Annotated in this window: 52 protein-coding genes and 1 pseudogene (2 of these 53 running past the window's edge); 35 read left to right on the top strand and 18 right to left on the bottom strand. The window is 45.8% G+C overall.

Going from position 1 to position 57,671, the window contains the following annotated elements:
- Positions 1–382 carry the final stretch of a pectinesterase family protein gene (locus tag ACH59B_RS21750; protein WP_044786310.1) on the top strand. Its footprint begins 2,936 nt before the window's first position, so only the last 382 of its 3,318 coding nucleotides appear in the window; the start codon falls outside the window, past its left edge; its stop codon occupies positions 380–382.
- 220 nt (positions 383–602) lie between these two features.
- Entirely contained in the window at positions 603–1,820 is a 1,218-nt protein-coding gene (locus ACH59B_RS21745; RefSeq protein ID WP_404302644.1) for a macrolide family glycosyltransferase, read from the top strand.
- A 133-nt stretch (positions 1,821–1,953) separates the two neighbouring features.
- Here ACH59B_RS21745 and ACH59B_RS21740 read toward each other — a convergent pair whose 3' ends face one another.
- Together ACH59B_RS21740 and ACH59B_RS21735 are read right to left on the bottom strand one after the other, a co-directional pair.
- Positions 1,954–3,180, bottom strand: coding sequence for a sugar efflux transporter (locus ACH59B_RS21740; RefSeq protein WP_031462276.1), 1,227 nt, complete (start codon positions 3,178–3,180; stop codon positions 1,954–1,956).
- Positions 3,181–3,401: 221 nt separating this feature from the next.
- Positions 3,402–4,175 carry an alpha/beta fold hydrolase gene (locus ACH59B_RS21735; RefSeq protein ID WP_031462275.1) on the bottom strand — a complete coding sequence of 258 codons (774 nt, stop codon included), beginning with the start codon at positions 4,173–4,175 and terminating at the stop codon, positions 3,402–3,404.
- A gap of 189 nt (positions 4,176–4,364) precedes the next feature.
- Here ACH59B_RS21735 and ACH59B_RS21730 point away from each other — a divergent pair, with 189 nt between their 5' ends.
- The 4 genes from ACH59B_RS21730 to arsC all read left to right on the top strand — a co-directional run bounded on the left by ACH59B_RS21730 (position 4,365) and on the right by arsC (position 8,204).
- Positions 4,365–5,954 (top strand): alkaline phosphatase family protein, encoded by a 1,590-nt coding sequence (locus ACH59B_RS21730; RefSeq protein WP_257126313.1) that lies wholly within the window; start codon positions 4,365–4,367, stop codon positions 5,952–5,954.
- Between the two features lie 85 nt (positions 5,955–6,039).
- On the top strand, positions 6,040–6,390 hold the full coding sequence (locus ACH59B_RS21725; protein ID WP_404302641.1) for an ArsR/SmtB family transcription factor: 351 nt from the start codon (positions 6,040–6,042) through the stop codon (positions 6,388–6,390).
- 79 nt (positions 6,391–6,469) lie between these two features.
- A complete protein-coding gene (locus ACH59B_RS21720; RefSeq protein WP_031462273.1) occupies positions 6,470–7,759 on the top strand; it encodes an arsenical efflux pump membrane protein ArsB in 1,290 nt (429 codons plus the stop codon).
- A gap of 25 nt (positions 7,760–7,784) precedes the next feature.
- The gene (gene arsC, locus ACH59B_RS21715; protein ID WP_016820404.1) at positions 7,785–8,204 is read left to right on the top strand and encodes an arsenate reductase (thioredoxin); all 420 of its coding nucleotides are present in this window, start codon (positions 7,785–7,787) and stop codon (positions 8,202–8,204) included.
- Positions 8,205–8,359: 155 nt separating this feature from the next.
- Here arsC and ACH59B_RS21710 read toward each other — a convergent pair whose 3' ends face one another.
- The 3 genes from ACH59B_RS21710 to ACH59B_RS21700 all read right to left on the bottom strand — a co-directional run bounded on the left by ACH59B_RS21710 (position 8,360) and on the right by ACH59B_RS21700 (position 11,583).
- The gene (locus tag ACH59B_RS21710) at positions 8,360–9,610 is read right to left on the bottom strand and encodes an ABC transporter permease (RefSeq protein ID WP_016820403.1); all 1,251 of its coding nucleotides are present in this window, start codon (positions 9,608–9,610) and stop codon (positions 8,360–8,362) included.
- The gene (locus tag ACH59B_RS21705; protein ID WP_031462272.1) at positions 9,594–10,913 is read right to left on the bottom strand and encodes an HlyD family secretion protein; all 1,320 of its coding nucleotides are present in this window, start codon (positions 10,911–10,913) and stop codon (positions 9,594–9,596) included. Before ACH59B_RS21705 ends, ACH59B_RS21710 begins: the two co-directional genes overlap by 17 nt.
- A 136-nt stretch (positions 10,914–11,049) precedes the next feature.
- On the bottom strand, positions 11,050–11,583 hold the full coding sequence (locus ACH59B_RS21700) for a MarR family winged helix-turn-helix transcriptional regulator (protein WP_019688671.1): 534 nt from the start codon (positions 11,581–11,583) through the stop codon (positions 11,050–11,052).
- Between the two features lie 240 nt (positions 11,584–11,823).
- Here ACH59B_RS21700 and ACH59B_RS21695 point away from each other — a divergent pair, with 240 nt between their 5' ends.
- Positions 11,824–12,999 carry a DHHA1 domain-containing protein gene (locus ACH59B_RS21695; protein ID WP_019688670.1) on the top strand — a complete coding sequence of 392 codons (1,176 nt, stop codon included), beginning with the start codon at positions 11,824–11,826 and terminating at the stop codon, positions 12,997–12,999.
- A gap of 12 nt (positions 13,000–13,011) precedes the next feature.
- On the opposite strand, the gene ACH59B_RS21690 is transcribed toward ACH59B_RS21695, so the two are convergent.
- Entirely contained in the window at positions 13,012–13,713 is a 702-nt protein-coding gene (locus ACH59B_RS21690; protein WP_025365887.1) for a YoaK family protein, read from the bottom strand.
- 193 nt (positions 13,714–13,906) lie between these two features.
- On the bottom strand, positions 13,907–14,425 hold the full coding sequence (locus ACH59B_RS21685; RefSeq protein WP_017425587.1) for a DJ-1/PfpI family protein: 519 nt from the start codon (positions 14,423–14,425) through the stop codon (positions 13,907–13,909).
- A gap of 149 nt (positions 14,426–14,574) precedes the next feature.
- Here ACH59B_RS21685 and ACH59B_RS21680 point away from each other — a divergent pair, with 149 nt between their 5' ends.
- Positions 14,575–14,967 carry a helix-turn-helix domain-containing protein gene (locus ACH59B_RS21680; protein ID WP_016820397.1) on the top strand — a complete coding sequence of 131 codons (393 nt, stop codon included), beginning with the start codon at positions 14,575–14,577 and terminating at the stop codon, positions 14,965–14,967.
- A 167-nt stretch (positions 14,968–15,134) separates the two neighbouring features.
- Here ACH59B_RS21680 and ACH59B_RS21675 read toward each other — a convergent pair whose 3' ends face one another.
- Complete coding sequence (locus ACH59B_RS21675; protein WP_013312049.1) at positions 15,135–15,470, bottom strand: helix-turn-helix domain-containing protein; 336 nt, start codon at positions 15,468–15,470, stop codon at positions 15,135–15,137.
- 256 nt (positions 15,471–15,726) lie between these two features.
- On the opposite strand from ACH59B_RS21675, the gene ACH59B_RS21670 reads away from it, so the two are divergent.
- The 6 genes and pseudogenes from ACH59B_RS21670 (at position 15,727) to ACH59B_RS21645 (ending at position 24,728) form a co-directional block, all read left to right on the top strand.
- Complete coding sequence (locus ACH59B_RS21670; RefSeq protein ID WP_031462271.1) at positions 15,727–16,824, top strand: FAD-dependent monooxygenase; 1,098 nt, start codon at positions 15,727–15,729, stop codon at positions 16,822–16,824.
- An 83-nt stretch (positions 16,825–16,907) separates the two neighbouring features.
- Positions 16,908–17,672, top strand: coding sequence for a GTP cyclohydrolase II (locus ACH59B_RS21665; RefSeq protein ID WP_016820395.1), 765 nt, complete (start codon positions 16,908–16,910; stop codon positions 17,670–17,672).
- Positions 17,669–18,769, top strand: coding sequence for a bifunctional diaminohydroxyphosphoribosylaminopyrimidine deaminase/5-amino-6-(5-phosphoribosylamino)uracil reductase RibD (ribD, locus tag ACH59B_RS21660; RefSeq protein ID WP_016820394.1), 1,101 nt, complete (start codon positions 17,669–17,671; stop codon positions 18,767–18,769). The genes ACH59B_RS21665 and ribD overlap by 4 nt, the downstream gene beginning before the upstream one ends.
- 563 nt (positions 18,770–19,332) lie before the next feature.
- Positions 19,333–22,257 (top strand): glycosyl hydrolase, encoded by a 2,925-nt coding sequence (locus ACH59B_RS21655; protein ID WP_016820393.1) that lies wholly within the window; start codon positions 19,333–19,335, stop codon positions 22,255–22,257.
- A gap of 42 nt (positions 22,258–22,299) precedes the next feature.
- Positions 22,300–22,929 (top strand): bifunctional 2-polyprenyl-6-hydroxyphenol methylase/3-demethylubiquinol 3-O-methyltransferase UbiG, encoded by a 630-nt coding sequence (locus tag ACH59B_RS21650; RefSeq protein WP_016820392.1) that lies wholly within the window; start codon positions 22,300–22,302, stop codon positions 22,927–22,929.
- Between the two features lie 681 nt (positions 22,930–23,610).
- Positions 23,611–24,728 (top strand): annotated as a pseudogene (locus ACH59B_RS21645) (slipin family protein).
- Positions 24,729–24,784: 56 nt separating this feature from the next.
- Here the strand turns inward: ACH59B_RS21645 and ACH59B_RS21640 are convergent.
- Positions 24,785–25,198 (bottom strand): chemotaxis protein CheW, encoded by a 414-nt coding sequence (locus ACH59B_RS21640; protein WP_016820389.1) that lies wholly within the window; start codon positions 25,196–25,198, stop codon positions 24,785–24,787.
- A gap of 275 nt (positions 25,199–25,473) precedes the next feature.
- Here ACH59B_RS21640 and ACH59B_RS21635 point away from each other — a divergent pair, with 275 nt between their 5' ends.
- The 16 genes from ACH59B_RS21635 to ACH59B_RS21560 all read left to right on the top strand — a co-directional run bounded on the left by ACH59B_RS21635 (position 25,474) and on the right by ACH59B_RS21560 (position 40,728).
- Positions 25,474–26,409 (top strand): sugar-binding transcriptional regulator, encoded by a 936-nt coding sequence (locus ACH59B_RS21635; RefSeq protein ID WP_017425578.1) that lies wholly within the window; start codon positions 25,474–25,476, stop codon positions 26,407–26,409.
- Positions 26,410–26,618: 209 nt separating this feature from the next.
- A complete protein-coding gene (gene deoC, locus ACH59B_RS21630; protein WP_016820387.1) occupies positions 26,619–27,281 on the top strand; it encodes a deoxyribose-phosphate aldolase in 663 nt (220 codons plus the stop codon).
- 30 nt (positions 27,282–27,311) lie between these two features.
- Complete coding sequence (locus tag ACH59B_RS21625; protein WP_016820386.1) at positions 27,312–27,707, top strand: cytidine deaminase; 396 nt, start codon at positions 27,312–27,314, stop codon at positions 27,705–27,707.
- A gap of 75 nt (positions 27,708–27,782) precedes the next feature.
- The gene (locus ACH59B_RS21620; RefSeq protein WP_016820385.1) at positions 27,783–28,961 is read left to right on the top strand and encodes a NupC/NupG family nucleoside CNT transporter; all 1,179 of its coding nucleotides are present in this window, start codon (positions 27,783–27,785) and stop codon (positions 28,959–28,961) included.
- 29 nt (positions 28,962–28,990) lie between these two features.
- The gene (deoB, locus tag ACH59B_RS21615; protein ID WP_017425576.1) at positions 28,991–30,175 is read left to right on the top strand and encodes a phosphopentomutase; all 1,185 of its coding nucleotides are present in this window, start codon (positions 28,991–28,993) and stop codon (positions 30,173–30,175) included.
- 90 nt (positions 30,176–30,265) lie between these two features.
- The gene (gene deoD / locus ACH59B_RS21610; protein ID WP_013373173.1) at positions 30,266–30,973 is read left to right on the top strand and encodes a purine-nucleoside phosphorylase; all 708 of its coding nucleotides are present in this window, start codon (positions 30,266–30,268) and stop codon (positions 30,971–30,973) included.
- Between the two features lie 32 nt (positions 30,974–31,005).
- A complete protein-coding gene (locus ACH59B_RS21605; protein ID WP_117289990.1) occupies positions 31,006–32,307 on the top strand; it encodes a pyrimidine-nucleoside phosphorylase in 1,302 nt (433 codons plus the stop codon).
- Positions 32,308–32,508: 201 nt separating this feature from the next.
- Positions 32,509–33,081, top strand: coding sequence for a TetR/AcrR family transcriptional regulator (locus ACH59B_RS21600; RefSeq protein ID WP_016820382.1), 573 nt, complete (start codon positions 32,509–32,511; stop codon positions 33,079–33,081).
- Positions 33,082–33,129: 48 nt separating this feature from the next.
- Positions 33,130–34,320, top strand: a complete 1,191-nt coding sequence (locus ACH59B_RS21595; RefSeq protein ID WP_404302630.1) for an MFS transporter — start codon at positions 33,130–33,132, stop codon at positions 34,318–34,320.
- A gap of 145 nt (positions 34,321–34,465) precedes the next feature.
- Positions 34,466–34,780 (top strand): hypothetical protein, encoded by a 315-nt coding sequence (locus ACH59B_RS21590; RefSeq protein ID WP_153794239.1) that lies wholly within the window; start codon positions 34,466–34,468, stop codon positions 34,778–34,780.
- Positions 34,781–34,840: 60 nt separating this feature from the next.
- The gene (locus ACH59B_RS21585) at positions 34,841–35,341 is read left to right on the top strand and encodes a hypothetical protein (protein WP_017425571.1); all 501 of its coding nucleotides are present in this window, start codon (positions 34,841–34,843) and stop codon (positions 35,339–35,341) included.
- A 116-nt stretch (positions 35,342–35,457) separates the two neighbouring features.
- Positions 35,458–36,141 (top strand): hypothetical protein, encoded by a 684-nt coding sequence (locus tag ACH59B_RS21580; protein ID WP_153794238.1) that lies wholly within the window; start codon positions 35,458–35,460, stop codon positions 36,139–36,141.
- A 366-nt stretch (positions 36,142–36,507) separates the two neighbouring features.
- Positions 36,508–37,572, top strand: coding sequence for a sulfate ABC transporter substrate-binding protein (locus ACH59B_RS21575; protein ID WP_153794237.1), 1,065 nt, complete (start codon positions 36,508–36,510; stop codon positions 37,570–37,572).
- Positions 37,573–37,651: 79 nt separating this feature from the next.
- On the top strand, positions 37,652–38,485 hold the full coding sequence (cysT, locus tag ACH59B_RS21570; RefSeq protein WP_153794236.1) for a sulfate ABC transporter permease subunit CysT: 834 nt from the start codon (positions 37,652–37,654) through the stop codon (positions 38,483–38,485).
- 74 nt (positions 38,486–38,559) lie between these two features.
- Positions 38,560–39,435, top strand: a complete 876-nt coding sequence (gene cysW, locus ACH59B_RS21565) for a sulfate ABC transporter permease subunit CysW (RefSeq protein ID WP_013373166.1) — start codon at positions 38,560–38,562, stop codon at positions 39,433–39,435.
- 162 nt (positions 39,436–39,597) lie between these two features.
- The gene (locus ACH59B_RS21560; protein WP_404302626.1) at positions 39,598–40,728 is read left to right on the top strand and encodes an aminotransferase class V-fold PLP-dependent enzyme; all 1,131 of its coding nucleotides are present in this window, start codon (positions 39,598–39,600) and stop codon (positions 40,726–40,728) included.
- Between the two features lie 85 nt (positions 40,729–40,813).
- Here ACH59B_RS21560 and phnE (ACH59B_RS21555) read toward each other — a convergent pair whose 3' ends face one another.
- The 4 genes from phnE (ACH59B_RS21555) to ACH59B_RS21540 form a co-directional block, all read right to left on the bottom strand.
- Positions 40,814–41,611 (bottom strand): phosphonate ABC transporter, permease protein PhnE, encoded by a 798-nt coding sequence (phnE, locus tag ACH59B_RS21555; protein WP_016820374.1) that lies wholly within the window; start codon positions 41,609–41,611, stop codon positions 40,814–40,816.
- On the bottom strand, positions 41,608–42,462 hold the full coding sequence (gene phnE, locus ACH59B_RS21550) for a phosphonate ABC transporter, permease protein PhnE (protein WP_102997605.1): 855 nt from the start codon (positions 42,460–42,462) through the stop codon (positions 41,608–41,610). Before phnE (ACH59B_RS21550) ends, phnE (ACH59B_RS21555) begins: the two co-directional genes overlap by 4 nt.
- A complete protein-coding gene (phnC, locus tag ACH59B_RS21545; RefSeq protein WP_020723499.1) occupies positions 42,459–43,229 on the bottom strand; it encodes a phosphonate ABC transporter ATP-binding protein in 771 nt (256 codons plus the stop codon). The genes phnE (ACH59B_RS21550) and phnC overlap by 4 nt, the downstream gene beginning before the upstream one ends.
- Positions 43,230–43,330: 101 nt before the next feature.
- A complete protein-coding gene (locus tag ACH59B_RS21540) occupies positions 43,331–44,299 on the bottom strand; it encodes a phosphate/phosphite/phosphonate ABC transporter substrate-binding protein (RefSeq protein WP_013373161.1) in 969 nt (322 codons plus the stop codon).
- Positions 44,300–44,553: 254 nt separating this feature from the next.
- On the opposite strand from ACH59B_RS21540, the gene ACH59B_RS21535 reads away from it, so the two are divergent.
- The 4 genes from ACH59B_RS21535 (at position 44,554) to ACH59B_RS21520 (ending at position 51,057) form a co-directional block, all read left to right on the top strand.
- A complete protein-coding gene (locus ACH59B_RS21535) occupies positions 44,554–46,461 on the top strand; it encodes a bifunctional 2',3'-cyclic-nucleotide 2'-phosphodiesterase/3'-nucleotidase (protein ID WP_404302623.1) in 1,908 nt (635 codons plus the stop codon).
- 246 nt (positions 46,462–46,707) lie between these two features.
- The gene (locus ACH59B_RS21530; RefSeq protein ID WP_025365873.1) at positions 46,708–48,114 is read left to right on the top strand and encodes a hypothetical protein; all 1,407 of its coding nucleotides are present in this window, start codon (positions 46,708–46,710) and stop codon (positions 48,112–48,114) included.
- 197 nt (positions 48,115–48,311) lie between these two features.
- Positions 48,312–49,121, top strand: coding sequence for a bifunctional hydroxymethylpyrimidine kinase/phosphomethylpyrimidine kinase (thiD, locus tag ACH59B_RS21525; protein ID WP_025365872.1), 810 nt, complete (start codon positions 48,312–48,314; stop codon positions 49,119–49,121).
- A gap of 238 nt (positions 49,122–49,359) precedes the next feature.
- Complete coding sequence (locus tag ACH59B_RS21520; RefSeq protein ID WP_153794234.1) at positions 49,360–51,057, top strand: M3 family oligoendopeptidase; 1,698 nt, start codon at positions 49,360–49,362, stop codon at positions 51,055–51,057.
- Positions 51,058–51,218: 161 nt separating this feature from the next.
- Here ACH59B_RS21520 and ACH59B_RS21515 read toward each other — a convergent pair whose 3' ends face one another.
- Complete coding sequence (locus ACH59B_RS21515) at positions 51,219–52,190, bottom strand: ring-cleaving dioxygenase (RefSeq protein ID WP_243537441.1); 972 nt, start codon at positions 52,188–52,190, stop codon at positions 51,219–51,221.
- A gap of 262 nt (positions 52,191–52,452) precedes the next feature.
- Between ACH59B_RS21515 and ACH59B_RS21510 the strand changes: the two genes are divergently transcribed.
- Entirely contained in the window at positions 52,453–52,992 is a 540-nt protein-coding gene (locus tag ACH59B_RS21510) for a GNAT family N-acetyltransferase (RefSeq protein WP_117290004.1), read from the top strand.
- A 99-nt stretch (positions 52,993–53,091) separates the two neighbouring features.
- On the opposite strand, the gene ACH59B_RS21505 is transcribed toward ACH59B_RS21510, so the two are convergent.
- From ACH59B_RS21505 to ACH59B_RS21490, 4 genes are all read right to left on the bottom strand, one after another.
- Entirely contained in the window at positions 53,092–55,638 is a 2,547-nt protein-coding gene (locus ACH59B_RS21505) for an ABC transporter permease (protein WP_404302619.1), read from the bottom strand.
- Positions 55,635–56,312 carry an ABC transporter ATP-binding protein gene (locus ACH59B_RS21500; RefSeq protein ID WP_017425557.1) on the bottom strand — a complete coding sequence of 226 codons (678 nt, stop codon included), beginning with the start codon at positions 56,310–56,312 and terminating at the stop codon, positions 55,635–55,637. Before ACH59B_RS21500 ends, ACH59B_RS21505 begins: the two co-directional genes overlap by 4 nt.
- A gap of 107 nt (positions 56,313–56,419) precedes the next feature.
- Positions 56,420–57,337: a sensor histidine kinase gene (locus ACH59B_RS21495; RefSeq protein ID WP_404302616.1), complete on the bottom strand. Its 918-nt coding sequence runs from the start codon at positions 57,335–57,337 to the stop codon at positions 56,420–56,422.
- Positions 57,338–57,671: the 3' portion of a response regulator transcription factor gene (locus ACH59B_RS21490; protein ID WP_153794466.1), read on the bottom strand. It continues 344 nt past the right edge of the window; the window shows 334 of its 678 coding nt (coding positions 345–678); the start codon falls outside the window, past its right edge — the gene reads right to left on this strand; it ends in the stop codon at positions 57,338–57,340.

The raw sequence follows: 57,671 nt of genomic DNA, 5'->3' as shown, positions 1-57,671 counted from the left end.
CATACACAGCCTGCGTGCCGGATACGTAACAGCCGCTTCAACGGAAGAGACCCAGCCAGGTTTTGTATTTACTCAGTGTCGTCTGACAACCGAAGCTGGCTTGACAGGCAAGGTGGATCTTGGGCGACCATGGCGTCCTTACGCACATGTTACTTTTTTGAAAACCTATATGGATGACCATATCAAGCCAGGTGGTTGGAACAATTGGGGTAAAGAATCCAATGAGCAGACTGCAAGATTTGGAGAGTACGATAACTTTGGACCAGGTGCAGAAAGTAGCGGGCGTGTACCTTGGGCCAAACAGCTTACGGCTGACGAAGCAAACCAGTACACTGTTGAAGCTGTTCTGAGCGGGACAGATCATTGGAATTGGCGTCTATAATTGTATGTTCGATAGATAAGCGGGGGATGCGCTTCAAGCGTTTTCCCCCGCTTATGTGCGTGTTTGTGAGCAATTTTGGATGTGATGCATACATAATCTAAAATTGAAACCATTTGTTTTTATGGTAAATATTTTATATATTGAATGAGGGAAGTGTGTAAATCATCAAGGACAAAACTAACATTTTTTCTTAAATACATTATGTTGTCGGAGGTGTAGGATGGCACGTGTGTTGGTTGTGATCACGCCTGCTGAAGGCCATGTTAACCCGTCATTAGGATTAGTTAAGCAATTGGTCGATAGGGGAGAGGAAGTAGATTATGTGTGTTCAGAGGAATTTGGTACGAGAATTCAACAAACGGGAGCAAACCTGATCACCTATCCATTTAGTGTGGATGCATTTATTCACAATCCTGTATTAAAGCCGGCTGAATATAAACATCATTATCAATTCGTGAATATGATCGTTAAAGGTTTGATTGAACCGATTATTCCAAAGGTTATGAAAGCAATTGAAAATAAGGTGTATGATTATTTGATTTATGACTATTTGATGGGTTGGGGAGGCAAAATTATAGCAGAGAGGCTGGGAATACCTGCGGTATGTACGGTCTGTTCGTTTGCTTTCGTAGAGCCTCTGGGTTCTGACCAAGGCGGGGATGATCATGACATAAAAGTGAGAGCGCTTTATGATGATACGATGAAAGTAGTACATCAATTAGCTGAGGAGTTTCAGGCTGCCGTCCCTGCAATAGATGAACTCGATTCACATCCCCACAGCCTAAAGGTCGTGTATACAAGCCGTTATTTTCAACCGCAAGCTGAAAAGCTGGATGACAGCTATATTTTTGCAGGTCCATCTATTGTACCTCGTAAAGATGCGCCCTCTTTTCCGTTCGACCAGCTTCGTGTTTTGTATCCGCAGGTTGTTTATATATCATTGGGAACTATTCTTAATAGAGATTTGGAGTTTTACAAGCTTTGCTTTGAAGCATTTCGTGATTTGCCTGTGCAATTTGTACTCTCATCAGGCCAATATGCGGAGATGGAGTTATTGGCGGATGGTATCCCGGACAATTTTATGATCAAGCCCTATATTCCGCAACTGGAAATGCTCCAGCGTGTAGATGCATTTATCACACATGGGGGAATGAACAGTGCAAGCGAAGCATTGTATTACAACGTGCCAATGGTTCTGGTTCCCATGACATCGGATCAGCCGCTTGTGGCCAATCGGGTCCAAGAGCTGGGAGCAGGGATTGCTGTGAATAAAAATGAGCTTACCCCTGCTATCTTAAAAGCTGCTTTGGTAGAGGTTTTGAATCAAGCCATCTATAAACAACAGGCGCATGTAATTGGCGAATCACTCCGTCAGGCTGGCGGTTATACGTATGCAGCCGATGCAATTATGAGTCGTTTCTCTACTATAGGAAAATAGGATGCGAGAAAAATAGGGTGCGTGTGCGGAGGCTTACGATGTAACCAATCTGGACCATGCATGGCATGATAGCACGTAAACGGACTTCAGGTTCTCGTCCAGGTTACGTGCTGCTTTTTGTATTGGTGCTGTCCTATAGACTGTGATTTCTTTCTTGTAGAGCAGCCGATTGGTCAAACTCTAATTTTTTTGATATCGCAAGCAGACCAAGGCAACAGAGAATCAGGAATAAGCATATCCAATAGGAGTTTCGATAACCCATCCATTGAGCAAACAATCCGCCCATCAAGCTCCCCGCCAATCTTCCGATCGTTGTCGCATTGGAATACAGTGTCGAGGCGTATCCGGGCAGAGATGGCAACAAATCCTGCATATAGCTAATACCAATGGCTGATATCACTGCAACAAAGAAGGCTAGGAGAAGCTGTCCCGCAAATAGTTGCCACATCTCCGTAGACATAAGAACGAGGAGGTAATAGACAACGCCTGTTAAAGCCCCTAAAAATATAAGCAAACGGTTGGAGTATTTGGCTGCTAGTACGCCCAGCATGAGCATCAGGGGTATTTCTAAGATTGCGCAAATACTGGATACGAGGGCAACGTCATTCGTGTCACCTTTTAAATTGTGAATGATGAACAAGGAAATATTTAAACTATTCATCCAGTGAGACGTATAAAGCAGAGTAAGAACTACGAAAGGGATCAGGATTTTCATATTTTTATGTAATGTAATGTGATGAAGTGAAAGTTGATCCTTATTTTTAGCCTGAACAGGACGCTGCTTGATAAAAAAGAATAGAAGAACGGCAATAAGTACAAAAATAGAGGTCGTACCAACAAAAATACCTTTAAAGCCCGTATGTGCAATCAAGAAGGAACCCAAGAGCGGCCCGGTAATAAAGCCAAGAGAAAACATAGAACGAAGCGTTGAATTCGCAAAGGCATGATCCGCAGATTTACTGCGATCTACCGCTTCACGTGCACTGGCAAATAACTGCGGCATCCCAGGGGCGCCAATCGCTGTAAAGACCGTCATATAAATAAAAAGTACATAAAAGTTTTGGATTACAAGATATCCTGCAAAGGCGACAGCATTAAATAACGTACAAATCACTAAAATTTGTTTGCGATCCAATCCAGTATCGGAGCGTTTGGCAATAAGAGAGCTGATCCATATACCACAAATCAAAGTCACCGCTGTAAACACACCAAAGGTTCCCACCGATACGCCAAGTGTACTTGTAAAATATACAGCTAAAAAAGGTGCGCTTATGGAAATAGCCATACCTTGCAATAACATACAGATCATGAATAGTGGGTAGTTAGGGATAAAGAAAAGATTTTGAATTCGCTTTAGCATTTCATTTTTACACCCCTTTAGATTTAGAAGCAGAACTTACATACCTATCCAACCTAAACTATATATGACTTTAGCATAATTTGTATATTTACATTGTATAAAATATTATATAATTTTTTTTACTTTGATGAGCAACTCATATGCAAGGCCATATACAGACAAAGATATAAGATCAGGAGTGGGATGTAGATGTGTATGCGACTTTTCCTGTAGGATGTGCCTTAAAGGCTGAAGCGATCTATGAACTGCTTGATCAGTTCATTCAATGTTCCAGCGGCCTTCGTAGGAAGGCGGTGATCGGCTTTTTTAATGAAAACAAGCTCACTCTTCGGTAAATGCTGATGCAATATGTTGGCATATGGATGAAAGTGTTTATCCTCTTCACCATAAACGAGCAGAACAGGAAGATGGATTTCCCCTAGCCGTGAGGTACAGTTATACTTCAAGCTGTAACGATAATATTGTTCGACATTCCTAGGGTTTCCCTGCTTCGCGTCGTTGAGTAACTTGCGGAACAAAGATAATTGTTTCGTTTGTGACCAAGCATTAGAAAGCGCAATCGTACCGACTGCGCCGATTTTGGATAGCGCAATGCCCAAAGAAATTTTGTTTCTTAGTCGCCATTCGTTTACCTCCGACATTCCGCTGATAACAATGCCCCCCCATGCCCGATCCGGATAAGTCAAGAGAAATTCAAGTACTATTGAACCTCCGGTAGAATATCCACACAAAAATACTTTATCCAAGCTCAACCGATCCATCAAATATTTAATATCCTGGGCGATGAGAGGGTAAGTAACCGTTTGTTCGGAAGGCTGACTTTTACCGTGTCCTCTGATATCAAAAGCTATAGTACGAAAATAGGGCGTTAGCCCTTGGATTTGGTATGTGAAATTTGAGCTTGTGAGTACCGGAGGGTGAATGAATAGGATGGCCGTTCCTTCTCCGGAATCTATATAGTGCATGAAATATTCGTGTATGTTTGTTGTGGTCATTGCTATGCTCTCTCCCTGAATGATTTTGATCTTAAATTTGGCTTATTAGATTCAAAAAATTCATGGAGTTGTAACTTTGAATGCAGGAGTTCTCTCTTTTCCCGAAGATCCAATGTAGGAATAATTTTTTTTGTATATGAAAAAATAAGAGGATCAAGGGCACTGTTTTTCTAAGAAGGGGACACACACATGAGCATGAAAAATAAAGTTACCGTTGTACTAATGTTAAGTTTTTTGTTGTTGATCTTGGGCTGTAGAGCGGACTCCAGTCAAAAGCTAAAGCAACAGAGCGTGAACCCACATCACACAGCAAATCAAATGGGCAAAAAACCTGTCATTGTAATCTTGATTGATTCTTTAATGGATAAGCCTTTGCAAGAAGCGATTCAAGAAGGCCGTGCCCCCGCAATGCGATTTCTCCTTCATCAAGGGCAATATTTCCCGCAGGTAGTCAGCTCATTTCCCACAATGTCTGTGACCATCGACAGCACATTATTAACGGGGACGTATGCAGACCAACATCATGTGCCTGGACTCGTTTGGTACAGCGACCCAAAGAAACGCATGATTCTCTACGGCAATGGTGCCAAAGAAGCCTTGAAAATCGACCAACTGCAAGTATTTAATGACGCTATTTACCAATTAAATCAAGTTCAATTGAACAAAAAAACGAAAACAATACATGAAGCATTAGCAGACAAAGGGAAAGAATCTGCATCCATCAATGCTATTGTTTTTAGAGGAAGAACGGAACATTCCTTAAAGGTGCCTCGTTTTATTGCAAACAGTAACCGTGTGCCAGAACAAGTGAAAATAACAGGACCTAAATGGTTTTCATATGCAACTTTTGCTCAACTGGATCCGGGGAATAGCTGGAATACTTCTCCGTGGAAAAAACTTGGGATGAACGACGAATTTTCTGCAAAAGAAACCGCTTTTCTAATCAATCAAAAAAAACTTCCAAACCTAACCATCACATACTTTCCAGGGAATGATAATTTGGCGCATAGAAAAGGCCCGACTCAACTGGAGGGAATTGAAAAAGCCGATCAAGCACTGCAAACTGTGTTGAACGCATACGGTTCTTGGGAAGAGGCTGTACAAAATGCTACATGGATCGTCTTGGGGGACAGTGGGCAAAGTGCGGTTTATAATGATCGACAGGCAGCCACTGTTGATATAAGGCCTCTTTTGGGCCATTACCGGATTGCAAAATTAAATCAACCCGTAAGAAGTGATGACCAAATCGTGATTGCCGCTAATGAACGGATGGCCTATATCTATGCAATTGACAATAACGTAGATTTGTCTGACGTGGTGAAGCTTTTACAGCATGAGAATAAGCTCGACGTTATTGCTATGAAAGACGGTAAAAATAATATCCAGGTTACAAAGGGGAGAAATGGTAGCCTGTTTTCTTATCATCCCGGTGGAAAATTTACCGATGAATATGGACAATCATGGACATTATCGGGCGAAACGAATCTTGTGGATATTACGATCAATAACAACCGGATCAAATATGGAAAATATCCAGACGTTTTGGCGAGGCTACACGGGGCAATGAATTCACATGAAGGAAGATACGTTGTTGTCACGGTCCAACCGGGATATGAACTCGTCAGCGAAAGTTCTCCTACCCACATCGGTGGGGGAGCTCATGGATCGCTGCATGAACAAGATTCCCTTGTCCCGTTAATAATTTCTGGGACGAATACACGGCCCAAAACACTGCGAATCGTGGACATAAAAGACTGGATTATGCAATTGGTGAAATGAATAAGTATTGATCGTTCTTGATATTAAAATTGAGCTATATTAGTATATAAGCATGTAGTTATATAGGTGGAAGGGGGGGCATATATTGGATCAACTAGGTTATGTAGCTGATCATTTAAAGCTATTGGGGGATAAAACCCGATTGATCATGTTATCCCTGCTAAGAGAAAGAGAATGGTGTGTTTGCGAATTTGTAGATATTTTTGATATGTCGCAGCCAGCAATCAGCCAACATCTTAGAAAATTAAAGTCGCAAGGAATTGTAAAAGAAGAACGGCGAAGTCAGTGGGTATACTATTCCTTAAACGTAGACGACAAACCGCATATTCAAGCTGTTCTTGAGAGCATGCCAGGCTCCAAGCATATTTTGAAATCGCTAAATAAAGAGGAACCGATCGCATCTTGTGGACCGGATGCCTCAGCTTGTTCATCCTAAAGCCTGTTCCGTTTATCTCTTTGTGGTGTTTTTAATATAAGTATATGTTTATAAGGTAATGTAATGGAGGTTTAGAACATTGATTTTGTTGGCATGCATTATATTCTTAGTTACTTTAGTATTGGTGATCTGGCAGCCTAAACATCTGTCTATTGGATGGTCTGCCTGCGGCGGTGCCATACTCGCCTTGCTGGTAGGTGTAGTGGATTTGCATGATGTTTGGGAAGTTACTCAAATTGTCTGGAATGCCACACTAGCTTTTGTCGCCATTATTCTGATTTCGTTAGTCCTTGATAAAATCGGCTTCTTCGAATGGGCAGCACTTCACATGGCACGGATAGCCCGTGGAAGCGGAACCCGGATGTTTGTCTATGTGAGTCTGCTGGGTGCCGTAGTTGCTGCCTTTTTTGCCAATGACGGTGCGGCCTTAATTTTGACACCAATTGTACTGGCGATGGTTCGGGCACTGAAACTGGATGAGAAAATGGTATTTCCTTTTATCATTGCGAGCGGATTTATTGCAGATACGACGTCGCTTCCGCTTGTAGTCAGCAACCTCGTTAATATTGTGTCAGCCGACTTTTTTGGAATCAGTTTTATGGAATATGCGAGTCGTATGATTGTACCTAATCTGTTTTCCTTATTGGCTAGTATCGTGGTACTGTATCTCTTTTTTCGCAAAAGAATTCCTAAAACGTTTGATACGACACAGTTAATCACGCCTGCAAATGCGATAAAAGATCCAAAGATGTTCCGTATGTCCTGGGTTGTTCTCACAATATTGTTGGTTGGCTACTTTGCAAGCGAATTTTTAGACATTCCCGTCTCGGTGGTGGCCGGTATCATTGCCATCTTTTTCTTGCTGATGGCTAGAAGAAGCCCTGTGGTACCCATGAAAGAAGTCATCAAGGGCGCTCCATGGGCCATCGTGTTTTTCTCTATCGGAATGTATGTGGTGGTGTATGGTGTGCGTAATGCCGGTTTGACGGATCTGCTGTCCCATGTGATTCAAGCGGCTGCTGATCAAGGTATGTTTGTGGCCACCATGGTCATGGGATTTATTGCGGCGATTATCTCGTCGGGTATGAATAACTTGCCTACGGTCATGATTAATGCGCTTGCCATTGATGCCACCCATACAACTGGTATAGTCAAAGAGGCACTGATTTATGCTAACGTTATAGGGTCGGATCTCGGACCGAAGATAACCCCAATTGGTTCGTTAGCCACCTTATTGTGGTTGCATGTGCTTCGTTCGAAAAACGTGAAAATTTCATGGGGGACTTATTTTAAAACAGGCATCATCTTAACTATTCCTACACTTTTTATTACCCTACTGGGCTTATATCTGTGGTTAATCATTTCATAATGGACAATTGAAGGAGACGCTGATGATGGACAAGAAGACAATTTATTTTTTGTGCACTGGTAATTCTTGCCGCAGTCAAATGGCAGAAGGCTGGGCTAAACAATACTTGGGAGACCGTTGGAATGTATACAGTGCGGGCATTGAAGCACACGGCCTCAACCCTAAAGCGGTGCAAGCGATGAATGAAGTTGGGATGGATATTTCCGGTCAAACTTCAGATATTATTGATTCTGTTTTGCTGAATAGTGCGGATTTAGTTGTGACCTTATGCGGAGATGCTGCCGATAAATGTCCTACTACACCTCCGTACGTGCGCCGCGAACATTGGGGATTTGATGATCCGGCTAAAGCACAAGGAACAGAAGAAGAGAAATGGAGTGTATTCCAGCGTGTACGGGATGAAGTCGGGGCTCGTATTCGCAAATTTGCGGAGACCGGTGAATAAACCAGTGCACGGCTTAGGAAGGGCGAACTCAGGCATACTTCCTTAAAAGGGCGGTGTTTGTTTGGCATTTTTGAAATAGAAGATCTTCATGTTAATGAAAAAGGGTTAAGGCTCGTTAGACGACACTTAACCCTTTTTATTTTACAGACGAGACTCTATCCTTTTATAGGCTCGTGCATAGGTGCTGATGGTGCTCCTTGCATAGATAACCCGCCGCCAGTTGAGCTTGCTGGAATAACGGGATGTGGCGATCCCTTTTCAGGAGCAGCGCCTGCAGTCTGCTTGGTCAGCTTCTGTTTTTCCCACAGTGCTCTGGCGATCACCAGCATGGAGAGTACACCGACATATAGTAACAAAGATCCGAGTTCCGGAAGCATCTCTTGAAAAGATGCACCGCGCAGTCCCATGGTGCGGAGGAATTTGTACATCCATACGAAGGGAAAGAAATCACCGATTTGAATCGCTAAAGGTGGAAACAGTGATCTGGAAAGAACGGCCCCCGATAGTACAAAAGCAGGCATGAGCACCATCACCATTCTGCCAATGGCAATCCCCGGATGTGCAGCGCCCCATGCAACCAGAACATTGAAGCATACGGTACCGAATACATACAGGACAACCGGAATCATGAAGAGGATCGGATTGGCTTCGAAACGACCTCCCCCAAACATTTTAAGCATCCCGAGAGAGAAGATTAAGCCAGCCGTCGAAAACAGCGTATAAGGAAGAATACGCAGTAGGATGTTGAACGGATTTTGCAGTTCGGCAGCCAGTCTCTTGGAAACCCTTAGTCTGGCGACGATAGGTAAGCTATTGATATTGAGTATCATAAAAGAGAACATACAAGTGAATGCAAGTATCGTCGTATTCTGATAATCATTGGTTGGGTTAAACAGGGAACGCACCTCCAAGGCAATACCATTGAGAGCTCCCTGAGCCTGTTCGGCGTTCATCCCCGTTTTCAACATAGCTGGAACAGACAGTTCCATATTCTCAGAAACGCTAATTTCCTGCATAGCTGTACGAATGGAAGTAATAGATTGAACATTGGTATTATCGAGAATGAGACCCACGCGGCTAGAAAGGGAACGATTGTGATTATCCTCTAAACCATGCGGCAAGGAAATAACAGCCAAATATTGCTCATGATAAAAATACTGTTCAGGGTTGTCCGTATACGAAACAATCTCAGCTACGTTCATATATGGAGAAGCATCTATTTTCTGAATGAACTCACGGCTGTAAGCTGTGTTATCTTGATCCACCACGACCACGTTAGCGTCGTTAATTTGGCTGCTTGGGAGCAGCAGGGAGTACCCCAGCACTGCAATCAGCGGGAAGATGATAGCTATGATCGGATACTTGGAGTGAACCAGATACGTCCATTCATCACGAAGTGATTTCATTCGTATTCACCTCAACTGTCATGCCTGGTAGCAAAGCGGCTTCTCTTGTTACATATACACGTACTTGGAATGTGGCGGTGTCTGCCTCACCTTTTTCACGGGACATCTTTACATTAGCGAATTGCGGCGCAGCGGTCACATAACGTACGGTACCTTTCAAGTCCTTGTTGAGAGCAGATACTCGGGTTTTCACTTCTTGAGTGGCCTTGAATTTACCCGCTTGTTCCTCATTGACATACAGATCGTAATATAAATCGTTGGTTTCCAGGGTAATCACAGGCGCTCCTTGCGCGACATTTTCCCCGACTTTTGTACTAATCGAAGTAACCTTGCCATCCTGTGGTGCCTTTAATACCAGTCGCTCTTTTTTGAGTAACAATGTTTTAAGCTGAACTTCCTGTGTGTCTTTTTGTTGCTTTAAAAGGTCGATAGCCAACTTCTGATCTGCCAACTGTTGACGGCTTTGCTGAATGGTTTCCAGTTGGGTTCTGGAACGATCGACGGACAATTGGGCACCACGGATTTCCTCCTCGGCTTGTTTTACCGCAACCGCTGCTTGTGTGGTCTGTTCACTGGCCTGCATACGTTCTTCAGGAGTAGCGCCATGGAGCAGCTTTTGAAGAGACTCCTTTTGCTGGCTCAACTGATTTGTCGCTAAAGTCAATGAGGATTCAGCATCATCCAACACTGCTTTGGATGCACTTCCTGCATCATAAAGTGCTTTATTACGTTTGTAGTTAGTCTGAGACGTCTGAACGTTTTTGGTGGCAGAAGCTACGGCAATTCGTTGCTGCTGAACATCTTCATCCCGAGCACCATTATTGACCTGTTGTTCCGCAGCAGTGGCTTGACGCTCAGCTGCCTGTGCCCGCAGCAGTGCCGCTTGGCTTTTGCTCTCAGTGACTTGAGCTTGCGCGATATCCAGCTGTGCTTGTTTTTCCTGAGTTGTTGCTCGTGTGTACCCTAATTGGATGGATTGTTGCTGTTGGCTGATCTGTGTATTGAACTGCGCGATTTGTGTCCGCAGCTGCTCAATTTGCAAATCCACATCTTTGGAATCCAAAGCCATAAGGACAGTTCCTTTTTTCACTTTCGTTTCTTCTGTTACCGGGATGTTTAGGACTTTGCCGCCTACTTGTTCAAAAGATACATGAATGCTATCAGCATTGAGCGTTGTGCCTTTAACGGATCGCGAAGCAGTGACTTGATCTTGTCCGTTAGTCTGAAGCAGGAACCCCCCGCCGATCAGACAGGCAATAGAAATGACAGGGATGATAAGGCTGGTGACTTGTGTGCGATTCATGGGTAATATGCTCCTTAAGTTCATAAAATGGATTCAACCTAGACTCGAATAAATATCCTGATTATGTACATTTTATTTATTCTATTATTTAATAATTTAGATGTTAGCCGGCTAACTAAAATGCAAAAATTAAAACTTACTCTGGCTTTGCTGCTTCATATATCTCTTTTGCTTGAGGGATGCCGCTTTCTATTTTTTTCAGTAATGTCAGGAGCAGTTCTTTTTCATCGTTGGATAGATGGCTCATCAGTGTGGAAGTGCATGTAAAATGTACAGGCAGCAGTCTCTCCATCATTTCTGTTCCTTGTTCGGTCAGTTTAACAATACTCATACGGCGGTCGGAAGGGTGAACGGATCTCATAATAAGCCCATCGCGTTCCAGACGGTCAAGCAGACCGGTAACGGTAGGCTTGCTAACCCCTACTTTCTCCGCAAGCTCTGTAGCCAGCAACCCTGTTTGAATGTTGCGATACAGGAGAATTAATATTGAAAATTTTCCGTGAGATATACCAAACTTCTCAAAGCCTTCAAAGCTCACTTTAAAAAGACTGGAGGATACGCGCATAAAAAATAGCATCGCTTCTGTCGCTCTTACATCAATCTCTGGGATACGCATAGAAAATTCTTGCAGCGCTTCACGAGTGGGCAAATCCCGTAAATCAAAATCCATAAGGTTCTCCTTTCTTCTTACATTGTGTTCCAGTCGACAAATTAGTTAGCCGACTAATCTTAATCGATTCAAAAATGAATTTCAAGCTAAATTTTGTTAATCGTCATGCAGATTTTTCACTATATGGAGGTTGTCCGTGCAGTAGTTTAAGCTATTCACTACATTGATATTTACAGTGAAGTGCTTGATAATAAGTGGATATCGCACGAGACAAAGATACCCAAAAGTGAGGGACCTGACATGGCGACAAAATTATATTACACCGCTCCAAATCTTACGGAGTGGGACACTCATATTACACAGAGCATGGAAAGAGACGAAGCATTTTTTGTTATGCTCAAGGAAACGGCCTTTTATCCGCATGGTGGAGGTCAGCCATGTGATACAGGAACGATTCAGGGCATCCGTGTATTAGATGTGGTTCTTGAGGATGGGGACATTTGGCATCAGGTAGAACGTTTGCCGGAGGAGGAGAAAGTGGCCTGCCAATTGGATTGGGAGCGCAGATTTGATCATATGCAGCAGCATAGCGGGCAGCATTTGCTGTCAGCGATTTGTCTGGAACTGTTAGGTGCGCGTACAGAAAGCTTTCATTTGGGACAAGAGTACGCCACAATTGATGTCAACTGTTCTGATATAACATCCGCGCAGCTATCGGCAATCGAGCAGGAAGCAAATCGGCAAATCTACAATAACCGCAGCATAAAAAGTTATTTTGTAACCCATGAGCAATTGAAGGACATTCCGCTTGTGAAAATGCCTAAAGTAACAGAAAATATTCGGATTGTTGAGATCGAAGGCATTGAATATAATGCTTGCGGCGGTACACATGTGGCTCAAACCGGGGAAATTGGAATGATTAAATGCTTGAAATGGGAAAAGCAAAAAGGGATGGCGAGAATCCATTTCAAATGTGGTGCTCGCGCACTCCAAGACTTTAATGAGAGTGCTCGGATTTTGGACGTGTTATCTACGAAGTTCAATACTGGGCGAAAGGATATTTTGACTCGATTCGAAAAGTGGGAGCAGGAGCATAAGCAGCTCAAGGCGCAAGTGGAGTTTCTACAAGAGGAAAATGCATCGTACCAGGCGAAAGAGCTGCTGTCTGCTGTACAGGGGCATGTTCTTGCTCATGTATTTGAACAAAAATCCATTCAGGAGATGCAGCAATTGGCTGCCAAGCTGACAGCTGAGCATGATTTGCTTGTTTTATTTGCCACAACAGCCGAAAACAAAATCATTCTGGCACATAATGGTAGCCAATCAGTTAGCTGCGGAGCGTTTTTGAAAGAGAATCTGGGCGCGTTTCAGGGCAAGGGGGGCGGTAGCAACCAATCTGCTCAGGCAGCATTTTCGTCCCGCGAGAACCTCTTGAATTTCTTTGAAACGGCCCAGCGGCAGTTCATTCAGGGCTAATATAATGGAGGATTAGTGACGCAGCGGTAGCTTCCACTTTTCCTCTTCTGTAAATAAAATAAAAGAAAAAATAAGTGCAACAACAGCGCCCCAAACGGCTTTATCCCCAATCGTCAAAGTCAGAAATCCCCCCAGCAAGGCTCCTACCAAGAAGGCAGCCAGGATGACACCATAACGCATCGCTCGAATGGCAGCGTTCGTGTCCTTGGTCGTTACAGCGACATACACAGCCTCGATAGCTGATCGAAGGTTACCGGTGCTGACCGTGGAGGTGTACGGCACATCAATGAGCTTGCGGAAGGAAGTCATTTGCACGGAAGCGACGAATGAGACGATCACCACTACTACCGTATTGGGAACTCCTTGCGGAATCAATCCCACGATGAAAAAAATCGCGATTTCCAGTAAAAGAATTGTGCGGGTCCAGTCTGGAGTTAAACGGTGGGTTGATTTGCGTTTAATCCCTTCAGCAACAAAAACCCCCAGTGAAAAGGCGATCAGAGGCGGGATATAGGATAATGCCTGAACCCAGTGCCCCTGAATGACTTTGACAGCCAGCAGGACGATATTGCCTGTCTGTGCGTTGGCGAAAACACCGCCTCTTCCAACAAAGGTATATGTGTCCAAAAAGCCCCCTACTAATGATAGTAAGGCGCCCAGTCGTAACGATTCGGACGTTACCTGATGTAAATGGATTTTGCCTTTCATAAACACGGCATATAAGCCTCCTATACTAAACGTCGATTCTTTAAAGCTAACACGAAAATCCAGGACCATACAATTAAATTAATCACTTAAGCATGAAAATGACACAAAGAAGCCACATCAGGTCCCATACAATAGAAAGGACGCGATGCGGCTTGTTGGAGTGCTGCTTAAAGTGCCATCTGGAACTTCGAGAATATGCTTATTGCAGAGCTTGAACGAGTGCTTTACCAAACTCCTGTGCACCATCTGGGCCGTCGGCTGTAATAATATCGCTATGAGCGACGACATGCTGAGCGACATAGTCGGCTTGATGCGATTGGAGCTGATCCTTTTGCACATCCACGGGGTAGCATGTAGCCGTTCTGCCAGAGAGCAGGCCGGTTTGAGCCACAGCTACAGAGCCTGCGCAGATGCCAGCCACTAAAGTCTTTTGCTCATGAGCTTGTTTCAGCAGAGCTTGGAGATCCGCGTTATTCCACAGATGATCATTTGTTCCTGATCCGCCGATTACAGATACCACATCATACTCAGCCGGCACAGCGTCTGTAAAGACAAGATCAGCCGTCGCTTTACCGTTGTAGTCACCCATGATTTCGCCTGTTTTTGTACTGGCTAATGTTACAGTAACACCTGCTTGCTCCAGCGCTTCTTTTGGTTTAAATAATTCATCCTCATTAAAGCGCTCTGGGGGTATAATAAAAAGAGCTTTTTTACTCATACTCTATTCCTCCTTGAGTGTGTAACGTTATTTACTATTGTAGGGTGGCTTCGTCGGGCTGTGAAGAATGCACTTTCAAGTACGGAGGTTACCTGCAGGTTACTATTCATGTGGAAGATCATGATGATTTCGAAGGAGTTAATTGATATATGTCTGATACGCTGAGAGAAGAAATACGGGAGAAAATTGTAAACGGAGACTACAACTGCGAAAAGGAATTAACGCTATCTGTGCTGAGCGGGAAATGGAAGGTCGTTATTTTATGGCATCTGGGTGTCGAAGGGCCGCACCGGTTCAGTGACCTGCAAAGGTTGTTTCCGAAGCTGTCGCATAAAGTGCTGACCAACCAGCTACGGGAGTTGATGGAGGACGGTATTGTACACCGGGAAGTGTATCCCGAAGTGCCTCCAAAGGTGGAGTATTCGATGACTGAGCTGGGGATGACGATTTTACCGATTGTGGAGATGATGTATGACTGGGGGAAAAAACGGGTGCAATCCATCCGTGAGGAAATGCAACGCAGCAGTGAGGGAAATGTTTAAATCTTGGATGCGATCTTAGATGGACCTTTAACACTCCGTCATATAAAAAAATAGTACGCCTTGCACGATGAGTACGAATTGTACCTAGAGCAAAGGCGTTCTTTGGCATGTTAGCAGTCTGTGTGTGGATCATGTTAGCTAGGAAAAATAGCTGTAGCCCATATGGATCATTGCTGTTCAAGTGCTGGTAAAACCTCAATCCAGCGTGTAGCCCAAGTACCAATATGGTCAAATAAAGGAGCTAAATCGCGTCCCTTATCCGTAAGGGAGTATTCAATCCGCACAGGCTTTTCAGGATAAACCATACGTTGAATGATTCCTTCTTCCTCCAGCTCTTTCAAACGGTCCGAAAGGACTTTTCCACTTAAGTTAGGAATTGAATTCTCAATAGCGACGAAACGTTGCGGACCATTCGTTAGTTGAAATACGATCAACACCGTCCAACGCTTGCTCAGTAGCTCCATAGCCTTTTCAAACCGTGGGCACATCTGCGGAATATTCATGTGATCACCTCATGCTCCTATTATTAACGATTCACTGTTAAAAGTAAATGATTTTACTTTACATAAATTTATTACTTGACGAAATCGAATGATATAAATATACTTTGTTACATAAAGTAACTTGTTAGCTTTGATACGGAGTTTAAGATGTAAATGCTTAAAATTTGAACTTAATTTGATATGATTAATGATGTAATTAAATGAACAGATACGGACGAATCGTTGAGGTTATGGTTTGGGTGCAGGGGGAAGTCGGATGAAGCTAGAATGTGAAGTGTGCGTAGTTGGAGGGGGACCCGCAGGGACTTTGTTATCCTGTCTACTGGCGGAGCAGGGTGTTTCAACGATATTGGTTGAGCGGCAGAGCGTGCCCGGAAAGGCTTTCCGCGGTGAAATTTTAAACGATGAGGGTCAGGAAGTGATCCGCAAACATAAACTGCTCGAACAAATTCATGAGGATCATATTCTCGCCTCCACAAGAATCGAATATTGGCAGCATCAGCAGCAGGTCAAGACGGTTGAGCCAGCTTCAATCCATGGTAATGTAGGGGTGCATATTCCACAACCTCGATTTTTGGATGCTCTGCTCAAGCAGGCGTCCACCTACGAGTCTTTCCGTTACCTGGCAGGTACAACTGTGACTGCGTTGGAGGGTGACAGCGAGCAGGGGTACACGGGCTTGACCGCCCGCGATAAGAACGGTCATGAGATTACAATTCATAGTTCTTTGATTGTGGGGGCAGACGGACGCTATTCGACTGTGCGCAAGCTGGCGCAGATGCCTGTGACTAACATTCGCCACGGCTATGATCTGCTATGGGCCAAAATCACGGCACCTACCGGGTGGGAGCCCGTCACTCGTCTAGCCCTGGTCAACGGAGGTCAGTTGGCTTTATTCTCGCAGGCTGAGGGCTATATCCAAATTGGCTGGAATGTGGAGGAGGGGAGCTTTTCCACCCTGTTTAAGCAATCTTTTGAACCATTTATACAGCTGTTTACGGAGGCTTTTCCAGATTTAGAGCATAGTGTGCATGATCACATTCGTTCATGGAAGGACTTCGTACCGTTGGATATTTTCAGCAGCCGTAGTGACACATGGGCACAGAATGGACTGGTCCTGATTGGAGATGCGGCGCATACCATGACACCTACGGGAGCTTTTGGTTTGAACGCTGCTTTGAAGGATGCCGATGTGCTGGCCAGTGAGCTTCTTCGTTTACGCCAGCAGGTATATACCGCAGAAGACCTGAAGGCTTTCGAAGATGGACGACGGCAGGCTGTCACCGAGCTTCAGGAGCGTCAACTAATCTTGGAGTCCACGTTTCATGAACATTTCTTACACATAGTTAAATGATATAAAACCCCGACAACAACGATTAGCCTGAGAAATGTGAGGCATTTCATATATAGAGTTTATATAAAGGATGGTGCAGAGAGATGAATATTAAAGATGTAGCTACGCTACTTAACGATAAAATTCAAACTGTTCGTGGAGAGCAATCCTCGACAATTTTGGTAGGACCGATCAAGCTGCCAGTTAATTTAGAAGGGGAAACGGTTGTTTTTCAATGGTATTGCTGGCTACCTGTACGGGACGAGGAAGATCGCCAGAACTTACTGAATGCCAATGCTGAGACGATCGTGAAGCGATTGTCCACACTGAACTTGGCGGAGGGACAACAATCAAGTGTATTGGTGTACGGGGATCTCCAACAGTCCGAAAATGCATTAGTTCGCATGCATAGTATTTGTCATACTGGAGATATTTTTGGTAGCAAGCGTTGTGATTGCGGATTTCAACTCCATCAGTCGATGAAAATGATTGTGGAACATGGAACAGGTGCATTGTTCTATCTGGCAAATCATGAAGGTCGCGGAATCGGTTTGTTTAGTAAAGCCATGGCTTATATTCTACAAGAAGAAGGCATGGATACCGTCGAAGCCAACCATCAGTTGGGTTTTGAAGATGATACACGCAATTATGCGGATGCCATTAGTGTGCTTCAACATCTGAGACAAAAACCAGTAACTCTGATTACAAATAACCCTAAAAAGCTGGATGCCTTGAAGAAGTCGGGTATGAATGTGGCGGGACGTATGCCGCTCTGGGGCGATGTGTCACAATATAATGAACGGTACTTGAATACAAAAGTAGAACGATCCGGCCATTTGCGGGATTCCGATCTCAGGGAGGTTCTATGAACACTCACGAAAAATATATGCGCCTGGCACTGGAAAATGCCAGAAGTGCCAAAGGGCAAACAGAACCGAATCCGCTCGTCGGATCAGTCATTGTTAACAATGGCCGTATCGTTGGGATCGGCGCTCATTTGAAGCCTGGTGAGCCACATGCCGAGATTCATGCCTTGCGTATGGCGGGGGAACACGCTCAGGGAGCGACGATCTACGTAACGCTGGAGCCGTGTTCTCATCACGGCCGGACAGGCCCATGCGCGGAAGCGATTGTGAAGGCAGGCATTCGTCGGGTGGTCATTGCAGCACTGGACCCGAACCCGCTGGTTTCCGGCAGAGGGGTACAGATTTTGAAAGATGCGGGCATTGAGGTCATTGTCGGCGTATGTGAGCAGGAATCCATCCGCATGAATGAAGTGTTCAATCAATATATCGTGAGCAAGCGACCTTTTATTACAATCAAATCGGCAGTAACGCTGGACGGTAAAATTGCAACTCGAACCTCTGAAAGCAAGTGGATCACATCTGAGGCTGCACGGGAGGATGTGCATCGTCTTCGTCACGAGCATGTAGGCATCCTGGTCGGTGTACAGACCGTGATTCATGATAATCCTCAGCTTACGACTCGTCTACCAGAAGGACGGAATCCGATTCGTATCATTCTGGATAGTAAGCTTCGAATTCCATTGGATGCTCGTGTCATTACAGATGGAGAGGCGCCGACCTGGATATTCACAGGGCGGGCTTATGATGAAGGCAAGCGAAGCCAGCTGGAACAGCTCGGTATAAAGGTTTATCCGACACAGGATGAAAACAGTGAGCGGGTCAACCTTCCGCAAATGCTGGACATTCTGGGGGCGGAGGAGGTCTCGTCCGTATTCGTGGAAGGTGGGGCCGAGGTGAACGCTTCGTTCGTGCAGCAAGGACTGGCAGACAAGCTGGTGCTGTATATGGCGCCGAAGCTGGTTGGAGGGCGCGCAGCCCCGGGCTTTCTCGGGGGAGAGGGCGTGTCTGCGATGAGCGATGCAGTGGCCTTGCAGGATTTGAGCGTAACACAGGTTGGCGTGGACTGGAAAATAGAAGGGTATTTTGGGCGAGGAAAATGAGTGAGTTGTTTCGGGTGGAGAAGGAGGCTCCGCGAAGGGGTTGATCTTCCGATCGCTGTTGCAGTGGGATTCTTCGGATTGTATAAGATATTTAAAGGTAAGAATCCCACCGCAAAGTCACTCATTTTTCGAAATGGTGTGGAGCATGGGAAGGGCAGGAGAAACTAAACACTTAAAAGCTCAAACTCATTGATTCAAAAACTTATAAATTCAAAAGAACAGAGGATCTGAAGGGCTAAAAAGGCCTGGAGGATTCTTTTTTTATATACTAAACGTTTATTAGGGTGAATGGTTAATGGGGTGAATAACTCATAAGGTGAACGTCTTATGGGGTGAAATCAAAATGACATAATTACTTAATACAAAATGACATGATTTTTGGGTTTTTCGTCCTGGTTTCTTGTGTATTTTTAGAGACTTTCGCCTCGTTTAGTTAGATTTTAGAAATATAAGGATTGACCTGGAAATAGAGATCAAGCACAATGAAGTTGAATTCAGCTTGGAAGAAAAGGGAAAAGCCTTGCAGGGAAAGGGATAAGAGAATTCAAAGGAGGATGTTGGTTGTGAAAAAAATGATATTATGCTTGTTAAGTGCCAGTCTGATATGTTTAGCTGCACCGGTTTCTACTAAAGCCTTTTCGGGTGAGGTCACACAAGGCACAGGCTCCTATTCAACCACACTACCTGCCGGAGCAGCTACACCGCAAAACGAAATTTATAAGACAGCGAATGTAACTAGCCCAATGCCTACTAACGACTGGTGGAGCAGTCTGGCCTGGGTGCCCTACTCCGAGGCTCAATATCCGCATCCACTTGCCTTGAAAAATCAGCAAAACGGTCTGCGCATCTTTAACCCAAGCGGTAAAATTACGGTCAATCCGGGATACATCGCAGGCTGGATGGATGATGTGAATGATTTTACCATTGGTCATTCTGAAAGCGCTTCATTTCCGGATGCCAAGGTGGATGCCTTCAGTGACTGGTTTGTCAGATCCTTACTTCAAAGCGGCAGCAACAAAATGAGTGCTACCTATGGACATGGCTCCCCCTATGTTTTTTTCGAGTTTGGCGGCGGTAATCCCAAGCTCTCGTTCAATGAGGTACCCAAGGTCTGGTCTGGCTCCGCTAGTTCTCCTGTGCTTGGCATTACGATCAATGGCTCACACTATGGTCTGTTTGCTCCTTCCGGTAGCACCTGGTCTGGTCTTGGGACGAGTACTCTAATCAATCAATTGAACGGGAAAAACTATTTTACAGTGGCGGCTTTGCCTGACAATACAACGGCGACCTTGGACAAATTTCAGCAATATGCCTATTCTTTTGTTACAGACTCCAAAGCACAGTACAGCTACAACGAAGCCTCTTCCGAGGTAACAACCACCTTTACCGTTACAACAACCGCAAAACAAGGTACACAAGCGGGTACTATTTTTGCCTTATATCCACATCAGTGGAAAAACTCATCACAATCTCTACTGGGCTATACGTACAATTCTGTACGTGGTCTGATGAAAACAGCGGAAGGGGCTTCTTTTCAAACGAAGATGAAGTTTACAGGCGTGCTCCCTTCTTTGCCCGATTTGGGGTCTTATGATAAAAATAAGCTGAATAGTTATATAGACGAAGCGAAAGCAGAAGTCTATTCTGGCGATGGTGACACGTACTGGACTGGAAAACGTTTGGGCAAGCTGGCAGCCTTGGCGCCAATTGCCGACCAGGTGGGCAATACTGTAGCAGCGAGCCAGTTCCGCAATGAGATTAAAAGTCGGCTACAGGACTGGTTTAAGGCCAGCGACAGCTCAGGAAACCTGAAAAGCTCGAACCTATTTGTGTACAATAGCAATTGGGGGACATTAATCGGTTATCCCGACAGCTTTGGCAGCGCGGTAGAATTAAACGACCATCATTTCCATTATGGATACTTTATTAAGGCTGCGGCCGAAATTGCACGGGTGGACAAGAGCTGGGCATCCAATTCACAATGGGGGCAGATGGTGCAGCTGCTCATTCGCGACATTGCCAATACAGACAGGTCTGATTCTAAATTTCCGTATTTACGTAATTTTGATCCCTATGCCGGCCACACCTGGGCTTCCGGTCATGCCAAATTTGGCGACGGCAACAACAATGAATCCTCCTCGGAAGCGATGAATGCTTGGGCCGGTCTGATTTTATGGGGCGAGGCGACGGGAAATACCCAAACTCGTGATCTGGGCATCTATCTATATACAACGGAAATGAATGCGATTAACGAATACTGGTTTGATGTACAAGGTACAAACACCCCTTCAGGGATGCAAAGTGCGACGGCAAGTATGATCTGGGGTGGTAAAACGGTCGGGAATGCTACATGGTGGACCAATAACCCCGCAGAGGTGCATGGCATCAACTGGCTGCCGATTACTTCTGCTTCCTTGTATCTGACACAATATCCGGAATATGCGGCTAAAAATTTTAGCAATCTGCTGCAAAAAAGCGGGGGGAATTTCAGCCCGTGGGAAGATATCGTGTATATGTACAGAGCGATTTCGGACCCGTCCGATGCCAAGGCCAAATTCAGTGCACGCGTAGCGGCGATGACACCGGAAGCTGGGAATTCCAAGGCGAATGCCTACCACTGGATTTATAACTTGGATGCTGTTGGCAACATCGACCGTAGCGTCACTGCCAATTCACCTATTTATGCCGTATTTCATAAGAACGGTGTAAAAACCTATGTGGCCTACAACTTTACCAACCAAGAGAAAATAGTAACCTTTTCAGATGGACATAGTATTACCGTGCAGCCGAACAGCTTTAATATCGGAAATGGAAACGGCGGCGGCAATCCACAACCTGATATAGAGGCCCCAACCAGCCCGGCCAATGTGCGAGCTACGGCCAAAACGGCTTCGGCGGTTACGCTGGAGTGGGAGGCAGCTACAGATAATGTTGGCGTAACGGGGTATATCGTGTATAAGGACGGGACTCAGGCGGCTGAGATAAACGGCACTTCCGCTTCAATTACAGGACTGAATGCAGCGACCGCTTATAGCTTTACCGTCAAGGCTCGTGATGCAGCCGGTAACCTGTCTGCGGCAAGTCGTGCTGTATCGGTAACTACGGAGGCAGCATCTGGCGGCAATGAGGGTGGCGGAGAAACGGAAGATTACACCGTACGGGCCCGCTTTGTCAGCGATCGTGAAGCACTGATTCAATTTACCCCCAAAACAGCCTCAGTCTATGTTGACGTGCATTATACTTTAGCAGGTGGGCAACAGCTCAACTACCGGATGACCAACAACGCCGGTGTTTGGGAGCAGCGGGTTAAAGACCTCACCATCGGAAAGGCTGTCAGCTATTGGTTCACCTATGAAAAGGCGGGATTGCAATATGAGACGCCTTCATTCAGCTATACCCACCAGACGGCCTCTACAACGACAGGGGTTTCCGAAATTTCCGCGACCGAGGCGTTGGACACGTTCCAGCCCGGGCTTGCTCCTGAATAAATTCGAAATTATGGATATGATAATTATAGAGGAGATAAAGGTATGACAGAATTTTGGGAATCCAGTTTTATAGAAAATCAAATGATGTGGGGCTTTGAACCTTCAGACTCAGCAATTCTGACCAAGGACTTTTTCATTGAAAAGAACGTTAAGAATATATTGATACCTGGTATTGGATATGGTAGAAATGCCAAGGTTTTTATGGACAACGGAATACATGTTACAGGTATTGAGATTTCAAAAACAGCGATTGATTTGGCAAGACAAAAAGGGCTCAATATCAGTATTTTTCATGGCTCCGTAATGGATATGCCTTTTGATAACAAGCTTTATGACGGCATATTTTGTTATGCGCTTATTCACTTATTGAATAAAAGTGAGAGAGAGAAATTTATTAAGGATTGCTATCATCAGCTAAAGCCAAATGGATATATGGTTTTTACGACTATTTCAAAGGAAGCTCCGATGTTTGGAAAGGGAAAGCAGCTAGGTAAAGACTATTTCGAGATCATGGAAGGGGTAAACATGTTTTTTTATGATGCTGACTCGGTAGAACAAGAATTCGGAAAATATGGATTAACAGAAATTTCGGAAATTGTTGAGCCACATAAAAATATGGAAAGCAAACCTCCATTCAAATTTATCATGGTCAAATGTCACAAAGAGCTGTAAGGTGAATGGTGAGAGAACGACACGAGGGAAGCACATATGCTTCCTCCGTGTCTTTTTTTGTTTTTTATGGGGTCGTAATACTTTCGCCATGTTCGTGAGTGCAAGGGTGCGCAATAATGATAAAGGCTGATACAGGAAGATATTACCGAGGCGAGGATTTCCAAAGGTCCCGCAGTGCCTGCCCTAATCGGATCAGGTATCCTGTAAATCTGATGTATCCACCAACAATTAGGGTTCGATTCCCAATCGCCTTCCAAGCGACTTTTGGTAGAGTATTCGAATGGACGAATAAAACACTGAAAAGACCCCGATAAGAGTATCCCATGTCTGGTCTTGATGACAGATGCCGGAGCGATGGCTATGCGGTCAGCGGATACCGGAGAGAGCAAGCGCCGACAGGACCCGAGGCTACAGGAATACGGATTCACAGTCGATGTTGGGCTGGTGAATTCCATCCCCGAAACACGGGAACAGGCGGCTCCTTTCTTTTTCCTTAAGCTTGGCCCCGCCCTCCACACGGAGGGATGCTCTGCAAGGGTCACTAACCCACTACAACAGATAAAAATAAAAAATCCTCATTTTAAAAATGTGTTTTAACTCAACGTGCGAATAAGCGGAGCCGCCATACATACGAAGAAGCCTATTTTTAAGTTGAGGATTTTAAATACTAGGAGTGATACGATGTTTAAGAAGATAACGATTAAAGCCGATGAGCGCGGACTGCTGTTCAAAAAAGGAAGCTACCACAAGTTGTTGCTCCCAGGGACTTACCTATTGAAGACATTTCAGCAGGAAGCCGTTGAAATTTTGAATGTAGCCGAATCATTTTTTGTACCAGATCATGATATTCGTTTGTTTTTGACAGATCCTCTATTGCTGGAGCAATTGACTGTCATCGATGTAGAGGACCATGAATATGTGCTGCATTATGAGGATAATCGGTTTGTAGAGCTGCTGACAGCAGGGAAATATGCATTTTGGAACATGCTTAAGGAGCATCGTTTTGTTCGTGCAGATACCCGGCAGCCTGCCATTGATAAGGCTTTGGGGCAAGCATTCTTGTCCAAGACACCGGGCTTCTGGAAAGCCCTTCAGGTGGCCAGTCATGAATTGGGGTTTTTGTATTACGATAATGTGCTGCAAGGTGAACTGAAACCGGGCAAATATTATTTCTGGTTGTCCACGGTGAATACAGAGATCAAAACATTAGATATGCGACAGCAGCAGATGGACCTGATGGGGCAGGAAATCATGACTGAAGACAAAATCACGCTGCGTCTTAACTTCGTCTGTCAGTACCGGATCATTGAGCCGCTACGGGCGTTGGAATTCAGAGCATACGAGGAACAAATATACATTATGCTTCAACTGCTGCTGCGTGAATACGTGGGCACAATGAAGCTGGATGATTTGCTGAAAATGAAGCAGGAGATCGCGGAATATGTCTTGACACGACTGAATGAGCAGAGCGGTGAATATGGGGTTACTTTTACATCCGCAGGGGTGAAGGATATTATTTTGCCGGGGGATATCAAGGATATTCTGAATACGGTGCTATTGGCAGAGAAGAAGGACAAGCCAACCTCATCACACGACGTGAAGAGACGGCATCCACTCGTAGTTTGCTCAATACGGCCAAGCTGATGGACGAAAACTCCACCCTCTATCGTCTCAAAGAGCTGGAATTCATGGAAAAAATCTGCGAGAAGATTGGTACGATATCGCTGACTGGCGGAAATACGCTGCTGGAGCAGCTAAACACGTTGGTTCATATGAAAGAGGGGCAGGGACTCCAATAACGGAAAATACTCCCGAACGATGAGTGCAAGCTGGCTCAAGGTTCGGGAGTATTTTTTTAGTTCGTCTTGGTGGATGCGAGAAAAGCGTCCATATCGATCACCGGAATGAGAGCACCCCGATGCTCCATCACAGTAGGAAACAATTCGCGTTGCCATTCTTCCTCATTGCTTTGTAGCTGACTGTCTTCAGCAGATGCCGTATCCTCCACCTGATCGACAAGCAGGGCAATCTTCGCACGACTGAGCAAAATCATTTTGTCCTCGGAGGAGTCGCTTGATGCGGGGAGAAACAGTTTCTTGCGTAGGTTAAGGATTGTAAATACATCGCCACGAATGGTCACCATTCCTTCATGCCACGCCTCGGAAAAGGGGAGCGGTGTCCCTTTTTTGGCATTCATGACTTCTTCGACTTCCAGAAAGTTTAACGCGAACTTCTTGTCCGCCAGACTGCACACAATATATTCAGACATAGCAATTCTCCTTACATATTCAGATAAGTCCATCACAAGTTGTGAACTAGCGATAAATTGGGTTAACTATTGCGTTTTAACAGACGGAACGATAAAGTGGAGGATGCGGTAAAATGGTTTTAGTTAATCACAGAATATCACAAACGAGCAGTTAAATCTTCCAAAATAACAACCAACCGGACAAGGCGTGGCTTCGAATTTCCCTTCATATATAGTGTTTGGAGCTGAGGTCGTGTCCGATGCACTACATTTTAAGATAAGCGGGTTGAGGTAGAATGGATCATGAAAAGCAGCGGTTAAGTATCGAGGCAGCCAGATTATACTATCTGAACGACTATAGCCAGCAGGATATCGCGGTCAGACTCGGAGTTTCACGGCCTACGGTATCGCGGTTACTTCAGGCTGCCAAGGAACAGGGATACGTGCGGATCAGTATTGTGGACCCCATGGAGGATATGGACGCGCTCGGAGAGCAGGTGAAAAAGAAATACGGGCTGGATACCGTGCTGGTCTGTTATTCGCCATTAAATGAATATCAGGAGATCAAGAAACATATTAGCAAAAAAGCAGCCGACTATTTGCATGAAACGGTACAGGATGCTGATATTATTGGAGTGACATGGGGAACAACCATGCATGCGGTGGCGCTTCATCTCCAGCAAAAGCAGGTCAAGGGAGTTGAGGTGGTTCAGCTCAAAGGAGGCGTAAGCCATTCGCATGTCAACACTTATGCCGTGGAAACCGTGAATTTGTTCGCAGAAGCCTTTAACACCATCGCTCGGTATTTGCCGCTGCCTGTAATTTTCGACAGTCAAGCTGTTAAGAAAATGGTCGAGGAGGATCGGCATATCCAGCGTATCATTGAACTTGGCAAGCAGGCGAACATTGCGGTGTTTACGGTGGGTACGGTCAAGGAGGATGCGCTGCTGTTCCGATTAGGTTATTTTAACCATGAAGAGCAGAAGCTGCTGCAAAAAATCGGCAAAGGCGATATTTGCTCGCGCTTTTTTGACGATGAGGGCAACATATGCAGTCAGGAAATCAACAGCCGTACCGTTGGAATTGATTTACCTGAGCTGCGAAAGAAGGAGAAGTCCATCCTTGTAGCTGGAGGCCAGCGCAAAGTAGAGGCCATTCGGGCATCACTGCGTGGCAAGTATGCGAATATCTTGGTGACGGATCAGTTTACAGCACAAGCACTTTTGCAATAGAACCTGTGGAGCTCAATTCAATTAAACATGGTTACGGAGTGTGCATACAGGGTAACATGAATTGTAGGTGAACGGCCTGTGTACAAGCGTGAACATAATTTCAAAATGTGTTTTACATATGTTCAGAGCCGTGCTATGATGATCTCATCACAGAGAAATAATCGATTCATTTTCTTCACACTATTTATTAAATGAAGGAGCCTTTAGATATGAACATTGCAGCATTAATCGACCATACATTGTTGCGTGCAGATGCGACGAAGGATGAAATTACAAAACTGACTGCTGAGGCAAAAAAATACCAGTTTGCTTCCGTATGTGTGAATCCGGCGTGGGTAGCTTATGCAGCCGAACAGCTTGCAGGCACAGGCGTGGCTATCTGTACGGTTATCGGATTTCCACTGGGAGCCAATACATCGGCAACGAAAGCGTTTGAAACCAAAGATGCTATTGCTAACGGTGCAACTGAAATTGATATGGTAATTAACATAGGCGCTTTGAAGGCGCGTGATGTACAGCTTGTCGAGCAGGATATCCGTGCGGTTGTGGAAGCGGCTGCGGGTACACTGGTAAAAGTAATTATTGAAACCTGCCTGCTGACAGACGAAGAGAAGGTACTGGCGTGTGAGCTGTCCGTCAAAGCCGGAGCAAATTTTGTGAAAACTTCGACGGGTTTCTCTACAGGTGGAGCTACTGTGGAAGACGTAGCGTTGATGCGCAAAACAGTAGGACCTGATATTGGTGTTAAAGCTTCTGGCGGCGTACGCAGCCTGGAGGACGTACAAAAATTAGTAGAAGCTGGCGCAAGTCGGATCGGTGCAAGTTCCGGTGTGAAAATCATCGAGGGCGAGCAATCAACATCTTCCTACTAAGTTTATTTTAAAGTCATGGAGGGATTCGCGATGAAGGATCAATTGATTCAGAAAGCGCTTGAGGCGCGTAATCAGGCATATGTTCCGTATTCGAATTTTCAAGTAGGTGCTGCGGTTCTCGGGAGCGATGGCACGATTTATCACGGATGCAATGTGGAAAACGCCTCCTACGGCTTATGTAATTGTGCAGAGCGGACAGCGATTTTCAAAATGGTATCCGAAGGCTGCCGAAAAATTGATTCGATTGCGGTAGCAGCTGATACGGAAGGACCTGTGTCTCCATGTGGGGCCTGTCGTCAGGTCATTTCCGAATTTGCTCATCAAGATACCAAAATTTATCTGACAAACCTTCATGGCAATACGGAAGAGTGGACGGTGGATCAATTACTGCCGGGTGCCTTTCGACCTGCGGATCTGGGAAAATAAAAAAAAGAATGCCTCTTTGGGGCGCATTCTTTTTATGGGCAATGTAAGCGCTTAATGTAATGAGGGGGAATTGAAATGAAATATGTAATCGCTTTGGTGGGATTGCTCGTTGTATTTGCACTTACTTACGTTGCCAGCAGTGACAAGCGTAAAATCAGGTATCGTCCGCTGATAGTTATGGTTGTTCTGCAAGCAGCGCTTGCTTTCGTATTGCTGAACACAGAGATTGGTGAAATTCTAGTCAAAGGTTTTGCAAAAGGTTTTAATAGTCTGATTGGTTATGCTATGGAAGGGATTAACTTCGTTTTTGGCGGAATTGCGAATGAAGGAGCAGCACCGTTCTTTATCGGTGTACTGCTGCCAATCGTGTTCATATCCGCACTGATTGGGATTTTACAATATGTAAAAGTGCTGCCTTTCATTATTAAATATATCGGGCTTGTCTTGAGCAAAGTAAACGGAATGGGTAAACTGGAATCCTACAACGCTGTAGCTTCGGCTATCTTGGGTCAATCCGAGGTATTTATTTCCGTTAAGAAACAAATTGGTCTGCTGCCAAAACATCGGCTGTATACATTGTGTGCATCTGCGATGTCTACGGTGTCCATGTCGATTGTGGGAGCCTACATGCAAATGTTGAACCCCAAATATGTGGTTACCGCATTGGTGCTGAACCTGTTTGGCGGCTTTATTATCGCTTCCATTATTAATCCATACAAGATTGAGAAGGAAGACGATTTACTGGAGGTTCAAGAGGAAGAGAAGCAGTCCTTCTTCGAAATGCTCGGGGAATATATTATGGACGGTTTCAAGGTTGCTATTACGGTAGCTGCGATGCTGATCGGTTTTGTGGCGCTGATTGCCATGGTTAACGGCATTTTCTCCTGGTTGTTTGGGATCAGCTTTCAGGCGCTGCTTGGCTATGTGTTTGCACCGTTCGCCTTTGTTATGGGGATTCCGTGGAATGAGGCAGTGCAGGCGGGCAGCATTATGGCTACCAAGCTGGTATCCAACGAATTTGTGGCCATGCTGGATCTGACCAAACAAACAGGCTTGTCCGAGCGTACGGTCGGAATCGTATCGGTATTCCTCGTATCTTTTGCAAACTTCTCATCCATCGGTATCATTTCTGGGGCTGTGAAGGGTCTGCATGAAAAACAGGGAAATGTAGTGGCCCGTTTTGGTCTGAAGCTGTTGTACGGAGCGACGCTGGTTAGCGTGCTGTCGGCAACGATTGCAGGGTTGTTTTTGTAAAAAAAACAGCGAATCAGGAAAGGATTTTTATGATGTCTAAATTTAAACGGATTCACTTGGTCGTTATGGACTCGGTTGGTATCGGCGAAGCACCGGATGCTGCCCAGTTTGATGATTATGATGTAGATACACTAGGTCATATTGCGCGCGAACGCGGCGGTCTGAACATGCCAAATATGGGTAAGCTCGGTCTGTCCAACATTCGTTCCATAGAAGGGGTACCGGTGGCCGATAAGCCACTCGCATATTACACCAAAATGCAGGAAGCCTCCAACGGCAAGGACACAATGACAGGTCATTGGGAAATCATGGGGTTGAATATTGCAGTTCCTTTCCGTGTATTCCCGGATGGGTTTCCAGATGAGCTGATCCAGCGCATTGAGGAGCATACAGGTCGTAAAGTTATTGGCAACAAGCCAGCCAGTGGCACGGAAATCATTGACGAACTGGGCGAAGAGCACGTGAAAACAGGTGCACTCATCATCTATACCTCAGCAGATTCAGTGTTGCAAATTGCGGCGCATGAGGAAGTTGTACCTTTGAAGGAGCTCTATGAGATTTGTGAGTTCTGTCGTAAAATCACGCTGGAAGATCCGTACATGCTGGGTCGCATTATTGCCCGTCCGTTCGTAGGCGAGCCAGGCAACTTCTCTCGTACCTCCAATCGACATGACTATGCGCTCAAGCCCTTTGGCCGTACCACAATGAACGAGCTGAAGGATGCAGGTCTGGATGTAATCGCCTTGGGTAAAATCTCTGACATTTATGACGGCGAGGGTGTAACGAAAGCAGTGCGCACAGTGTCCAACATGGACGGCATGGATAAGCTGGTGGCTACGTTGGACGAGGAATTCACCGGATTAAGCTTCTTAAATTTGGTGGACTTTGATGCTGTATACGGCCACCGCCGTGATCCGCAGGGGTACGGTCAAGCCTTGGACGATTACGATGCCCGTCTGCCCGAGGTATTCGCCAAAATGAATGATGACGATCTGCTGATCATCACCGCAGACCATGGGAATGACCCGACATATCGCGGAACGGATCATACCCGCGAATATGTGCCTTTGCTGGCATATTCCCCTCGTTTTGCTGCTGGAGGCAAGGAACTGGCGGTTCGCAAGACGTTTGCGGATATTGGGGCGACCGTAGCGGATAACTTTGGTGTAAAACTTCCTGAACACGGAACTAGCTTTTTGGCAGAGCTTCAGTAATCTAGACGCCAGCAAGAGTGCAGGCAGGATGATTAGTAACGATATGAGTAACAATATGAGCATGGACAAATGGGACGGAGGAATAAAAACATGAGTGTACACATTGGAGCCAAACCTGGAGAAATTGCAGAAACGATTTTGCTACCAGGAGACCCGCTACGGGCGAAATTTATCGCTGAAACGTATCTGGAGGACGTGACCTGCTACAACGAGGTACGCGGAATGCTCGGATTCACGGGAACGTACCAAGGCAAACGTCTGTCTGTACAGGGAACCGGGATGGGGCTGCCTTCCATCAGTATTTATGTCAACGAACTGATTAGCGAGTATGGTGTGAAAAACTTGTTCCGTGTGGGTACTTGCGGCGGAATGAAGGAGCATGTGCACGTTCGTGACGTCATTTTGGCACAGGCATCCTGTACAGATTCCGGCATGAACCGCCATATCTTTGGCGGCTATGATTTCTCACCGATTGCCAGCTTCCCTCTCTTAAAGGGCGCTTATGATCGCGGTGTTGCCAAAGGCTTGAACATGCATGTCGGCAACGTATTCAGCTCAGACAGCTTCTACCGTGATGACAAATCAGTGGTACAAAAGCTGATGGAATACGGCGTGCTGGGTGTGGAGATGGAGACTTCGGCTTTATACACGCTGGCAGCCAAGTTTGGTGTAAACGCACTGACCATTCTGACGGTAAGTGATCATTTGCTGACAGGTGAAGAAACGACCGCAGAGGAACGGCAAACCACGTTTAAAGAAATGATGGAAGTTGCACTGGATACAGCAGTATCCCTGTAAACGATCATACGCACAGTGAGGAGAAATGACATATGAGAATGGTAGACTTGATTGAAAAAAAACGTGACGGAAAAGAACTGAGCACTGAGGAAATTAACTTTATTATCCAAGGCTATACTCAGGGTGAAATTCCTGATTATCAGGTCAGTGCATTGGCGATGTCTATTTTCTTCAAAGATATGAACGAACGGGAACGTGCTGATTTGACCATGGCAATGGTTCATTCAGGAGATACGATTGATTTGTCCGCAATTGAAGGTGTAAAGGTCGATAAGCACTCCACTGGTGGTGTGGGTGATACGACCACACTGGTACTGGCTCCGCTTGTAGCAGCCTTAGACATTCCAGTAGCGAAAATGTCAGGTCGCGGCCTTGGGCACACGGGCGGAACGATCGACAAGCTGGAGGCCATTGCAGGCTTTCACGTAGAGATCACTAAGGATGAATTCGTAGATTTGGTGAATCGCAGCAAAATTGCGGTTGTCGGACAAAGTGGCAACCTGACCCCTGCGGATAAAAAATTGTATGCTTTGCGTGATGTTACAGCAACGGTAAATTCGATTCCGCTGATTTCCAGCTCGATTATGAGTAAGAAAATCGCTGCCGGCTCTGATGCCATCGTACTGGATGTCAAGACAGGTGCGGGGGCATTCATGAAAACAGTAGAGGATGCCAAAGAACTGGCACATGCCATGGTAAGCATCGGGAACAATGTGGGTCGCAAGACCATGGCGGTTATTTCCGACATGAGCCAACCGTTGGGGCTGGCCATCGGGAACTCGCTGGAAGTTAAAGAAGCAATTGATACATTGCGCGGCGAAGGCCCCAAAGATCTGGAAGAGTTGTGTATGGCTTTGGGCAGTCAGATGGTATTTTTGGCTGGGAAGGCAGACTCTCTCGAAGACGCTGAAGAGAAGCTCAAAGAGGTCATTCGTAACGGCAAAGCACTGGAGAAATTTAAAGAGTTTATTACAAATCAGGGCGGCGACGCTTCTGTAGTGGATCATCCAGAACGCTTGCCACAGGCGCAGTATCTTATTGAAGTACCTGCAAAGCAGGACGGTGTGGTAGCTGAAATTGTGGCAGACGAAATCGGTACCGCTGCGATGCTGCTGGGAGCAGGTCGTGCGACCAAAGAATCCGAGATTGATTTGGCTGTCGGCTTGATGCTGAACAAAAAAGTCGGCGATGCAGTTCAAAAAGGCGATTCGCTGGTTACTATCCATGCCAACCGTGAAGACGTAGATCAAGTGCTGGAGAAAATCTACACAAATATCCGTATTGCGGATCACGCGGAAGCACCTGTGCTGATCTATGGAACGGTGACAGAGTAAGCTGTAGCTGTATAGTATAAGGCGTTAGCAGATCAACAGTTATAGAGTCGGAGCCCTTACATTAGAGGGCTTCCGGCTTTTTTTGTTCTTAGCTCAGGCAACTGAGCGGTGGAATTAAAAAAGCGGTTGTCAATTTCTAGTGAGGGAACTATACTAAATTTATAAACTGACGACCGTTCGTAAGGATATTGGAGGGAACACATGACACTACAGAAAATTAAAACAGCAAGCCTAAAGCAATTTGCGAGAAAGGGATACGATGCCGCCTCCCTACAATTGATTGCTGATGAGGTAGGAATCAAAAAGCAGTCTATTTATGCTCATTTTAAAAGCAAAGACGATTTGTTCTTAGACATATTTGCGGACGCGGTAGACCAAGAGATTTTGGAGTTGGATCGTTATTTTCAAGCTCAAGCTGAACAATCACTTGAAGCTGTACTGCGAGGATTGATTATTGAATTCAAAGAACGCTATGAGAGTGCCATGAATCTGCGTTTGATTCTGTATGTCGGATTTCTGATTCCATCTGCGCTGGAAAACCAGGTTCAGGCTTTGGTTACACGCTATGTACAGCATAAAACCAGCTTGGTATATGAGCGGTTGGCAGCCGAAACGTCAGTTAAGCTTCGTGTTCCAGTTCAATCTGCCACTATAGCCTATATGAATTTGATTGAAGGGATGCTGGTAGAACTGGTGTACAACGGCACCGCTGGTTTTGATCCGCGTCTGGAAAGCTCCTGGGATATTTACTGGCACGGCTTGGTTCAGCTCTGATCATCTAAGCCTTTAAAGTAAATATGATTGTATTGGGGGAAGAGAGTTGTGTCTATGAAAGAAACCTTTTGGTCCAGAAATTTTATATTTTTGATGATATCCAACGCTCTATTATTTATGGCATTTGAAATGCTTATGCCCACGTTGCCACTGTTTGTGGAAAGTCTTGGCGGCAGTCCATCACAGATTGGCTTGGTGACAGGCGTGTTTATGTGCTCAGCTATATTGATTCGTCCATTCTCCGGCACACTGATCCAGCTTTTGGACAAGAAATATGTACTGATTATTGGAGTTGTGATTTGTATGCTGGCAACAGGAAGCTACATGCTTTCCACCAGTTTGGTATTGCTGTTAGTCTTTCGGCTAGTACATGGTTTTGGATTCGGTATTGCGAGCACATTGTATGCCACCTCAGCCTCAGATGATTTGCCTCCTCATCGTATGGGGGAAGGAATGGGCTACTTTGGCGTAGGTGAAACCATAGCGATTTCAGTCGGCCCCCTGCTCGGCATATGGATGCTTCATGCGGCAGGTTTTAGCGGGCTATTTTCCACGGGAGCTATAATTTTGCTGCTGTCGCTTGTGATGAGCATATTGGTTCGTCGCCGTTCTGCGAACCCCACGACGGCAGATACAGCAAAGGACAAAAAGAAGGTTCCCTTTAAATTATTTGAAAAAAGAGTGCTGCTGCAATCTGGTCTTGTGCTGCTAATTGGCGTGGTGGCAGGGGGAGTGATGTCTTTCGTGGCCTTATTTGCCAAGGAGCAGGGTTTTAACAATGCGGCCTGGTTCTTCTTTACGGTGGCAATGGCAAGTTTCCTCGTTCGGCTGGTGTCCGGTAGGATTTTTGATACTAAAGGTCCGGCTTATATCTTAATCCCCGCAGGAATTGTGCTTATCGTCGCCATCGTTATGGTGGCTTCATCACGGACCGAGCTACAATTTTTAATTGCTGCTGTGCTGTATGGTTTGAGTTTTGGCGCTATTTTTCCAGCTTTACAGGCTTGGGCTATCAGTGTAGTCGGAGAAGATGAGCGAGAGGATGCTGTAGGCTCCTTTTATAATTTTTTCGATTTGGGGATTGGTGGCGGTTCTTTGATTCTAGGGATGATTGCCGGATTAACCTCTTATAAAACAATGTATCTATTTTCCACTTTGCTGATTGCGGCTTATTTAATTATCTTTGTGGTGTATAGTGTGCTGGATAAGAAAAAGTCCCGTAACACGTTGAACGTGTAATCTACTAATATGGATGATCTAGATAGAGAGCCACCGTATGGATTCCTTTGAACAAGTTTGAAAAATATGACAGCCAGACTCATAATAGATATGAGTTTGGCTTTTTTTATTGTTAGGGTGCAGGACAGCACAGAGGAGGAGAGACATGTTCCGATTATACAGCGATGTTCGTGGGACAGCTTATGAAAGACTGATTGATTATGCTATGGAACGGGCAGATACATTTATGCTAGGCGTACATAACTGGGTAACTGAGGATGACAATGGAGTCGCCGACAAGGATGTTTTGTTCGAGAAATTGTTACAGCAATTGAATCCTTTTTTGCTATCCACGCACTCCTATGAGGAAATGAGGGGAAAGCATTCCATTGCCTACACACCGGGAACCTTCTACCGGTACCAATGCACGCCTGAGGCTGGAAGAGTATTAAAGCATGCGGCGTCCAGCCTGTTTTCCTGACGGTGACAACTGACTTCATACAGCATAGCTTCAGTATATTTTGTGAAGGAGGGACATGAAATGGTGGAAAAATGGGTTTGGATGGGTGTGGCGGGGGTGATCGTAGGCTATGTCGCTTTGGCCAATATGAGCGTTTCGACGAACACCTATACTACATCAACGGCGGGTGCCACGCACCAGACAGCTCCGCTTAGCATGCAGAATAAGCAAGGGGAAGCAGCGAAGCGTATCGTACATGACCAAAGAATGCAATTTGGAGGACAAGGACAAACAGAATTTAGATTTGAAGAGGGGCGCAAACTGTATATCAGTATCAAGAATACAGGAAAGCAACCCGTACGATACAAGCTCAACAGTTCGAATGGATCAGACTTGCAAGGCACAACGAGCGGCTTTTCTAGCCGAACGTTACAGCCGGGAGAACGCCACGATCTGCTGTTTATCAAGCCAGAGGGGCAGAATGAGGCTGCAAATGGCTCCTTGAAAGAGCTGGTTTTGAAAGTAAGTACGGACGACGGATCACGAGGAGACATCAAAACCTTCGCATATATTACACTGTAAGCTCCTTCCAGAATGGGCACGACATGCGGTCATTAGTCTACTTATGTTACAATAGAACGGTTGAAGACTTAATGAACAGAATAGGTCAGAGTAGAAAGCAGAAAGGATGACCCGTTGTGCCCAAAAAACATGAATCCGATAATCACAAAATGTCACGGAGGCTGTCACTTACAGCCATTTTACTTACACTTACATTTGTAGCTCTTACTGGCTGCGGCCAGGATAATAATGCTGAACCGAGTGATACTGGAAGCAGTACAAGCATGATCGAGAACAGTGCCGGAGGCAATCAGAGTAGTTCAGCACAAAATGACAAAGCAGCTAAAGAGAGCAAGAGTGCAGAAAACAGCGGTACTGATGCGAAAAAGTCAGCTCCTTCCGTCCCAGCTCCTTCAAAGGATACATCTTCTGCTCCTGCAGCCTCCAATGCATCTCAAAATCCTTTTGAGGTAGCAGGTATTCAAGATCCTAAAGCATTTTTGAACACATTCAAAGCGTTGCAGAAGGCTGTTGCCGACAATGATAAGGAGAAGGTAGCCAATTTTATTTTGTACCCTCTGCGTGTCAATGATAGTGAAAAGTCGCTAACGATTCCGAACAAGAAAGATTTTCTGGCTAAATATGATCAGATTTTTACGGACGCGATTCGTGAGGCGCTAGTGAACCAAAAGACAGATGAGTTGTTTGTTAATTATCAGGGAGTTATGGTAGGATCGGGTGAGCTGTGGCTGAGAAGAGCTACGGACAATCCGAAGCATTTTGGAGTCTTTTCAATTAATCTTGAAACGGTAGCCAACTAAGTCGTATTCCACGTGTGCCCATGCCCTCTAGGCGGTCGGAAACGTATACCATGTTTCTGACTGTCCCCCCTTGAAGAAAGCAATTTATAGATCATCCCATTCCAAAAAAAGGTTTGACATCCCTCATAAACTCTCGTATTATATCCATATAACTCATTAAACAGGTAGGAATTAAAGTATTAAAGTAGAACCTCGCCATTCTGGCGGAGAACCTCTAGGAACAGCAGGCAGACACTGTCCACGCGACAGGTTTGACCTATCAGGGCTGCATCAGGGAATTCTCCGCCCTTTTTTTTGATTATGTCTGTAAATAACAGGAGTAAATGATTGTGTATTTACAAATTACATAGAATGAGGGGTGTCTTGATGAAGAGGAATTATAAAACTGGACTTATTCTCGGACTATCTTTGGTTTTAACGATGGTGCTAAGTGCTTGCGGGGCAAGCAAGGAAGGGACGCAAGCGGATGGTAGCTCTGCTTCCGGCTCCAAGGACGTGGAGTTGCTCAATGTTTCTTATGATCCGACCCGTGAGTTGTATGAGGCATATAATAAAGCGTTTGCCGCCCATTGGGAGAAGGAGAAAGGACAGAAGATTACGATCAAGCAATCCCACGGGGGATCTGGCAAGCAAAGCCGCTCTGTGCAGGACGGGCTGGATGCAGACGTGGTTACACTGGCTCTGGGTTATGATATTGATGCGTTACAGGAGAAAGGGCTTGTTAAAGAGGGTTGGCAAAGTAAATATGAGCATAACAGTTCCCCATACACTTCAACCATCGTGTTATTGGTACGTAAAGGGAACCCGAAGGGGATCAAGGACTGGGATGATCTAGTCCGCGGCGATGTACAGGTCATTACACCGAACCCTAAAACCTCGGGTGGAGCCCGCTGGAACTATCTTGCAGCCTGGGCCTATGCGCTCAAAAAGAACAACAACGATGAAGCCAAAGCCCAGCAGTTTGTACAGCAGCTGTATAAGCATGTACCGGTATTGGATAGCGGAGCGCGTGGAGCGACGACGACTTTCGTAGAGCGTGGAATTGGCGATGTGCTGATCGCTTGGGAAAATGAAGCACTGCTGTCTGTGAAGGAGCTAGGTGCGGATAAATTCGATATCGTATATCCGTCGATCAGTATTTTGGCTGAACCTCCGGTAGCGGTGGTCGATAAAGTGGTAGATAAAAAAGGTACACGCGAGGTGGCGGACGCATACCTGAAATATTTGTACAGTGAAGAAGGGCAGACCATTGCTGCTGAAAATTATTATCGCCCAACATTAGAAAGTGTGACGGCAAAGTTCAAGGATCAATTTCCTAATCTGGAGCTTGTAACCTTGAAGGATGTATTCGGAACATGGAAAGAGACACAGCAAAAGCATTTTAGCGACAAGGGGATTTTTGACCAGATTTATGTACCTGGTAGTTCATAACATAAGTGAAGTGTAAAGGCGAGAGGATCAGTTGGCGCGAGTGCCATAGTCAAAGGATGCAGAGAGGGATGGACAGAACATGAGTCAAATGCAAGCCACCCGAAAACGCGTACTTCCCGGTTTCGGGTTAACGATGGGTTATAGTGTGCTGTATCTCAGTCTGGTGGTGCTGGTGCCATTATCAGCACTGCTCCTGAATTCAACCGGGCTGACGTGGGAGAAATTTTGGGACGTGGCGACGGATGCCAGAGTGCTGGCTTCCTACAAGGTGAGCTTTTTGTGTGCCGCAGCCGCGGCGCTGATCGATCTATTTCTCGGTTTATTGATCGCCTGGGTACTGGTGCGTTATGAGTTTCCAGGGAAACGAATGTTTGATGCGGTCATCGATCTGCCCTTTGCATTGCCCACGGCGGTGGCAGGGGTTGCGTTGACCGCTCTATATGCACAGAACGGCTGGATCGGCTCACTGTTCGAACCGCTTGGGTGGAAAATGGCATACTCACAGACAGGGATTACGCTCGCGTTGATGTTTATTGGCATTCCGTTCGTCGTACGGACAGTTCAGCCGGTGCTGGAGGATCTGGACAAGGATGAGGAAGAGGTGGCTGCTACGCTGGGAGCGGGCAGATGGCGTACCTTCCGTAGCGTTATTGTGCTGGAGCTGGTACCCCCGCTGCTGACGGGTTTTGCGCTTGCCTTTGCCCGCGGCATTGGCGAGTACGGATCTGTCGTCTTCATTTCTGGCAATATGCCGATGAAGACCGAGATTGCTCCGCTGCTCATTATGTCCAAGCTGGAGCAAAATGACTACGCAGGGGCTACGGCGGTGGCATTGATGCTGTTGGTCATTTCATTCGTACTGTTATTCGTGATTAACAGTTTTCAGCGCTGGTCGCGGCGCCGTGCAGTCTAACGTAACCGTCTAACGTTAACATGCAGACAGCAGAGGCCTGCGCATTAAACCCCGTGTTCAAGGAGGGATACATCATGTCACAAGCGATAACTGGGCAGGAGCTTGCTTCTGCACCAGTACCTTCATCTGCACCGCCCAATAGGGTTACAACCGAAGCCCCTTGGGTCAAGTGGACGCTCATTGGTGCTGCTTTTTTAGCTTTGCTCTGGGTGTTGGTATTGCCGCTAATCGTTGTGCTTACCGAAGCACTTAAGCAGGGATGGAGCGTATACGTTGAAGCGTTACGGGACCCAGATGCCATGTCCGCATTGCGATTGACGCTGCTGGTGGCCGCGATAACGGTTCCGCTGAATACGGTATTTGGTGTAGCGGCCGCATGGCTGATCACAAAATTTCATTTTCGCGGCAAAGGTGTACTGGTTACCTTGATTGATTTACCCTTTGCGATCTCGCCTGTTGTCGGAGGACTGATGTATGTATTAGTGTTTGGCGCACAGGGCTGGCTTGGGCCGTGGCTGGACGAGCATGATATTAAAATTATATTTGCTTTGCCAGGCATTATTTTGGCAACGCTGTTCATTACATTTCCTTTTGTAGCGCGCGAGCTTATTCCGCTGATGGAAGATCAGGGGCAGCAGGAGGAGGAAGCGGCGGTCACGCTGGGCGCACGCGGCTGGCGCATATTCTGGAAAGTGACGCTGCCGAATATCAAATGGGGTTTGTTGTATGGCATTATTCTGTGTAATGCGAGAGCCATGGGTGAGTTTGGTGCAGTGTCCGTCGTCTCGGGACATATTCGGGGAGAGACGAATACACTTCCGCTGCATGTGGAGATTTTGTATAACGAGTATCAGTTCTCGGCATCTTTTGCGGTGGCCTCGTTGTTGCTGCTACTTGCTTTGGCAACCTTGGTGCTTAAAAGCTGGTTTGGACGCAAACGCGTGCATTAATTAATAATTGTGTATATGATCCAACAGGGCCTCTCTTTGTGTCTATCGTCTGTTAACGGCGAGAAGATGGGAAGAGAGGCCCTTGTTCTAAGGTGGCTTATATGGATAATAAAATGATCATATCAAGGCACGTTGGTGTGCCCAAGAGGAGCGAAGGGAAAAATGAAACATCCGTTTCAGTCCTACCGTCAGTTGTTTCCGGTGCTGTCCTCACATATCCATGTAGGAAGCTGTTCCCAGGGGGCGATATCGAGACCGGTTTCCGCTGCCATTGAGGAATATCATCGAAGCTTGCTGCAACACGGTCATAACGGCGACCTATCTATGGCACGGTTGGAGGAGGCAAGAGGACATTTTGCCAAGCTCATCGGGGCGGAGCCTGACGAAATTGCGGTGCTGTCCTCAGCCTCTGAGGCGATTGCTGGCGTGGCCACTGCCCTTCCTTATGTACCGGGAAAAGAAGGGATTGTGTATGCAGACACCGACTTTCCGACGGTGGGCCACATCTGGCAGGCACAGGAGATGTTCCGTGATCATATTTGCTGTATCCCTTCTACGGAGGGAGAAGTGACCCTAGAGCAGTATGAGGAGCATGTTACGGAGAAAACTGCGCTCATTATGGTATCCCATGTGAATTATACCAACGGATTTCAGCAGGATCTCAAATCCATTGCACATATAGCTCATCGAAATCAGGCGTTACTATTCGTCGATGCCTATCAGTCTGCAGGAATGATTCCGATAGACGTAAAGGCGATGGGCATAGATATGCTGGTCGCGGGAGCACGCAAATATATGCTGGGGATACCGGGAGTGGCTTTTCTTTATATAAGTAAGGAGCGAATAGAACGCTTCAAGCCCCGTCTTACGGGCTGGCTTGGACAGGAGTCAGCCTCCTGGTTTGATATTGCTCATCCGGTTCCGGCAGCAGGCGCCCGGCGCTTTGAGACAGGATTACCTTCCTTCATTAGCATTTTTGCCGCCAATGCAGCCTTAAAGCTGCTGCTGGAAATTGGGGTCACGAACATTCAGACCTATATGAATGAGCTGTTGGACTTTTCTATTGAATATGGACGCAGCAAAGGGTTACACATACGAATACCTGATGAAGGAGGCACTTTACCAAGTCTGCTCGCTGTTGAAGTAGCCGATGTGTCGGCGGTAGAGAGGCGTTTGCGGAGCCGAAATATGATTGTGTCAGCACGAAAGGATGTTATTCGTGTGGCTCCGCATTTTTACAATACGGCAGAGGAAGTCCGGCGGGTCCTAGATGAACTAGGTGGGAGTTGTTGAACAGCAAAAGCCTCTTCCGAGTCAATGGGAGCATAGCATTTCCCTTTTACACAGGAGAGGCTTTTGTTAGGATAGAGATGTTTAATTATACAATTCGTTTGCGCAGCCAGCCGGATATCAGATCCGTCAAAATGATCAAGACTACAATGCCGAGTAAAATGACGCCTACACGGTTCCAGTTGCGCATTTGGAGTGCAAACAGCAGCGGGGTCCCAATACCACCTGCACCAACCAGACCGAGCGTGGTTGCGGACCGGATGTTAATTTCAAAACGATAGAGCGAATAGGAAAGAAACTGTGGAATCACCTGCGGCAGCACGGCGAAGAAAATGACCTGCCAACGGTTGGCACCGCACGCGATCAAAGCTTCCTGCGGCCCGTGATCGACGCTTTCAATCGTTTCTGAGAACAGCTTGGCCAGCATGCCGATGGAGTGAATGCCGAGGGCAAGCACACCTGCAAACGAGCCGGGACCTACGGCTTTAATGAATAGAATGGCGACGATCATTTCGGGAAATACCCGAATGACACTAAGTACAAACTTCCCGCTGCCTGATAAGGGGCGTAGACGGGTCATATTGCTCGATGCCCAAAAGGCAAACGGAAGACAGACAAATGCGGATACGAAGGTTCCAAGCACTGAAATGACCAGTGTATCCAGCAACCCACGCAGCAAGTCCTCCCCCTCAGGGATGTAGACAAATGACCAGTCGGGATGAAGAAAGCCGTCCAATATTGCGACAGAGACGCTTTTGGCCGTCCCTTGTAATCCTTCAAACTGCATCCCGCGAAAAGCCCAAATGTAAATGATAATTAGCAGAATAGCTAACGCCCAAAAGCGCAGGCGGGAGCCAATAGGTCTGCGAAGCGTAGGATCATTCATAATAATTTCCTCCGTAGCAGGTTACTGCCGTAATCAATCGCAAGGACGATGACGAGGGTCAGTAGAATAATAATGCTTGCCCGGTCATATCGGAACAGCCCAAGGGAACGGTCAAGCAGCAGACCGATGCCGCCAGCGCCGACGAGCCCTAGAACAGAAGCTGCGCGCACATTAACCTCAAAGGTGTATAGCAAATACGACACAAAATAAGGCAGTGCCTGCGGAACCACACCAAAGGCGATGACTTGAATGCGGCTCGCGCCAACAGCGGTCATGGCCTCCAGTGGCCCGGGATCAATGGCTTCAATCGCCTCAAAGGTCAGCTTGGCGATGATCCCGAAGGAGAAGAACAGCAGGGCAAGCATCCCTGCAAACGGACCGATGCCGAATACGGCCACAAAGATCGAGGCAAACAGCAAATCGGGAATCGTCCGTACCAGGTTCAGGATCGTGCGCATCGGCAGCGAGATCAGCTTGCGCGGCATCACATTATAGGCGCACAGCAACGCGACAGGGATTGCCAATATGGCTCCCAGTGTCGTACCGACAATAGCGATCTGGATCGTTTCCAGCATCGGTTTCCAGATGATAGGCAGGTAACTCCAGTCAGGAGGAAACATTTCTTCCAGCAATTTGCCCATCTCTGGTAAGCCAACGATCAATTGGTAAGGCGTGGCATCTGTATGAATGGAGCAGGCTACCAGCACCACGATAAAAATCATCCAGGTAGCGTAACGCTTATAACGTCCTGGCAAAGGTGGCCCTGCGGACGGTTTGCCTGGCTGCGGTGGTCCAGCAGATGGTGACGGTTGCGACGAAGAGAGCGGCTGGGCAGTAGAGTCGGGCTTCATGATCCCACTCCCAGCAGTTCATCATGCTTGATGGCCCGGCCGTAGATCTCCGCAAAGGCTTCATCCGTAGCCTCCTCCGGTGTGCCGTCAAAGACGACTTCTCCCGCGCGTAAGCCGATGATCCGTGTTGCATATTCGCGCGCCAGATCAATGAAATGCAGATTGACAATGGTCGTAATCTGCATTTCACGGTTGATTCGCTGGAGATCGTCCATCACCTGGCGGGTGGTCAGCGGATCAAGCGACGCGACAGGCTCGTCTGCCAGAATGATTTTAGCCTCCTGCGCTAGAGCACGCGCGATGGATACACGTTGCTGTTGGCCACCGGACAGCTCATCGGCTCGGCTGTAAGCTTTTTCCCGGATATTCACGCGTTCTAGCGCCGTTAGTGCCAGCTCGATATCTTCCTTCGGGAAGAGACCAAGAATGGTCCGCAGCGTCGAATGATAACCGACGCGGCCCGAAAGTACGTTGCGAAGCACCGTCGAGCGCTTAACCAGATTGAAGCTTTGAAAGATCATGCCGATATCACGGCGAATGCGCCGCAGTTCGCTGCTTCCGGCAGATGTGACAGATCTACCATCTACAACGATGTCGCCGGACGTAATGTCATGCAGTCGGTTAATGGAACGCAGCAGGGTGGACTTACCTGCACCAGATAAGCCGACTATGACGACCATTTCTCCCTCCTGAATCGTCAAATTAATATTATTCAACCCTTTGGTGCCGTTCGGGTATGTTTTCGATACGTTTCGAAATTCAATCATATGCTCCCAACTTTCTCCCCGATGGGGTGGAATGAAAACAACACCGCCATGAATACATGGACGGTGCTGCCCTGTCATTCGTAAAGCCTGTTTCGTAGCTGTTACTTTACCGCTTGGCCGACGGCTTCGGCGTATTCACGCACAGAATCGAAGTTTTTATCGTCGCCCTTCTCATAACCTACATGGGTGTAAATTTCTTTAATGATTTCGCCGCCTTCAGGATCGTTGGCAATGTCTATAAAGGCTTGGGCGATTTTGTCTCTCCACGTTTGATCCATATCGGAACGTACGCTGACGGTGTCATTTGGAATTTTAGCTGTGTAATGAATGACACGTGTCTTTTCAAATACGTCCGGGATTTCCTTCTTCACTGTGTTACGTGCATCCTGGAAAACAGCGACAGCATCAACCTGACCGTTCAGCAGCGCCAGAATAGCAGCGTCGTGGCCTTTGATCGTCACACCCTGCACATCTGTGTCCGGGTCCACGCCAGCTTTTTTCAGCTCTGCTGCGGGGTACACATAGCCTGCGGAGGAGGTTACATTTTGCCAGCCAACCTTCTTGCCTTTCAGATCAGCCAGACTTTGAATCGGAGAATCCTTTTTTACCACGATCATTGCTTTATAAAAGTTTACTTTTTCAGTCGTGTCTTTGCCTGTGGCATCTTCAATACCGTAGCGTTGAGCTTGCAGGAGCAAGTCGGCCGCTTTACGATTATCGTGTGCCAGTACATAAGCGTTCGGCGGAAGGAATCCTACATCGACCTGTTTGGAAGACATGGCTTCCACAATCGTATTGTAATCAGGAGATACGGTTACTTTTACCGGGATTCCGAGCTTGTCCCCCAGCAGTTTTTCGAGCGGTTTTGCTTTGGCTTCGAGGGTATCTGCATTTTGAGAAGGAACGAATTGTACTTTTAGCTCCTTAGGGACATAGGCTGTGCTTTCGTTTTTAGAGCCATCTGTACCCGGAGTGGAGGCGCTGTTGTTATTGCTTGCATTTGAGCCACAAGCGGCTAAACCCGCTGCCAGTGTGAAGGTCATGCACAAGGTCAGTGCTTTTTTGAACAAAATAATTTCCCCCTAAACATCGTAATAACGAAAATTTAAAAAACCTGTAAATTCAGTGACAAACCAAATCTTAACAGCTAGTCTTGCAGCTAGGGTAAAAATCACTCCTGACTTTGGTAAAAATGATGTAAAATTTATCATTTGCTAGAGACCATAAGCGGTATTTATACGAATTGCATATTTTAACATTCTCTTAACAGTGTTCTGTTAGACTTGTTCAAGCTCTATGACCGAAGCTGAGGGAGAGAACAAGATTGGATAATTTGGACATTAATGATAAGACAGAGCAGGAAAATGCAGGTGCTGTGAGGGCGAAATTCCGCATTATGGTTACAACCGATCTGCATGTCAGCTTGTGGAATTATGATTATTATACAGATCAGGAAACGCTGCATTACGGTCTGGCGCAAACCGCTAGTCTGATTCACACGGCTCGGGCAGAGGTGCCCAATCACCTGCTGCTGGATAACGGAGATGTGATTCAGGGGAATCCGATGGGAGATTATGCTGTACAGCGGCTCCAACAGAACCCAAGCGAGGTGCATCCCGCCTATAAAGCCATGAATCTGCTGGGGTACGAGGCAGGCGGTATTGGTAATCATGAATTTAACTATGGGTTGGAATATTTGCAGACCTGCCTTCGAGGAGCACAGTTTCCTTATGTGAATGCCAACATCTATATAGCGGGAGAGGAAGAACAAAACTACTTTACGCCTTATCTATTGCTGGATAAGACGGTAGAGGATGAAGCAGGCCGTAAGCATCTGCTGAAGGTGGGGGTCATCGGCTTTGTGCCCCCGCAAATTATGCAATGGGACAAGGCGTGGTTGGAAGGGAAACTTATCGTCAAAGATATGCTGGAAACCGCAAGACGGTTTATCCCAGAAATGCAGGCGGAGGGAGCCGATCTCATCATTGCGATGCCCCATGCAGGCTTTGAGGATATTCCCGAAGCTCCCAGTATGGAAAATGCGGTGCTGCATCTGAGCAGGGTGGAAGGGATCGATGCCATTGTGTTTGGTCATGCCCATAAAGTATTTCCCGGCCCTTCATTTATAGGTATGACAGGTGTGGATACAGAGCAGGGCACCATCCATGGCATTCCAGCAGTAGAGCCGGGCTTCTGGGGAGATCATCTGGGTATTATTGATCTGGATGTGGCCCTTATTGGAGGGAAGTGGCAAGTGACTGCATCTGCTGCCGAGGTACGCCCGGTGTATGACCCGATACGCAAGGAAGCCCTCGTCCAACCAGATACTGCTATTCAGCAGGCAGTAGCAGATGAACATGCTGGAACACTGGATTATATTCGTGCACCTGTAGGTCGAACGACAGTAGCGGTGAACAGCTTTTTTGCCCAGGTGATGGATGATGCTTCGGTTCAGCTCGTCAATGATGCACAAATTTGGTATGTGAAGCAGCAGCTACAAGGGAGCGAGTATGAAGGGTTGCCCGTTCTGTCGGCAGCAGCTCCTTTTAAAACAGGCGGAAGATACGGTCCGGCGTATTATACCGATATTCCGGCGGGGACACTGGCGATCAAGCATATTGCTGATCTATACAATTTTCCGAATACGCTGCATGTCGTTCGGTTGAGCGGGGCAGAAATTCGGGAATGGCTTGAGTGGTCTGCTGGTCAATTCCGGCAAATTGATCCTTCGGCAGAGGAGGAACAAGAGCTGATTAATTCTGATTTTCCCAGCTTTAATTTCGATATCATCGATGGCATCACGTATCAGATTGATGTAACACAGCCAGCCAGATATGATACTGCCGGGGAATTAAAGGACCTAGAAGCGCACAGAATCATTCATATGTCTTTTGAAGGGGAACCAATGGATATGCAGCGGAGTTATCTTGTTGTTACGAATAACTATCGCGCATTCTCCTCTGCGCTGGTTAATCCGGGTGGAGAGCGAATTATACTGGCTTCCCCGGATGAGAACCGACATGTGCTGACTGAGTATGTGCGGCATATGAAGACGTTGACGCCAAAGGCCGACGGTCACTGGTCTCTCGCCCCATGGTCGGGTCGTCCACATGTGACCTTCCTAACCTCGCCGCAAGCAACGAATGTTGCCCATGCTTATTCTGAATTGCTCTATGAAGGACTGACGGCAGAAGGATACGCTAAGTTTGCTCTTGATTTTCGTCAATTTTAAAATATTTTGCAAGTTATTGTCCTCTAAGTCCACAGCATCAAAATAATAGAAAAAGACTGTCTCTCGGAGGACGGTCTTTTTTCATAAAACAGATTTAAAATCGTACGAAACTCGTGATTTTATATGTCCTGAGTCGTGTTTAAAGTTATTGACCTCTCGTATAATTAGACATATACTTTGATTAAACAAATTTTGGTTTAAAAGGTAATGAAAAAGTCACCATCATTCGTTTGAGGGGGTGTCCCTTTGGAAAAAAACACCACGATCCGCGCAGAGATAGAAAAGTATATTCAAAGTGAAGGCATTTCGATGCAATGTTTTGCAGATGCTTCTAAGGTAAATCCGGGTACACTTAGCGGTATACTTAACCGAAACCCACCACGGCCTATTTCAGTTAATCAGCTTGATCTGATTACTGAGGCGATGGGATTGGAAGAAGGATCTTTGTTCGAGATGTATGTTGATGAGTGTTTTATTCATTCCTTGCCACACTGGAGGAGGCTGCGTCCGTTTCTTCTTCGTTGCTCAGAGTTGAACAAGCTGGACTGTATACGCAGTGTGCTTGGTTATTTGATGGACGATTTATCGAATGTTCCGGCTATTTTTGAGACTGCAGAAGCGATGTTTGAGGATGGTCGACATGAAGCCTCCATGCTTTTGTATGATTGTGTCATTGAGAGTGAGAAGTATACCCACTCCGAACGGTTGGCGATTAGCTATTTTCGCATATTCCAGATTCAGATTAAGGATAACCAACGGAACTTGAAGGCTGCTGTACAATTCCATTTGTACCGTAGTCGTCTACCGGAAATTTATGCACTGGAAGGCTTACATATGCTATCTCAAGTGTTTGCTTTAAAAATGCAATGGTCCGAGATGGAAATGTATGCGGACGAGCTAAGAGAGTTGGCGCAGGCATTGTATCGCAATCGGAATCGCTTTGGAGATGAGCACCTGGAGCTGATTAAGCCGCTCGTTTATTACTATGCTCAAGGGCATCTGCTTAAGGCCAGCTGCTATGAGTTTCAGGGTAGATATGAGGAATCCAAGCAATGGATTGAAGGTTACGCAGATTTGAGCTGGTTTGAGGGTTTGGACGAGGAAGGTTGGAAAGTGGTCAACCTGCATCGTGTATATGCACAGGGCAACCGACTTTGTATTGAAATCAAAATGGGCAACACTTCTGCAATCTATGAATATATTACTTACCTGCGCGAGCATCCGGATGAGACACTGGAAGGCCTGAATACGTTGCTCGAATCGGCGAACCGGTTTGGCTATTTCGTAGATGCCGAGCTGGAGCTGTTCAACCAGCAACTCAAGAGATTCTGGGAGCTTGCACCGGAGCAATGGGACACACATTATCGCAAGCACTTTAATGCATTTCGTTTTGCTTCTTTTTGCAAGGTGTATGCGGAATATTATTTTCGAAAAGGCGATTACCCCAAGGGCTTGGGACAAACACTGCATTGCCTGCAATTGTCTGTCGATAACAGCTATACCGAACATATCATTGGTTGTATGGCTTTATTTGAGCAGCATCGAAATTTTGCTACCCCGGAACAGCAGCAGTTGTATCAGAGTCTTTGCCTCGGCGTACGGGCAAACGAAAAAAACCATGCCTATGATCACAGTGCTGGTGGGTATTTATAATTCTAAAATTCATTCAAATTCTTCATATAACACGTACTTACGAGGATGTTCTCATTTCAAAGGGGGATATTCTCGTTTTTTAGCTGTTGCTGGTTCTTGTGACTTTTCGTATGGAAAGGACCGTTTTGCGCGTTGACAAGTTTCGCATGCAGGATTAGGATAAATGCAGCACAGAAAGTGAAGGAGAGCATGTACTAATGACGATTCCCAAAACACTAACGATAGCCGGCTCCGACACAAGCGGCGGAGCAGGTATTCAGGCGGACCTGAAAACCTTCCAGGAGCTTGGCGTATATGGCATGACTGTATTGACTACCGTAGTTGCGATGGAACCTAAAACCTGGAACCATCTTGTATATCCTGTTGCGTTGGACGTGGTTGAGGCGCAGTTGCGTACTGTATTGGAAGGTATCGGTTTTGATGCAATGAAGACCGGTATGCTGGGTTCCGTAGATATCATCGAACTGGTGGCCAGCTACTTGAAAAAGCATGATCTGAAACGGATTGTGATTGACCCGGTTATGGTCTGCAAAGGCACGGATGAAGTGCTTCAACCGGAAAATACAGAGGCCATGCTGGAATTGTTGATTCCTGGCGCTGACCTGGTAACACCGAACTTGTTCGAGGCTTCGCAGCTGGCGAAGAATGGACCGATCACGACACTGGAGCAGATGCAGGAAGCGGCTGCTATTATCCACGAGCGTGGTGCTAAGCATGTACTGATCAAGGACCGTGGCAAAATTCGCGCTGGTAAGGCGATGGATCTGCTGTATGACGGAATCACTTTTGACTGGTTTGAAGCGGATGTTGTACAAACCAACTTTACCCATGGTGCAGGCTGTACCACTTCGGCTGCGGTAACGGCTGGTTTGGCACAAGGGCTGACTGTGCGTGAAGCTGTGGATCAGGCCAAGAAATTCATTACACAGGCCATTGAAGGTGGCTTCAAGTTAAATGAATTTGTCGGTCCGACCCTGCATGTGGCACATCGTTTGCAAAATCAATAAAGCATGAAGGGCTGCCATATGAAGGAGACTTATAAATCTCCACCAGACTGTATATATATTGAGGTTACTTTAGATAACGACATCTATGATATATGGAGTTAGCCTAGGCTCAAAAGCCGCAATACATGGTATTGCGGCTTTTGAGGTTGTATTATTTTGGTATTTCAGCTTCCAGTTTGGTCTAATCGTACTGTATAATAGGCATCAGATTTATTACATTAAAGGGGGAAATGAAGCAATGACATTATTCAGCGAAATGGCTTACAGCCGGCCAGAGCAACCTGAAATTGAACAGCGGTTTAAAACGCTGTTGCAGCAGTTTCGTGAAGCGGACAGTGTAGAACGTCAAAATGAAGTTATTCATGCGATTAACAAGCTGCGCAGTAATGTGGAAACGCAATTGCAATTGGTGGAAGTTCGGCACTCCATTGATACGGAGGATGCCTTTTACAAAGCGGAGCAAGAGTACGCTGATGATTTCATGCCGGTTATTCAGGAGTATGTAACCGATTACTACCGAGCATTGGTGGATTCTCCATTTAGAGCTGAGTTGGAGAGCCAATGGGGCAGCCAGCTTTTCAGTATTGCTGAGGTAGCGCTCAAGTCGTTCCACCCGGATATCATTGAGGATTTGCAGCAGGAAAATAAGCTGACCTCGGAATATGCTCAATTGATTGCCTCAGCGAAGATCCCGTTCGAGGGGGAAGAACGCACATTGTCTCAGCTCCTGCCTTTTGAAATGGCAACCAATCGCGAGACACGCAAACAGGCCTCCGAGGCCAAATATCAATTTATGAGTGAGCATGAGGACGAGCTGGACCGGATTTATGATGAATTGGTGAAGGTTCGTACACGCATGGCACACAAGCTGGGCTATAACAATTTCGTAGAATTGGGCTATGCCCGCTTGGGACGTACAGATTACAATGCAGAGATGGTAGCCAAATTCCGCGAGCAGGTACTGAAGCACATCGTTCCTCTGGCAACCAAGCTGAAAGAGCGCCAACGCGAGCGGATCGGAGTAGATCAGCTTCGCTATTACGACGAGGGCTTCAACTTCTTGTCAGGCAATCCTACGCCCAAAGGCGATCCGGACTGGATTCTTCGTAATGGAGCACGTATGTATGAGGAGCTTTCACCGGAAACACATGAATTTTTCAGTTTTATGGTTGAGCGTGGACTGATGGATTTAATCAGCAAAAAGGGTAAGCAAAGCGGAGGCTACTGTACATTTTTGAGCGAATATGGCACGCCATTTATTTTCTCCAATTTCAATGGGACATCCGGTGATATCGACGTATTGACACATGAGGCAGGTCATGCCTTCCAGGTCTATGAAAGCCGGCATTTTGAAATTCCCGAGTACCACTGGCCAACCATGGAGGCGGCTGAAATCCATTCGATGAGTATGGAGTTTTTCGCATGGCCTTGGATGAAGCTGTTCTTTGAGGAAGACACGGACAAATATCACTTTGAACACCTATCTTCAGCGCTGCTGTTCGTGCCTTACGGCGTAGCCGTAGACGAATTCCAGCATGCTGTATATGAACATCCAGACTGGACCCCGGCCGAACGTAAAAGTGCATGGCGTTCCATTGAACGCAAGTATAAACCGCATCTGGATTATGAAGGCAACGAGTACCTCGAAAAGGGCGGATTCTGGCACAAGCAGGGACATATTTTTCAATCTCCGTTCTATTATATTGACTATACACTGGCACAATTATGTGCATTCCAGTTCTGGAAGCGTATGGGCGAAGACCGAGCGGCAGCGTGGGAAGATTATTTGAAGCTGTGTCGTGCCGGAGGAAGCCGATCTTTTACCGGATTGGTTGAGCTGGCTGGACTGATTTCGCCTTTCCAAGATGGCTGCATCGCCTCTGTGATCGGAGAAATTGAAGCATGGCTGAACAGTGTGGATGATAAAAAGCTGTAAGTACAGCCAAAAAGGGCATTTCGCTTGCCTCTCAAAGCTGGAAAGCTTGTAGATGAGATGCTTTTTTAAATGAAAACAGAGCAATTACACGAAAAAAGCCGGGAACCTCTACATGATGTAGAAGTCCTGGCTTTGTGTGATTCTAGAGCAAATATACCCTATTAATGCTTGGTGTTGAGTGGTTTGAGATTGGCTTCAATCGATGCACGGCGCGACTCCAAGAATGGAGGCAATGCCAGAGATTCGCCCAAAAACTCCAATTCCTCGTCGGTGTCAAAGCCGGGTCCATCGGTAGCCAATTCAAACAGAATGCCATTTGGCTCACGGAAGTACAAGGAACGGAAATAAAAGCGATCTACAAAACCAGAGTTGGAAATTTGCAGCTGCCCAATACGGTCTACCCACTGTTTGAGCTCTTCCTCGGTTTCAACACGGAAAGCGACGTGATGCACACTGCCGCGTCCTGGTCGCTCTTGTGGCAGATCGTTGCGCTCTTCCAGATGAACTTCAGTTCCTGTACCGCCTTCACCTGTTTCGTAGATAACCACATCCGGTTGTCCGGCAACAGGGGAAGGATAGGAGCCTTTTTTACGGAAGCCCATCACTTGTTCAAGAATAAGAATGGTATTCTCCGCTTTGGGAATGGTCAGATGAACCGGACCAAGTCCAACGATGCCGTATTCCGCAGGAACAGGGCTTTTCTCCCAAGGCGTACCGCCGCGCACTCCGTTGTCATGCTCATCGGAAATGAGGAAGAAGCGTTGTCCTTCAAAATCCTCGAACGAAAGCGCCAAGCGTCCTGCTTGATCTATAATTTCGCCATGCTTCACATCCAGCTGCTCGAAGCGATTTTTCCAATAATTCAACGCCTTGTCGTTCGGTACCCGCAGAGAGAGCGCTGAAATACTGTTATTGCCTGTACGCGTTTGTCCCGCATGTGGAATTTCAAAGAAAGTGACTTCCGTACCCGCGGTTCCGCGTTCATCTCCGTAAAAGAGGTGATACACACTAACATCGTCCTGGTTCACCGTTTTCTTGATCAACCGAAGTCCCAATACCTGAGTATAAAAATCAACATTTTTAGCCGCTGCCGCTGTAATCGCTGAAACGTGATGCAATCCTAACAGTTTCATATTATTTGCCCTCCTTGGTTTTTATATGATTAGGTTTGTCAAAGCAAAATAAACCGTTGGCGTAAATTTTTCTTTATATTTATTATCTTGATATTAAGATATATTATTTTTGATTGTTTGTCAACATGAATTGCGATCTTGCTACAATACAGTTTCTTGATGGACAAAAATTGAATTCGAAATAATGCAAAAGCAGATACAATAAGGGATCATATAACCTAACATAGAAATGAGCATTTTATGATTTAAAGGGGTGTGCGCGATGTATACGGATAGGGATTTAACGATTAGGCCTGTTAAAGAACAAGACCTACATGCGCTGTGGACGTTAACTTATAAGGAAGAAGCACCGGAATGGAAGCAATGGGATGCACCTTATTATGACCATAAGACGCTTTCTTTTGATAATTATTTAAAAGAGAAGGAAAAGCGAATCGGACAAGATGACTTTTGGCTCATTGAAGTGGAAGGCAAGGTCATTGGATCTGTGAGCTACTATTGGGAGCATCAGCCTTCCCAATGGCTTGAAATGGGGATAGGTATCTATGATTCGGGGTATTGGAGCGGTGGCTATGGTACGAGAGCACTTCGATTGTGGATCACGCATTTGTTTAATACATTGCCTTTAGTAAGAGTAGGTTTTACAACCTGGTCAGGAAACCAGCGGATGATGAAGGTTGGAGAGAAGCTGGGCATGACCCTGGAAGCCAGACTACGCAAATGCAGATATTATAATGGAAAGTATTATGATTCGATCCGAATGGGGCTTTTACGGGAAGAGTGGAGTCGTAATGTTCTGTGAAAAAGACCTTTCTAGGCATAAAAAGATGACCTCTGAATGTGATCAGGAGTCATCTTTTTGACGCTCATAGGTATTTTGCTTGCTTATTTTTAGGTGCAACTACTCTGATTCTCGAAGTCGCTCCACAATACTTTGTTTGTTATTCATAGAATAGACTGCTACTGGTATCAGTATCCCAAGCAGGAACAGTAAAGGCAACAAGACTAGAAGTGGCCAAAGTATAAAGTGATAGCTTAAAAGCCATAGCAAGCTGCAAAACGGTTTTACAATCAAAAGAGAAAATAAGACTGCCAATAGAATAGAGGTCAGGCTAGTGGCGCAAACATAATACAGTCCTTCATAAATCAGCATTCCCCGCAATTGCCGTTTAGTCATGCCTATGCTCTGCAACATAGCAAATTCATTGCGCCGGGTCAGTATGCTGGTTAAAATCGCATTTACAAAGTTCAGGATACCTATCAGGCCAATAATCAAGCTAAGCGTGCCACCGATCAACTCAACAGTGGTTTGCATACCAGATAAATTGTTCCGTGATGTAATTTTGGATTCGTAGTTCATCATCGGTTCGATTGCTTCAGTGTAGCGCTTCAAAAAGCTCTGCATAGATGTTTCTTGATTTGAGGATACATTAAAGGCGTAGCTCATCACAGCAGGCTCTTTTACAAGTGATTTGTATATTTCCGCCGGAAGGTAGAGGTTATAACCAGTGTAAATGCGATTCGAATTGGTAGATCTAATGCCCACATGGCCAAGCACTGTAAACGTTTGCGTTATATACTCTCTACCCAATGGAGCCTCATCTGCTGTTCTTACATAACTATGCAAAGTAACGGTTTCGCCCACTTTATGATGCATGCTTTCCATGTAAGGCTTGTCGTTATCGTTCAGTTCGACTCCCTCCAGGATATACTTACCGGAAGCTAGTTTCTTAAAATCAAGCTCGCCATCAATCAATTGCAGCCGATGCAAGGGTAAATCCTCTAGCCCATACACGTCTACAAGGAAATTGCCGCGAGCGTCAGTGTTCTGGGGATCATCCGTGATTCCCTTTGTATTCTCGGCCGTGAAAGCTGTTGGGTCACCGTACAATCGACCGCCTTCTTCAAAGCCTGGTTGTGCCTGTACAGCCTTAATAAAACTTTCGGTGGTCCCATTTTCTTGCCCACTAAAACTGCTGGGAACCTGGAAATATTCAGCATGGGCAATGAGAAAATCGGTATCATTAAATTTGGCTAAAAATTTATCCATATCAAAGCTCCGAGATAGTGTGAAGGCAGTGTTCAGAAGGACCAAGCTTAAAGAAAGACTAATAACCACTAGAACGGTGCGTTTTTTATTACGCCCCAAATTGGAACGAGCCATGAGGTGGATTTTTGCACCTCCGGTTGATTTTTTCAGCTTACCATTGCTCTTGTTTACTCCACCTGTGTATCTGACTGCTTCTACCGGCGATACGGACGAGGCAACTCTGCCTGGCTTGAAAGTGCTGATCATTACGGTAATGAGGGCGAACAAAGCCGATCCTATAAAAATCCATGGGTTGGGGGACACCGATACCTCGGTACCGTTATATACACTCATATTTATGATAAAAGGCACGAGTGATTTACCAATAAAAAAACCTGCTATCAATCCGATCGGGATTCCTAGCGCTGATAGAATCAGTGCTTGTCTACGAATAATCCGGCGTATTTGCTTGCGGCTTGTACCGATCGTCTTTAAGAGACCGTAAAAACGGATATCTCGCATCACTGATATTTGGAAAATATTATATATAATCAAATAACCAGTAAACATGATCAGTAACAGGGCAGAAGTTAACGCTATGATGGTCTCTGTATCTAAACTAAAATTAGTCGAGATGTATGCCCAATTTACATTATTCGCGATATAGTTCGGTGCATCTTCGTCAAGTGAATAACCGCTTTCGGTAATCACTTTATTGAGCTTTCCTCGCAAATCAAAACTATTATCGAACATCATATACGCACTAATGGTTCCTGTATGGAAGTGATCCTTTTTATAGTTGCTTTGTAATTCCCTGGCATGAGCATCGATATAGGCTTTAGAAGCAAATATTTGCCCTACGTTAACCACAGGGTCACTTTTCCACCAGCCGGAGAGGATAAAATCACGCTGTACTTTTTTACCTCGTAAGTCAAGCTTTAGCCTCAAAGGTGCTCCAACCTCCAGTGGAACCCCCAATAGCTGCAACGTCTTGGAGTCCGCAATTACTTCGTTTTTCGCCACAGGCTTGTGCCCCGCATTAAGTTCAATTAAACCGAGCTTCAACCCTACATCATCGTAATACCAGAATTCCGTATGGCGTTTTAGGAATTTGTCGTTTATAACTCTGTCGCTTAATATACGGTTATAAGCTATTTCCTTGATCAATGGATGATCCTTGACATGATTAAATTCATCATCCGTTATATATTTGAGTACGGCATGTCCATCTCCACCGGACTGTCGCATAGTTGCCCGCTGTAAGTTTTCCATAGCACCAAGCCCCAAGGTGTACAACGTCGTAAATAACAATGAAGTGAGCGCTATGGCAACAATGGCAAAGAGGTTACGGGCTTTGTTTACTTTGAAGCTCTTATCTGCCAGATTACGAATCGTTTTTTTATTTCTAACCTGAATCATTTGCCTTCACCACCGACCATTTTACCGTCCTCAATCCGTATAATCCGGTCTGCCATTTGCGCAATTTCCTCGTTGTGCGTAATCATCACCATCGTTTGTTGGAACTGTTGACTGGATACTTTGATGAGCCCCATCACATCCAGACTGGTTTTACTATCCAGGTTTCCAGTGGGTTCATCTGCCAGGACAATGGCGGGTTTGGCTGCCAGTGCTCTGGCAATGGCTACACGCTGCTGCTGGCCTCCTGAAAGATGGTTGGGCAGATTATTCAGCTTATGGTCAAGGCCCAAGGTATGTACAATTTTATCTATGTGGGTTTTGTCCGGTTCTTTACCATCCAGTTCAATAGGAAGCACAATATTTTCGTAGACATTTAAAACAGGTACCAGGTTGTAATTTTGAAATACGAAGCCAATTTTCCGTCTGCGAAATATAGTCAATTCTTCATCTTTCAATGTGAAAATATCTTTACCGTCAATCGTAACGTTTCCACTTGTCGGACGATCAAGTCCACCCAGCATATGGAGAAGGGTAGATTTGCCGCTCCCGGACGTACCGACAATGGCCACAAATTCTCCGCTTTCCACCTCCAGGTTCACCCCATCTAGGGCATGAACAGCAGTATCCCCGTTACCATAATACTTCTTCAACTCCTGAGTTTTTAACAGAGTCATTCATTTCTCCTCCATGAAAAATAGTCTGTATCACCATACTTCGCAATACAGACTTTACCATATGAATCTTTCTACAATCTTTCTGAAATCTAACAGTGTTGTAAGAATTACTTGTCTATGGGGAGAAAAATCGAGAAGGTGGAACCACTGCCGCGGCGTGACCATAGTTTGATGTATCCGCCCCCAGCTGAAACAATTTCTCTTGTTAAAAATAGTCCAATCCCGACACCTTCTTGCGAGATTACAGTTTGTGACCGATAGAAACGCTTGAAAATCTTGCTGTGTTCTTCTTCTGCAATCCCAATGCCATTATCAGTAATATCAATCCGGCAGAATAAATCATAAGCACTCACTTTAATAAATATATTCCCGCTCATTTCTGTATATTTGACGGCGTTATCCAAAATATTATAGATTGCCTCAACTGTCCATTTTAAATCAAAAGAAGCCTGAATTTCTTTACTCTCCATAGTAATCGAAATCCCTTTAGCGTTTGCCTTCGGCATAATTTGCTCCAGTGCAGTGGTTAGTAGCCTTTGAACTGACTCCTGCCTTGACGACAATTTGATAATCCCTGTTTCAAGCCGTGATGTTTTTACTAAGGAATGGATCAGGAAATGAAGCTTTTCGGCTTGTGTGGATAAAGCTTTTACACAAGTGGAACCTTCCGGTGGCAAATCATATTCACTGAGCAGTTGTGAGTAGAGGAGGATATTAGCAATAGGGGTTTTCGTTTGATGCGAGATATCAGAAATAAGCTCGTTTATTTTATTTTTTTCTGCTAACAAATTTTTCGAGGAAACGGAGCAAATGGAAAGAAATTGCGCAAGCTTGGCCTCTACTGCTGATATGACGGATTCGTCAAAAACATGCTCTGAAAACTCTCCACTAATTGCAGCTTCAATCATATGATCCATAGTTTTCATTGTTTTATGTACGTTCTTACGATAGAGAAGAATGGTAACCCCGGCTATGAAAAGAGCAGTAATAGCACTTCCAAAACACGCATAATTCAGGATCGTCATTCATTTCACCGCCCAAGTGTAGCCGATACCGTACACAGTCTTAATGTACTGAGGAGAGGAAGGAAGGTCCTCCAGCTTGTCACGTAGCCTTTTTATGGTGACTGACAACGCATTTTCGCCTACATACTCAGCGCCATCTGTCCAGATGCTGTCTACCAAATGATCACGCGAAACGGTATTTCCTCGATTGTTGATTAGGATGCGCAACAATTTTTGCTCCGTTTTACTTAGTTCAATAGGTGTACCATTCTTAATAAATTCCATTCTCTCGAATGAAAAAGAAAAATTGTCTAGCTGAATGGAGTCCGCAAGCGAGTATCTGGATTTCTTTAGC

The organism is Paenibacillus sp. DP01, from assembly GCF_044784315.1.
Lineage (GTDB): Bacteria > Bacillota > Bacilli > Paenibacillales > Paenibacillaceae > Paenibacillus > Paenibacillus polymyxa.
Note: the sequence above shows the minus strand (reverse complement) of the source record. Positions and strands in the feature narration are given on the sequence as shown.

Coding starts and splice junctions, on each gene's coding strand:
- ACH59B_RS21745 (WP_404302644.1), top strand. CDS start 603: ATGGCACGTGTGTTGGTTGTGATCACGCCTGCTGAAGGCCATGTTAAC.
- ACH59B_RS21740 (WP_031462276.1), bottom strand. CDS start 3,180: ATGCTAAAGCGAATTCAAAATCTTTTCTTTATCCCTAACTACCCACTA.
- ACH59B_RS21735 (WP_031462275.1), bottom strand. CDS start 4,175: ATGACCACAACAAACATACACGAATATTTCATGCACTATATAGATTCC.
- ACH59B_RS21730 (WP_257126313.1), top strand. CDS start 4,365: ATGAGCATGAAAAATAAAGTTACCGTTGTACTAATGTTAAGTTTTTTG.
- arsC (WP_016820404.1), top strand. CDS start 7,785: ATGGACAAGAAGACAATTTATTTTTTGTGCACTGGTAATTCTTGCCGC.
- ACH59B_RS21710 (WP_016820403.1), bottom strand. CDS start 9,610: ATGAAATCACTTCGTGATGAATGGACGTATCTGGTTCACTCCAAGTAT.
- ACH59B_RS21705 (WP_031462272.1), bottom strand. CDS start 10,913: ATGAATCGCACACAAGTCACCAGCCTTATCATCCCTGTCATTTCTATT.
- ACH59B_RS21700 (WP_019688671.1), bottom strand. CDS start 11,583: ATGGATTTTGATTTACGGGATTTGCCCACTCGTGAAGCGCTGCAAGAA.
- ACH59B_RS21695 (WP_019688670.1), top strand. CDS start 11,824: ATGGCGACAAAATTATATTACACCGCTCCAAATCTTACGGAGTGGGAC.
- ACH59B_RS21685 (WP_017425587.1), bottom strand. CDS start 14,425: ATGAGTAAAAAAGCTCTTTTTATTATACCCCCAGAGCGCTTTAATGAG.
- ACH59B_RS21680 (WP_016820397.1), top strand. CDS start 14,575: ATGTCTGATACGCTGAGAGAAGAAATACGGGAGAAAATTGTAAACGGA.
- ACH59B_RS21675 (WP_013312049.1), bottom strand. CDS start 15,470: ATGAATATTCCGCAGATGTGCCCACGGTTTGAAAAGGCTATGGAGCTA.
- ACH59B_RS21670 (WP_031462271.1), top strand. CDS start 15,727: ATGAAGCTAGAATGTGAAGTGTGCGTAGTTGGAGGGGGACCCGCAGGG.
- ACH59B_RS21665 (WP_016820395.1), top strand. CDS start 16,908: ATGAATATTAAAGATGTAGCTACGCTACTTAACGATAAAATTCAAACT.
- ribD (WP_016820394.1), top strand. CDS start 17,669: ATGAACACTCACGAAAAATATATGCGCCTGGCACTGGAAAATGCCAGA.
- ACH59B_RS21650 (WP_016820392.1), top strand. CDS start 22,300: ATGACAGAATTTTGGGAATCCAGTTTTATAGAAAATCAAATGATGTGG.
- ACH59B_RS21640 (WP_016820389.1), bottom strand. CDS start 25,198: ATGTCTGAATATATTGTGTGCAGTCTGGCGGACAAGAAGTTCGCGTTA.
- ACH59B_RS21635 (WP_017425578.1), top strand. CDS start 25,474: ATGGATCATGAAAAGCAGCGGTTAAGTATCGAGGCAGCCAGATTATAC.
- deoC (WP_016820387.1), top strand. CDS start 26,619: ATGAACATTGCAGCATTAATCGACCATACATTGTTGCGTGCAGATGCG.
- ACH59B_RS21625 (WP_016820386.1), top strand. CDS start 27,312: ATGAAGGATCAATTGATTCAGAAAGCGCTTGAGGCGCGTAATCAGGCA.
- ACH59B_RS21620 (WP_016820385.1), top strand. CDS start 27,783: ATGAAATATGTAATCGCTTTGGTGGGATTGCTCGTTGTATTTGCACTT.
- deoB (WP_017425576.1), top strand. CDS start 28,991: ATGATGTCTAAATTTAAACGGATTCACTTGGTCGTTATGGACTCGGTT.
- deoD (WP_013373173.1), top strand. CDS start 30,266: ATGAGTGTACACATTGGAGCCAAACCTGGAGAAATTGCAGAAACGATT.
- ACH59B_RS21605 (WP_117289990.1), top strand. CDS start 31,006: ATGAGAATGGTAGACTTGATTGAAAAAAAACGTGACGGAAAAGAACTG.
- ACH59B_RS21600 (WP_016820382.1), top strand. CDS start 32,509: ATGACACTACAGAAAATTAAAACAGCAAGCCTAAAGCAATTTGCGAGA.
- ACH59B_RS21590 (WP_153794239.1), top strand. CDS start 34,466: ATGTTCCGATTATACAGCGATGTTCGTGGGACAGCTTATGAAAGACTG.
- ACH59B_RS21585 (WP_017425571.1), top strand. CDS start 34,841: ATGGTGGAAAAATGGGTTTGGATGGGTGTGGCGGGGGTGATCGTAGGC.
- ACH59B_RS21575 (WP_153794237.1), top strand. CDS start 36,508: ATGAAGAGGAATTATAAAACTGGACTTATTCTCGGACTATCTTTGGTT.
- cysT (WP_153794236.1), top strand. CDS start 37,652: ATGAGTCAAATGCAAGCCACCCGAAAACGCGTACTTCCCGGTTTCGGG.
- cysW (WP_013373166.1), top strand. CDS start 38,560: ATGTCACAAGCGATAACTGGGCAGGAGCTTGCTTCTGCACCAGTACCT.
- ACH59B_RS21560 (WP_404302626.1), top strand. CDS start 39,598: ATGAAACATCCGTTTCAGTCCTACCGTCAGTTGTTTCCGGTGCTGTCC.
- phnE (WP_016820374.1), bottom strand. CDS start 41,611: ATGAATGATCCTACGCTTCGCAGACCTATTGGCTCCCGCCTGCGCTTT.
- phnE (WP_102997605.1), bottom strand. CDS start 42,462: ATGAAGCCCGACTCTACTGCCCAGCCGCTCTCTTCGTCGCAACCGTCA.
- phnC (WP_020723499.1), bottom strand. CDS start 43,229: ATGATTGAATTTCGAAACGTATCGAAAACATACCCGAACGGCACCAAA.
- thiD (WP_025365872.1), top strand. CDS start 48,312: ATGACGATTCCCAAAACACTAACGATAGCCGGCTCCGACACAAGCGGC.
- ACH59B_RS21520 (WP_153794234.1), top strand. CDS start 49,360: ATGACATTATTCAGCGAAATGGCTTACAGCCGGCCAGAGCAACCTGAA.
- ACH59B_RS21515 (WP_243537441.1), bottom strand. CDS start 52,190: ATGAAACTGTTAGGATTGCATCACGTTTCAGCGATTACAGCGGCAGCG.
- ACH59B_RS21510 (WP_117290004.1), top strand. CDS start 52,453: ATGTATACGGATAGGGATTTAACGATTAGGCCTGTTAAAGAACAAGAC.
- ACH59B_RS21505 (WP_404302619.1), bottom strand. CDS start 55,638: ATGATTCAGGTTAGAAATAAAAAAACGATTCGTAATCTGGCAGATAAG.
- ACH59B_RS21500 (WP_017425557.1), bottom strand. CDS start 56,312: ATGACTCTGTTAAAAACTCAGGAGTTGAAGAAGTATTATGGTAACGGG.
- ACH59B_RS21495 (WP_404302616.1), bottom strand. CDS start 57,337: ATGACGATCCTGAATTATGCGTGTTTTGGAAGTGCTATTACTGCTCTT.